General features: G+C 58.2%; 53 protein-coding genes and 4 pseudogenes (1 of these 57 running past the window's edge). 30 read left to right on the top strand and 27 right to left on the bottom strand.

All coding sequences use genetic code 11. The features are described from left to right. The 6 genes from NGM99_RS10255 to neuB form a co-directional block, all read right to left on the bottom strand. A protein-coding gene (locus NGM99_RS10255) for a polysaccharide biosynthesis protein (RefSeq protein ID WP_252818583.1) crosses the window boundary here: on the bottom strand, positions 1-911 show its 5' portion. It extends 325 nt beyond the left edge of the window; only the first 911 of its 1,236 coding nucleotides appear in the window; it begins with the start codon at positions 909-911; its stop codon lies off the left edge, out of view. A gap of 23 nt (positions 912-934) precedes the next feature. Further along, a complete protein-coding gene (locus tag NGM99_RS10250) occupies positions 935-1,597 on the bottom strand; it encodes an acetyltransferase (RefSeq protein WP_353937399.1) in 663 nt (220 codons plus the stop codon). Positions 1,598-1,605: 8 nt separating this feature from the next. Continuing rightward, on the bottom strand, positions 1,606-2,238 hold the full coding sequence (gene hisH / locus NGM99_RS10245) for an imidazole glycerol phosphate synthase subunit HisH (RefSeq protein ID WP_252818578.1): 633 nt from the start codon (positions 2,236-2,238) through the stop codon (positions 1,606-1,608). Further along, positions 2,235-3,011 (bottom strand): imidazole glycerol phosphate synthase subunit HisF, encoded by a 777-nt coding sequence (gene hisF, locus NGM99_RS10240; RefSeq protein ID WP_252818576.1) that lies wholly within the window; start codon positions 3,009-3,011, stop codon positions 2,235-2,237. Before hisF ends, hisH begins: the two co-directional genes overlap by 4 nt. A 32-nt stretch (positions 3,012-3,043) precedes the next feature. Next, complete coding sequence (locus tag NGM99_RS10235) at positions 3,044-4,369, bottom strand: N-acetyl sugar amidotransferase (RefSeq protein ID WP_252818574.1); 1,326 nt, start codon at positions 4,367-4,369, stop codon at positions 3,044-3,046. A gap of 85 nt (positions 4,370-4,454) precedes the next feature. After that, entirely contained in the window at positions 4,455-5,486 is a 1,032-nt protein-coding gene (gene neuB, locus NGM99_RS10230; protein ID WP_252818573.1) for an N-acetylneuraminate synthase, read from the bottom strand. Positions 5,487-5,724: 238 nt separating this feature from the next. On the opposite strand from neuB, the gene neuC reads away from it, so the two are divergent. Further along, complete coding sequence (neuC, locus tag NGM99_RS10225) at positions 5,725-6,969, top strand: UDP-N-acetylglucosamine 2-epimerase (protein ID WP_252818571.1); 1,245 nt, start codon at positions 5,725-5,727, stop codon at positions 6,967-6,969. Between the two features lie 23 nt (positions 6,970-6,992). Here the strand turns inward: neuC and NGM99_RS10220 are convergent, their stop codons facing one another. The 5 genes from NGM99_RS10220 to NGM99_RS10200 all read right to left on the bottom strand — a co-directional run bounded on the left by NGM99_RS10220 (position 6,993) and on the right by NGM99_RS10200 (position 13,539). Then, positions 6,993-8,177, bottom strand: coding sequence for a DegT/DnrJ/EryC1/StrS family aminotransferase (locus NGM99_RS10220; RefSeq protein ID WP_252818569.1), 1,185 nt, complete (start codon positions 8,175-8,177; stop codon positions 6,993-6,995). Positions 8,178-8,181: 4 nt separating this feature from the next. Then, positions 8,182-9,996, bottom strand: coding sequence for a hypothetical protein (locus NGM99_RS10215; RefSeq protein WP_252818567.1), 1,815 nt, complete (start codon positions 9,994-9,996; stop codon positions 8,182-8,184). Between the two features lie 2 nt (positions 9,997-9,998). Further along, on the bottom strand, positions 9,999-10,862 hold the full coding sequence (locus NGM99_RS10210; RefSeq protein ID WP_252818565.1) for an ABC transporter permease: 864 nt from the start codon (positions 10,860-10,862) through the stop codon (positions 9,999-10,001). Next, positions 10,862-12,454: an ABC transporter ATP-binding protein gene (locus NGM99_RS10205; RefSeq protein WP_252818563.1), complete on the bottom strand. Its 1,593-nt coding sequence runs from the start codon at positions 12,452-12,454 to the stop codon at positions 10,862-10,864. Before NGM99_RS10205 ends, NGM99_RS10210 begins: the two co-directional genes overlap by 1 nt. Positions 12,455-12,597: 143 nt before the next feature. After that, positions 12,598-13,539 carry a 6-hydroxymethylpterin diphosphokinase MptE-like protein gene (locus NGM99_RS10200; protein WP_252818561.1) on the bottom strand — a complete coding sequence of 314 codons (942 nt, stop codon included), beginning with the start codon at positions 13,537-13,539 and terminating at the stop codon, positions 12,598-12,600. A 251-nt stretch (positions 13,540-13,790) separates the two neighbouring features. Between NGM99_RS10200 and NGM99_RS10195 the strand changes: the two genes are divergently transcribed. Continuing rightward, positions 13,791-14,705: a glycosyltransferase family A protein gene (locus NGM99_RS10195; protein WP_252818559.1), complete on the top strand. Its 915-nt coding sequence runs from the start codon at positions 13,791-13,793 to the stop codon at positions 14,703-14,705. A gap of 149 nt (positions 14,706-14,854) precedes the next feature. Then, positions 14,855-15,736 carry a glycosyltransferase family 2 protein gene (locus tag NGM99_RS10190; RefSeq protein ID WP_252818557.1) on the top strand — a complete coding sequence of 294 codons (882 nt, stop codon included), beginning with the start codon at positions 14,855-14,857 and terminating at the stop codon, positions 15,734-15,736. Between the two features lie 128 nt (positions 15,737-15,864). Here the strand turns inward: NGM99_RS10190 and rfbB are convergent, their stop codons facing one another. The 5 genes from rfbB to NGM99_RS21930 form a co-directional block, all read right to left on the bottom strand. Next, positions 15,865-16,932, bottom strand: a complete 1,068-nt coding sequence (gene rfbB / locus NGM99_RS10185) for a dTDP-glucose 4,6-dehydratase (protein ID WP_252818555.1) — start codon at positions 16,930-16,932, stop codon at positions 15,865-15,867. Further along, positions 16,929-17,507, bottom strand: a complete 579-nt coding sequence (gene rfbC, locus NGM99_RS10180) for a dTDP-4-dehydrorhamnose 3,5-epimerase (RefSeq protein ID WP_252818553.1) — start codon at positions 17,505-17,507, stop codon at positions 16,929-16,931. The genes rfbB and rfbC overlap by 4 nt, the downstream gene beginning before the upstream one ends. Next, entirely contained in the window at positions 17,504-18,436 is a 933-nt protein-coding gene (rfbA, locus tag NGM99_RS10175; protein WP_252818551.1) for a glucose-1-phosphate thymidylyltransferase RfbA, read from the bottom strand. The genes rfbC and rfbA overlap by 4 nt, the downstream gene beginning before the upstream one ends. Before the next feature lie 586 nt (positions 18,437-19,022). Then, positions 19,023-19,550: an IS5 family transposase gene (locus NGM99_RS10170; RefSeq protein ID WP_435371424.1), complete on the bottom strand. Its 528-nt coding sequence runs from the start codon at positions 19,548-19,550 to the stop codon at positions 19,023-19,025. Beyond that, complete coding sequence (locus tag NGM99_RS21930) at positions 19,484-19,780, bottom strand: transposase (protein ID WP_435371419.1); 297 nt, start codon at positions 19,778-19,780, stop codon at positions 19,484-19,486. The genes NGM99_RS10170 and NGM99_RS21930 overlap by 67 nt, the downstream gene beginning before the upstream one ends. 141 nt (positions 19,781-19,921) lie before the next feature. Between NGM99_RS21930 and NGM99_RS10165 the strand changes: the two are divergent. After that, positions 19,922-20,675, top strand: a pseudogene (locus NGM99_RS10165) (IS5 family transposase). Between the two features lie 97 nt (positions 20,676-20,772). Here the strand turns inward: NGM99_RS10165 and NGM99_RS10160 are convergent. The 5 genes from NGM99_RS10160 to NGM99_RS21595 all read right to left on the bottom strand — a co-directional run bounded on the left by NGM99_RS10160 (position 20,773) and on the right by NGM99_RS21595 (position 26,536). Continuing rightward, positions 20,773-21,621 carry an aminoglycoside phosphotransferase family protein gene (locus tag NGM99_RS10160; protein WP_252818550.1) on the bottom strand — a complete coding sequence of 283 codons (849 nt, stop codon included), beginning with the start codon at positions 21,619-21,621 and terminating at the stop codon, positions 20,773-20,775. A 151-nt stretch (positions 21,622-21,772) separates the two neighbouring features. Next, on the bottom strand, positions 21,773-22,837 hold the full coding sequence (locus NGM99_RS10155) for an N-acetylneuraminate synthase family protein (RefSeq protein ID WP_252818548.1): 1,065 nt from the start codon (positions 22,835-22,837) through the stop codon (positions 21,773-21,775). Between the two features lie 225 nt (positions 22,838-23,062). Beyond that, a complete protein-coding gene (locus NGM99_RS10150; protein ID WP_252818547.1) occupies positions 23,063-24,514 on the bottom strand; it encodes a hypothetical protein in 1,452 nt (483 codons plus the stop codon). Then, a complete protein-coding gene (locus NGM99_RS10145; RefSeq protein ID WP_252818545.1) occupies positions 24,511-25,734 on the bottom strand; it encodes a CDP-glycerol glycerophosphotransferase family protein in 1,224 nt (407 codons plus the stop codon). Before NGM99_RS10145 ends, NGM99_RS10150 begins: the two co-directional genes overlap by 4 nt. 514 nt (positions 25,735-26,248) lie before the next feature. After that, positions 26,249-26,536 (bottom strand): transposase, encoded by a 288-nt coding sequence (locus NGM99_RS21595; protein ID WP_353937410.1) that lies wholly within the window; start codon positions 26,534-26,536, stop codon positions 26,249-26,251. A gap of 357 nt (positions 26,537-26,893) precedes the next feature. On the opposite strand from NGM99_RS21595, the pseudogene NGM99_RS10135 reads away from it, so the two are divergent. From NGM99_RS10135 to NGM99_RS10120, 4 genes and pseudogenes are all read left to right on the top strand, one after another. After that, a pseudogene (locus NGM99_RS10135) lies at positions 26,894-27,368 on the top strand (integrase core domain-containing protein); the annotation flags it as partial. Positions 27,369-27,964: 596 nt separating this feature from the next. Continuing rightward, positions 27,965-28,309 (top strand): hypothetical protein, encoded by a 345-nt coding sequence (locus tag NGM99_RS10130; RefSeq protein ID WP_252818542.1) that lies wholly within the window; start codon positions 27,965-27,967, stop codon positions 28,307-28,309. A 13-nt stretch (positions 28,310-28,322) separates the two neighbouring features. Beyond that, positions 28,323-28,691, top strand: a complete 369-nt coding sequence (locus NGM99_RS10125) for a hypothetical protein (RefSeq protein ID WP_252818540.1) — start codon at positions 28,323-28,325, stop codon at positions 28,689-28,691. After that, entirely contained in the window at positions 28,688-28,906 is a 219-nt protein-coding gene (locus NGM99_RS10120) for a hypothetical protein (protein WP_252818539.1), read from the top strand. Before NGM99_RS10125 ends, NGM99_RS10120 begins: the two co-directional genes overlap by 4 nt. 84 nt (positions 28,907-28,990) lie before the next feature. Here NGM99_RS10120 and NGM99_RS10115 read toward each other — a convergent pair whose 3' ends face one another. Together NGM99_RS10115 and NGM99_RS10110 are read right to left on the bottom strand one after the other, a co-directional pair. Next, positions 28,991-29,620, bottom strand: coding sequence for a hypothetical protein (locus NGM99_RS10115; protein WP_252818537.1), 630 nt, complete (start codon positions 29,618-29,620; stop codon positions 28,991-28,993). 222 nt (positions 29,621-29,842) lie between these two features. Then, positions 29,843-30,472 (bottom strand): TetR/AcrR family transcriptional regulator, encoded by a 630-nt coding sequence (locus tag NGM99_RS10110; protein WP_252818535.1) that lies wholly within the window; start codon positions 30,470-30,472, stop codon positions 29,843-29,845. Positions 30,473-31,430: 958 nt separating this feature from the next. Between NGM99_RS10110 and NGM99_RS21925 the strand changes: the two are divergent. After that, a pseudogene (locus NGM99_RS21925) lies at positions 31,431-31,619 on the top strand (VOC family protein); the annotation flags it as partial. 86 nt (positions 31,620-31,705) lie between these two features. Here the strand turns inward: NGM99_RS21925 and NGM99_RS10100 are convergent. Both NGM99_RS10100 and NGM99_RS10095 read right to left on the bottom strand, forming a co-directional pair. Next, positions 31,706-32,008 carry a YdeI/OmpD-associated family protein gene (locus NGM99_RS10100; RefSeq protein ID WP_435371418.1) on the bottom strand — a complete coding sequence of 101 codons (303 nt, stop codon included), beginning with the start codon at positions 32,006-32,008 and terminating at the stop codon, positions 31,706-31,708. 175 nt (positions 32,009-32,183) lie between these two features. Then, positions 32,184-32,891 carry an invasion associated locus B family protein gene (locus tag NGM99_RS10095; protein ID WP_252818533.1) on the bottom strand — a complete coding sequence of 236 codons (708 nt, stop codon included), beginning with the start codon at positions 32,889-32,891 and terminating at the stop codon, positions 32,184-32,186. 794 nt (positions 32,892-33,685) lie between these two features. Here NGM99_RS10095 and NGM99_RS10090 point away from each other — a divergent pair. From NGM99_RS10090 to NGM99_RS10070, 5 genes are all read left to right on the top strand, one after another. Next, positions 33,686-34,561 (top strand): CsgG/HfaB family protein, encoded by an 876-nt coding sequence (locus tag NGM99_RS10090; RefSeq protein ID WP_252818531.1) that lies wholly within the window; start codon positions 33,686-33,688, stop codon positions 34,559-34,561. Positions 34,562-35,022: 461 nt separating this feature from the next. Then, a complete protein-coding gene (locus tag NGM99_RS10085; protein WP_252818529.1) occupies positions 35,023-38,154 on the top strand; it encodes a beta strand repeat-containing protein in 3,132 nt (1,043 codons plus the stop codon). Between the two features lie 72 nt (positions 38,155-38,226). Beyond that, positions 38,227-38,631 carry a curli-like amyloid fiber formation chaperone CsgH gene (csgH, locus tag NGM99_RS10080; protein WP_252818527.1) on the top strand — a complete coding sequence of 135 codons (405 nt, stop codon included), beginning with the start codon at positions 38,227-38,229 and terminating at the stop codon, positions 38,629-38,631. Between the two features lie 85 nt (positions 38,632-38,716). Beyond that, complete coding sequence (locus NGM99_RS10075) at positions 38,717-39,319, top strand: hypothetical protein (protein ID WP_252818526.1); 603 nt, start codon at positions 38,717-38,719, stop codon at positions 39,317-39,319. Between the two features lie 81 nt (positions 39,320-39,400). After that, positions 39,401-39,682, top strand: a complete 282-nt coding sequence (locus tag NGM99_RS10070; protein WP_252818524.1) for a curli assembly protein CsgF — start codon at positions 39,401-39,403, stop codon at positions 39,680-39,682. A gap of 47 nt (positions 39,683-39,729) precedes the next feature. Here NGM99_RS10070 and NGM99_RS21745 read toward each other — a convergent pair whose 3' ends face one another. Further along, the gene (locus tag NGM99_RS21745) at positions 39,730-40,242 is read right to left on the bottom strand and encodes a hypothetical protein (protein ID WP_252818522.1); all 513 of its coding nucleotides are present in this window, start codon (positions 40,240-40,242) and stop codon (positions 39,730-39,732) included. 123 nt (positions 40,243-40,365) lie between these two features. Further along, entirely contained in the window at positions 40,366-41,388 is a 1,023-nt protein-coding gene (locus tag NGM99_RS10060) for a LacI family DNA-binding transcriptional regulator (protein ID WP_252818520.1), read from the bottom strand. A gap of 339 nt (positions 41,389-41,727) precedes the next feature. Here NGM99_RS10060 and NGM99_RS10055 point away from each other — a divergent pair, with 339 nt between their 5' ends. From NGM99_RS10055 to NGM99_RS09980, 16 genes and pseudogenes are all read left to right on the top strand, one after another. Next, a complete protein-coding gene (locus NGM99_RS10055) occupies positions 41,728-43,335 on the top strand; it encodes an extracellular solute-binding protein (RefSeq protein WP_252818519.1) in 1,608 nt (535 codons plus the stop codon). A 102-nt stretch (positions 43,336-43,437) separates the two neighbouring features. Beyond that, positions 43,438-44,298 (top strand): carbohydrate ABC transporter permease, encoded by an 861-nt coding sequence (locus tag NGM99_RS10050; RefSeq protein WP_252818517.1) that lies wholly within the window; start codon positions 43,438-43,440, stop codon positions 44,296-44,298. A 2-nt stretch (positions 44,299-44,300) separates the two neighbouring features. Beyond that, positions 44,301-45,245, top strand: coding sequence for a carbohydrate ABC transporter permease (locus NGM99_RS10045; RefSeq protein ID WP_252818515.1), 945 nt, complete (start codon positions 44,301-44,303; stop codon positions 45,243-45,245). Further along, positions 45,242-46,336 carry an ABC transporter ATP-binding protein gene (locus NGM99_RS10040; RefSeq protein WP_252818514.1) on the top strand — a complete coding sequence of 365 codons (1,095 nt, stop codon included), beginning with the start codon at positions 45,242-45,244 and terminating at the stop codon, positions 46,334-46,336. The genes NGM99_RS10045 and NGM99_RS10040 overlap by 4 nt, the downstream gene beginning before the upstream one ends. A 3-nt stretch (positions 46,337-46,339) precedes the next feature. Next, a complete protein-coding gene (locus NGM99_RS10035) occupies positions 46,340-47,398 on the top strand; it encodes an ABC transporter ATP-binding protein (protein WP_252818512.1) in 1,059 nt (352 codons plus the stop codon). A gap of 32 nt (positions 47,399-47,430) precedes the next feature. Then, positions 47,431-48,519, top strand: a complete 1,089-nt coding sequence (locus tag NGM99_RS10030; RefSeq protein WP_252818511.1) for a Gfo/Idh/MocA family protein — start codon at positions 47,431-47,433, stop codon at positions 48,517-48,519. A gap of 27 nt (positions 48,520-48,546) precedes the next feature. Next, complete coding sequence (locus NGM99_RS10025; RefSeq protein WP_252818510.1) at positions 48,547-49,461, top strand: sugar phosphate isomerase/epimerase family protein; 915 nt, start codon at positions 48,547-48,549, stop codon at positions 49,459-49,461. Positions 49,462-49,486: 25 nt separating this feature from the next. Then, positions 49,487-50,422, top strand: coding sequence for a sugar ABC transporter substrate-binding protein (locus NGM99_RS10020; protein ID WP_252818508.1), 936 nt, complete (start codon positions 49,487-49,489; stop codon positions 50,420-50,422). A 58-nt stretch (positions 50,423-50,480) separates the two neighbouring features. Further along, positions 50,481-51,485: an ABC transporter permease gene (locus NGM99_RS10015; protein WP_252818506.1), complete on the top strand. Its 1,005-nt coding sequence runs from the start codon at positions 50,481-50,483 to the stop codon at positions 51,483-51,485. After that, positions 51,482-52,270 (top strand): ATP-binding cassette domain-containing protein, encoded by a 789-nt coding sequence (locus tag NGM99_RS10010; protein WP_252818504.1) that lies wholly within the window; start codon positions 51,482-51,484, stop codon positions 52,268-52,270. Before NGM99_RS10015 ends, NGM99_RS10010 begins: the two co-directional genes overlap by 4 nt. 28 nt (positions 52,271-52,298) lie before the next feature. Further along, on the top strand, positions 52,299-53,474 hold the full coding sequence (locus NGM99_RS10005; RefSeq protein WP_252818502.1) for an aldose 1-epimerase family protein: 1,176 nt from the start codon (positions 52,299-52,301) through the stop codon (positions 53,472-53,474). Between the two features lie 117 nt (positions 53,475-53,591). Further along, a complete protein-coding gene (locus tag NGM99_RS10000) occupies positions 53,592-54,698 on the top strand; it encodes a fatty acid desaturase family protein (RefSeq protein ID WP_252818500.1) in 1,107 nt (368 codons plus the stop codon). A gap of 71 nt (positions 54,699-54,769) precedes the next feature. Beyond that, positions 54,770-55,084, top strand: a complete 315-nt coding sequence (locus NGM99_RS09995; RefSeq protein ID WP_252818499.1) for a MocE family 2Fe-2S type ferredoxin — start codon at positions 54,770-54,772, stop codon at positions 55,082-55,084. Positions 55,085-55,115: 31 nt separating this feature from the next. Continuing rightward, positions 55,116-56,336, top strand: coding sequence for an NAD(P)/FAD-dependent oxidoreductase (locus tag NGM99_RS09990; protein WP_252819180.1), 1,221 nt, complete (start codon positions 55,116-55,118; stop codon positions 56,334-56,336). A gap of 25 nt (positions 56,337-56,361) precedes the next feature. Then, on the top strand, positions 56,362-57,162 hold the full coding sequence (locus NGM99_RS09985) for a 3-methyl-2-oxobutanoate hydroxymethyltransferase (RefSeq protein ID WP_252818497.1): 801 nt from the start codon (positions 56,362-56,364) through the stop codon (positions 57,160-57,162). 47 nt (positions 57,163-57,209) lie between these two features. Next, positions 57,210-57,347: pseudogene (locus tag NGM99_RS09980) on the top strand (xylose isomerase); the annotation flags it as partial.

The raw sequence follows: 57,347 nt of genomic DNA, 5'->3' as shown, positions 1-57,347 counted from the left end.
GCACAAGCGCTTGCCTCATCCGTATAGGCGGCCGGCTCGAATCCGTGCCGCCGAAGAAATTTCTCAGCAATTTCATGAAGGAGTACCAAGTGATCTTCGGGATTAAGCTTCGGGATCACAACGGCCTGGTCTGGTGCTATAGTCGCGGCGAGAGCACATAACTCTCCTGACTCCTGCAGAGAGACAAAATAGCGTCGCGTGTCGAGTGGCGCAGCGAGAGGTTCTCCGCGCGCAAAGCGGTTCTCGAAACCTTGCAGCAGAGAACCGTTTGAAAATGCTACATTGGCGAAGCGTGCAGAAGTCTTAGGGCCTTGCAAGGTGGCGGCGACACTTGAATTAAACAAGATGTGCTCCATAACGCGCTTACTTGCACCCATCATCGAAGACGGATTGGCGGCCTTGTCTGTGGAGACAGTGAACAAGCGACCCGCAAAGCCAGTCTCTGCCAGCCAACCCATAAATCGCGCCTGCTTGACGAGGTTTGTCTCGAACATCTGCAGCGTCGAGAAGGGGTCCTTCTCCGAGCGTACATGCTTTAAGGCCGCGAAGTTAAGGACCAGATCGTAGGGCTTCTGGCTCGCGAGGAAATGGCGCATGGCACCCGAACCATAGTCGATCGGCAGTGTCTGGAAGTCACGCGCTGACCAAGTTTGGGGCTGTGAGCGTAACTGGCGGACGAGCTCGGCAAGGCCGTTTTCGTTTTGGTCGATGATATGCAACGCGTCGGGTCTCCGTCGCGCCAATTGCAGAACGGTTGAAGATCCAATCGACCCAGCTCCGCCAACCGCAAGGATGCGTCGGCCACCTACCGCCTCTGCCACCTCGACGGCTCGAGCTGCGATGTCGGCTTCAAACATTGAACCATCGCGACCGGTGGCGATTGCATGAAGTGGAGAAGTGGGTATCGTCATTTAGATAGTTCCAAGCAAAGGCATTAGGACTGAGCCGCATGGACAAGGCGGGCCGGCGTTCCAGCGATGGTTGCGTAAGGAGCGCAGTTTCGTACCACGGTGGCGCCCGCCGCGACCGTCGCGCCACTTCCGATGCATATATTTTGCATGACAGCAGCGCCGGTTCCTACATGCGCAGCGATGCCAACGCGCACGCCGCCTGATAGTACGCTGCCCGGCGCAAGATGGGCGTGATCCTCAACAATGCAATCATGGTCTATAGAGCAGCGTGTGTTGAGGATTGCATTCCGACCGACATGAACGCGAGCCTGCAACACTGCGCCTGCCATGACAACGCTGCCAGGCCCAATTGTTGCATGGGCAGACACTACTGCCGTCGGATGAATTGCCACGAAAGGTAGCAAGCCTGCCGCTTCACCCATCTCGAAAAGGCGCATGCGCAGCGTGGCCCCACCTCGAATCGTGCCGATGGCTACAACGAAGTGCGTTGCACCGAGCGTGGTAGCAAGCGAGACCAGCGCGGCGTCGCTTCCTACAATCGGCGCTCCCAAAACATGGGTCTCGGCGCCCGGTTCGGCAACAAGTCCAAGTAGTTCAGCCTCGCCGCGTGCTTGGATTAACTGGAGGAGGTCCACTACAACTGCAGCGTGACCGCCGGCGCCGAAGCAGAGGATGCGAGGTGTCACGGTATCCGTCACAGCGCCGTAAAGGCCCGTAAAACTTTCTGGCCAGCGTCACCACTACGCTCGGGATGGAACTGCACTCCAAAAATGTTCTCTTGTCGGATAGCCGCAGTGATTTTGCGTCCGCCGTAGTCAGCGTGCGCGATACGATGAGTGGGATCGTTCGGTACGCAATGATACGAATGGACAAAGTACACGGCGGCATCGGCGACATCTGATAACGATGTCTCTTCCCAGCTCTTGCTGCCATGGAGCGGTGCCCAACCTATATGGGGAACGCGGAGATGATCACCGTTCGATGCGGTGTCCGGAATACGTTCGACGCTTCCCGGCACGAAGCCGAGACCCGCGTGCTCGCCAAATTCTTCACTGCGCTCCATAAGGACTTGCATGCCGATGCAGATACCGAGGAATGGGCGACCTGTATCGACATAACGACGCAACGTATCAGACAACCCCTTTTCATTGAGCGCATCCATAGCGCGAGCGAACGCGCCGACGCCTGGTAGGATCACGCGGTCCGCATCTCGGACCGCAGATAACGAACCAGTCAGTTCAGCATCAATGCCCGACGCACGCAACGCATTGCAAACGGAAAAGACATTGCCGATGCCGTAGTCGACGACGACAGTGCGCGCGCTCATTCAGCTACCTCAAGTTCAGTGGAGCGGGTCGCTATACCTGCCGATCGGCAAGCCGTGCGAACGTCAGCGAGCGTAAGCTTATCGCGGTGCAGCGCTCCGGCGATCGCGACAGCGCTGACATCAGGGTTCGACAGTACTTTGACGACGTCGCTTGCGGCTCCAACGCCGCCGGAAGCGATTACAGGGATGTCAACCTCACGCGCGACACTCGCTATTAGTGCGGCATCCATGCCGCGACCAGTTCCATCCTGATCGATGGAGGTAATCAGGATTTCACCCGCGCCATGCTTCTGACCTTCAACCGCCCAAGCGACCGCGTCACGGCCAGAATGGTTGCGACCATTGTCGGTCATCGCCTCCCATCCCCCATTTGGCTGACGCTTGGCCTCGATGGAAAGAACAGTTGCCTGTGATCCATAAGTGTCAGAGATGACGCTGAGAATAGTGGGATCGATCGTTGCAGCGGTGTTGACGGCCACCTTGTCCGCGCCGACGGAAAGAAGTTCGCGAACCGCGTCGAGGCTACGGATGCCGCCACCGACGGTGATTGGCACGAACACTTCTGAAGCGACTTGCCGGACAATGCCTGACAAGTTGTTGCGCCCGTACAAGCTGGCGACGACATCCATGTACAGAAGTTCATCCGCGCCTTGAGAGTAGTAGGCGCGCGCTCGCTCTCTCGGGTCCCCCATCTTGCGCCAGCCCTCAAGGTGTACGCCCTTGATCAGATGTTCCATCTTGACATCGAGACGGGCGATGAGACGCCTATTCATTCTACCTGCCTCTTGTTGGAAGCCACCACGTTTCAGTTTTCCTGATACACGGTACGGCGCAGCCGCCACTGGCCGTTGTCGAAGGTCCAAAGGTGCGGCGAGCGGAAACGGTTGGCGAGCGCGTCGAAATAAGCACGATCCATGGTTGGCGACGCAAACTGACGCGAGGCTTCTGGGAACTGCGCTTCTGGTACGCTTAGATACTCGAAGAGTTCGTCAGCGAAACGATCCGGAAACTCGCCATCGTAGCGCTTCACGAGAGCGACGCCCTCCTCACGTTCGATGTCGTCCGAGCGAATCTCCTGCGCAGCATCGTAAGTGGCGCGTCCAATGCCAAATTTCACGTGGGTCGTGTAGTAATGAAGATCATCGATACGGTCATCGATGGAGTTGTACTTGGAGTAGGTGCCAGGGGTGCGTTCGGGTGAGGCCTCGAAGCCACCATTTTCGACGGCGAAGTAATAGGCTGCCTGGGGGTGCCACTTCAAATAGTAGCCGAGATAGTGGACCTCGACGCCGTTGCGCTCTAACTCCCGCGGATCTGAGGGCATATACGCAGCGAGGTCGGCGCGGCGCAAACCAAAATTCTCGACGAGATCGGCAACGGACACGCCGCCAAGATAGGTTTCCTCGTCGCTTGCCTGACTGAAATAGTCATAATCGCGCTTTGCGCTCTCGTTGTCGGCAATCGGATTCCCGTACTCAGCTTCGTTCTCACCGTAGAAGATCAGAGGAATACCCATTTTCAGCGCAAAAGCTGGGGCAAAACCTTTTTGGCCGATAATGAAGGGTTGAAACGGATGGAAAAGATTCTCCACTGCCAGTCGCGTCATTAGCCGCTTTACGCGGCCGTTGGGAGTAAGTAGATAATTGTCGAAGCCGGCATGGATCCAGCGATTGAAGTTGCGCCAACCCCAATCGGTGTAAATGTGCGGGGCCCAAGTACAAGTCAGTGGGTTCATGCCGAACTCATACTTCAGCATCCATGATTGGTAGAAGCTGTCCTTGCCGCCCGACCCGGGCACTAGACAATCGTATGAGCCATTCCGCGAGCGATACTTGTCGCACAGGACTTGAAGCTCGTGACGACGGCGATCCCAATCCACTACTGCCCGCTTCCGCTCAGCGTTACGACAGGCGTCACATACACCTTCCTCATCGAAGGCGATCACCGATTTCTTGCTTTCCGTCGTGTGCTTGTACTCGACTGCCGAGTTCGGACGCTGGTTGGAGATGACACACTTCCGGCAAAACGCGATATTGCGAGGTAGGCCGTAGAAGGTGGTCTCCGGGGTGGCGTCGGGGGCGTAGAGCTTGAGATCGATCTTATCCTGTCGGGGATCGGTATAGCGCGTCATTTCGGTTCTTCCGCTGTGGCTCGTCGTTCAGCGCCGGCATCGCTCGTCATGTGTGCCGGCCGCACAATGGGTTCAAATATTCTAATTAGTCGAGATGACTGCTTTCGAGTGGCTCTCCAGCCTTGAGAGTGATGCTGAGCCGACGCCCTTGCACATCATCATAGCGCTCTGGAGGAAGGCCGGTGGCGGGCCGCATGATCGCGATATCGTCTGCCACAAGAACCGTGCCGGCTGGTATGTCGCGACGTGCCTTCAACCCGCGCCGGACGAGTGAGCGCGCCTCCAGCTCGGCTGGACGTGGCGCTTTTATCCCATCGCCGAGTATAAGTTCGGCTTCACGTATTTGAGCAACCATTGCTTTAAACTCGCTTGGCTCAATCGAAGCGGCATGGTCAGGACCTTGCATCCCCCTGTCCAGGGTCAAATGCTTTTCGATCACGCGAGCCCCAAGTGCTACTGCGGTCGGAGACACGAAGGTGCCTTCAGTGTGATCAGAGTACCCGACGGGCACTTTGAGTACGGCACCCATCGTTTGCATCGCGCGAAGGTTTACATCGTCAGGAGCTGTCGGGTAGGCGCTCGTGCAGTGAAGGACGATAAGAGGCGGCTGCCCATGTTCGTCCTCGTCTGGCAGTGATGGCATTGTTTCGCGGAGCACATCGACTGCACGGCTCACTTCGTCCATGTCCGCCATACCGGTAGACAAGATGATGGGGAGTCCGCGAAGGGCACAATCGCGAAGATAGGGAACGTTATTCACCTCACCCGAAGGCACCTTGATACGTCGGATGCCGAGGCGACAGAGAAGATCTAATGAATGTGGATCGAAGGCCGTCGACATGAATTCGATGCCTATTTCACGACAGCGTTCCGCGAGCACAGCATGCTCATCTTCACCAAGTTCAAGTGCCTTCAGCATTGCATGCTGATCATCCGCACCTGATGACTTCTGATATGCAACGGTCGCCGTGTTGCGCACCGTGATTGCATCCGCCCGAAATGTCTGAAATTTCGCCGCATCCGCTCCAGCGGCTGCAGCGGCCTCAACGAGTTCAAGCGCGAGGTCGAGCTTTCCATTGTGGTTGACGCCGATCTCAGCGATTACAAAAGTATTCATCGGCTATCAGTTCATCCTCACAGTATCCATCGCTTGAGCAGATGGAGCGCCGTGACATCCAAGGCATCCCAAGGGAGACATTATCGGCAACGACCCCTTAATGCCTTTCTTTAAGTTTGCAAAGTGCAACGAGGAGCTGCCCGCAAACCCGCTGCACAGGCGCGCCTCTTCAACAGATCGATCGTTGGGCTATATGAAGTGCCAAGCCCAACCATGCCATTTGAGACAGCAAACCACCATGTTTGTCGAGGCTGGTGCTATCATTGCCTTCACCAAATTGAACGGAGATAAGGGCAGCGACACTCGCCGCATCTCCGGAGCCACTATGCGCCGTATTCTAATCGTTACAACGGGCCGTTCCGACTACGGCTTATGTCGTCCAGTGATGGACCGGATCGCCGAAGAGCCTGGCCTCGACTATTCGCTCCTTGTCTCAGGCGCGCATCTTTCAGAGCGCTCGGGCCTGACCGTACGCGAGATCGAGGCAGACGGACGGCCGATTGCGGCCCGCATTCGCGCCAGAGAGACACTTGGGCAGCCTGCGGCGATGGCCGCCGCAATGGGTGAAATCACACTCGCTTCGGCGGAATTTCTGGCGAAATCTCCTCCCGACATTCTTTTGGTTCTCGGCGATCGCTTTGAGATGTTCGCGGTGGCTGCCGCGGCTGTACCTCTCAACATTCCCATTGCCCACATCCACGGCGGCGAACTGTCGTTCGGAGCCATCGACGATGCGTTTCGACACGCGCTCACCAAACTTGCACACCTCCATTTCGCCGCCACGGAGGAGTACAGTCAACGCATCATGCGGATGGGCGAGGAGCCTTGGCGCGTGATGGTCAGCGGTGCGCCCGGTATTGACACAATCGTGCGTACTCCACTGCCAACCGACGTCGAGCTTGCTGCTCGCTTCGATTTGGTACTTAAGCCATCACCCGTTCTCATGACATTCCATCCCGTGACGCGGCAGTTCGAGGATGCGCGACAACAAGTGGGTGAACTGCTGGCGGCCCTGGCGAACTTCGATATCCCGATCGTGGTCAGCGCACCCAACGCAGATGCCGGCAGCGACACGATCCGTGCAGCAATCAGTGCTTTCGCTGCCACTCGGCCTCTCGTCCGGATCGTGGAAAACTTCGGCTCTCTCTATTACTTGGCTATGCTTCGGGAGGCCGCGGTGATGATTGGCAACTCGTCAAGTGGAATTGTCGAGGCACCCTCTTTCCATCTCCCGACTGTAAACGTTGGCGACAGACAGGAGGGGCGCACGCGCGCACCAAGTGTCATCGACACGCCCTGCGAACGTGGACCAATTACAGAAGCGTTGACTCGCGCCCTCAACCCCCATTTCCGCGAAGGTCTAAAAGGGATGGTGAATCCTTACGGCGATGGTGGTGCCGCAGAGCGGATCGTGCGGGTTCTGGCTTCGGTCCCTCTCGATAATCAACTCGTCGCCAAGCGGTTCTATGATTCCATCCGATAAGAATCGCCCTTATAGAGGCGCCCTTACGCGGAAGCCGCGCGTACAGGCCGTAGTGCCGGTTGGTGGGTGAGGCGCAACGTTTCGGCTATGACGTGCGCCTGATCTTCGTCCGACAGATGAGTTGAGCAAGGAAGTGTAACGATGCGGTTCCAGAGGTACTCGCTGACCGGTAGCGCGCTGCGTGGCGCATCGCGGTAGGGCGCTTGGAAGTGCATCGGCTTCCAGAACGGGCGTGCATCGATCCCGGCGGCGCGCAGTCCGTTGCGCAACATCTCGCTGCGTTCAGGTCCGTCGGCAGCGTCAAGGAGAAGTCCGGAGAACCAAGCACCACTTTCGCAGTAGGAGGGGCGCGGAAACGGTCGCGCGTCGGGTACATCGTGGAAGGCTTCGTTATAGCGAGCTGCGATGCGCCGCTTGGCGGCGATAAATGTATCCAGCTGTTCCATCTGTGCGCAACCGACAGCGGCTTGTAGATTGGTCATCCGATAGTTGTAGCCGACACGGTCGTGGTCATAGTCTGCCCCGACCCGGGCTGTGGTCGTGAGGTGGCGAAACGCGTCTATCAGCTTCTGGTCGCTTCCGGCTATAGCGCCACCACCACCAGCCGTGACCGTCTTGTTACCATTGAAGGAATACATCGTAAGCTGGGCACCGAGATCTCCCGAGGAACGACCCTTGTATGAGGCGCCAAGCGCGGCTGCAGCATCCACGACGACCGGCAAGCCTGCATTCCAAGCGACATCGAGGATCGGATCCATGTCAGCGGGAGTGCCAAGTGTGAAAACAGGAACTACTGCAGCGACGCGTCGCCCACTTGCCACATGCCGTCGCCCATTGCCGTCTGCAACGGTCTCCTTGGTGATGGCCCGCGCGAAGATGGCAGAATCGAGAGTCCAACTTTCGTGCGAAATGTCGAGAAGCCATGGGCTTGCCCCGCAGTGCGCAATGGCGTTGGCTGAGGCGATAAAGGTAAGCGCCGGACAGATTACTAGGTCGCCCGGCCGCACTCCCACCACCAACAGTGCAGCGTGAAGCGCTGCAGTGCCGGAGGCCGTGGCGACGGCACCCGTTGTGCCAGCCGCCTCCGCCACCATGTGTTCGAAACGAGAAACAAATGGGCCGACGCTCGACACAAAGGTGGAAGAAACGCATTCTGCCAGATAAGCGCCTTCGTTACCGGCGAGATTTGGGACGCACAGCGGTATCATAATCTCAAAGCCCTTCCTTGTTTTCGGCCGACGGATTGAAGCCTTGGACCATCAGTGCGGCGGAGGTAGAGACGGCAGATTCCTTCTCCCATGAAGGCGACGCGCCGTTCAATGACAATCTCTGCCGTTGTGATCCGACATGCATGAGAGCCTTGATCTCCGCGATTATCCTCTCGCGGCTGTGCCCGTCGCGCATTGTCCAGTAATCGCGTGAGGCGAGCATCCGCTCCTTTATGTCATGAAATGTAGCTTCCTCTGTAAGGAGGCTGAGAAGAATTTGCCGGAGCTGGCGGACTGTCGCAGCTTCCAGCATTCCAGCCTCGCGAAACTCTCGATACTGGTAGCGGTATGGGTCGAAGTTGACACACGGAGTGCCACATCGCAGGCTCCACATAAGCGTAGAGGAGACGGTTGCAACGAAGATATCGGCGCAGTCGATCACATCGATCAGGTCCGCATCGGTAACGATGAGCCCAGCCTGCCTGATTTCATTGGCGTAATCTGTTCCAACGAGTGTTGGATGCAGGCTGATTACAATGTTGGCGTAGCGCGCGTACTTAAGAGATCCCAGCATATCCACAAGCGAGCGATTGAAGTCATTGTAGGTCGCAAAACCAGTCGCGTTACGTGGCCACTGGTTGGGCGGCCATGAGAAGATGATGAGCTTTTTATCGTCCTTGACTAAAGCATCTGGGTCAAACTTACCCGAACGCTGGCCGTTCCGGTTTTGCATGAGCTGCCATGTCGTCTGCGAGAGTTGGATCTCGCGGACAAGTCTGGCGCGGCGGCTTTGCCATGAGGTTTCCCGGCCAGCCAGCTTGTCGTCCCATAATGCTCCTGTCAGGCGTAACTTGTCTGCTGGAATGCCTGCGGAGAGGCAGTAGTCAAGGCTTTGACGGCTTGAAGCGAAGACGATGCCCCGGCCGGAGTTTGGAGTCCAAGGTTGCGGAGGTGTCAGCCCGTGGAGCTCCGATGTGAGGATGTCCGTGAGAGATAGCCGCATGTACGTGCGCCCCCGGTACCGATGCAGCCATTGCCGCGCCGTTGCTTGCAGAAATCGTCGCGTGAACGGACTCTTTACTCGGTTGATCCCGAGTGCAGCGAATGACTCTGCAACTTCCTTCGTCGTCGGCGTCATAGAAAAGGGAAGGATCGCCGTCTCGATGCCTCGCTCGGCTGCCACTTTGGCCACTAGGGTGGTCACGGACAACGGATAGTCCTGACCGCTGATAACTAGAACCGGATTAAATCGACGAAAGAAAAATTCAATGCGTCGGAGCCGCCTCTTTATAGAATGCCGAGGATTAAAGAATATACGCGCACCACGTTTCCTGCGTTCAAGGTTAGTTGACCTGAAGACATGCAACATAACATACAGAAGCGGAATCAATGGTAGGAGCAGCAAAGATATGAAATTGATCAAGACTTTTAAAGTTTGGCAGGCAACGTAAACAGCATAGAAAATACCGTACCGCTTGCCTTCGGTTGGTGGAATGTGTTCGCCCAGTGTTGTCAGTGAACCCGCCGATATCGATGAAGGAATATAGTCATCGTGATCAGCATCAAACTCGCTCATATCGAAGAGCAACTGAGAGTTCCTTTCTGAAACCCACGAGAAGCTGCGTGCCTCAACGATCTGGCTATGCGCTACTAAAGCTCCGTAGTCGAACTTGAAGACGAAGACCGGGTGAACACCAAACTCGTCTGCCATCGTTTCTGCGAAGCCGAGCAAATGGAAGAACTCGCCGTACTCCGACACGGTGAGAAAAATGTTCCTCATCTGAAAATTCGGCATCATTCCACTCAAGCTATTGAACATGGCTAGATGTACTGCGCCATTGAGTAAGAGAAACGCCTCAGGCGGACGAGCCCCATAAGAAGAACTACTGCGGAAATAACGAAAACGATCGCGAGGCTAAGAAGCGACTTAAGCTCAAGCGTGCCAGCCAAGAGAATAGAATGATAGGCTGGAATAAGATGAGCGAACGGATTTAAATTATAAATCAACTTCGCCCAGTCTGGGATGCGGCTGATTGTGTAGAGTCCCGGGGACATGTACCACCAGAGCCAGACAATGTGGCCTATAAACTTCCCGCTATCCTTTACCAAGACACCAAGCATAGATAGCCAGACATAAATCGCCATCGAAAATGTGAACTGTACGGCTGCCACAAGCAGTACTGCGGGCCATATGAACTGAGGGCTGTAACCCGCGACGATAAGAAAGAAGCCAAGAACGGCGAGGCGTACAAAGAGGAGCAAGATCTCGTTGCCGACGACTTCCGTCAGGGCGATTGGTAAGCCAAACCCTTGCTCAACATAGTTGTGGGCCTTGATTGAGAGAAAGTAAGGCGCACCTGTTACAAGGGTCGCATGGCTGCGCCACATGGTAACGGCCACGAAGAAATATGCAAATGTGGAGCCGGCTCCTCCAATACGAAATACCACCGTCAGAAGAAAGTAATAGGTTGCTGCCTGCAACAGCGGTTCAAGAAGTAGCCACAGATTGCCAAGATAAAGACCGAACGAAGATTGATGTAGTTCGAGCCGCAAAATGTGATATGTTTTGTGGAGACCACGTTTGGCGTCGTTTATAATCTCCGCAACGGACGGTCGGCGCCGGCGTATGCCTTCGGGCGTAATTGATATTTCGAAGCGGCTCGCAGTAACAACAGTCTGTAACATCACAGGAGTTCTCGATACAGTTCAGTGGCAATGCGGGGCTCACCGAAGTACACTGGAATACCTTTTTCCAGAAGCAAACACTTGGTGCAGCGCGTCAGAACGAAGTCGAAGGTGTGCTGCACGACGAAGACCAACTTAGATCTCGCCAAAAAGTCATGGAGGCGCTTCATCGCTCGCTCTTGGAAGCCCATGTCGCCAGCGCTCAACAACTCGTCAAGCAGAAGGATGTCGCGTGGCATTGCCGTTGCCATCGAGAAGATGAGCCGTGCTCGCATTCCGTCCGAATAGTATTTAAATGGCCGGTCGATGTGGTCCTCTAACTCGGCGAACCGAACGACGTCATCGATCATCGCGTCTATCTCGGACATCGTCATGTTCATGTAAAGGCCGGTCTTGTAGATGTTCTGGCGGCCCGTAAGGTCGGGCTGCATCCCGGCACCGGGACGCAGCAGAATGGGCCGCTCCTCAATGTCGATCCGCCCCGCGGCTATCGGTATAGCGCCGACCAAAGACTTCAAAAAAGTTGTCTTCCCTGCGCCGTTCCGCCCAATAATCCCTATGATGTCTCCCGAGAAGCCGTCAAACGACAAATTATGCAATAGTCGGACATGTGAGTGGCGACGCTTGGCTATCAAGTCCGAGAAAGTTTTGCCGGCAGGATTCGATGCCAGTTCGATCGACACGTCACGTACGCGGATTACTGGTGTCGGTCGATTTGCAGCGAGAGTTTGACGCTCGGTTGTGTCAGGTAACCGATCAAGCAGTAGGTCGTCTAGTACGTCGCGGAATGGGCCTTCCGCTCTGCGGTTCTCACCAATGAGTTCCACGACATCTGTCCGATCATAGGCGAGCCGTGCACTTGCAAGCGAATGTAGCGTTTCATGCAGGTGATGCCGCACGGAGGAATGTCGCGCGGCCTCCAAGTAGCCGGTGGCGAGAAGCGCACTGTCGATTTCAGACACGGTCGAGGTAAAGCAATCGGGCGCTTCGACTGCTAGGAACGGGATATGAAGGTTGCTTATGCCTTCAGCGAGGCCGATGACGTCGAGCATGAAGCTTGTGGCAGAAGGATGCCGGGCAGGTCTGACGTAGACAGGCACCCCGTTGAGGTGCAGGTGCAAGATGCCGTTAAAGACGCCAATGCTGAAAAACATCGGACGACCCGCTGGCATGGGAATTTCTACCTCCTTATGCACCACCACGCCCGAGCGGCGAAAACGGAGAGCTACCTCTTCGGGGTCGTTATCGTGGAGATAGCGCAGAGCCGCAACCGGCTCTGCTGCCGGACTAAAGGCCGGTTGGATGAGCATATGCACCCATACGGATATTTCGGTTGGTAACTGGATCCAAAGGCGGGTCCGTTCACCGGGGCCGACATCAAAATTCAGTCCATCCTGAGTCATCTGCCAGGATTTGTCAGTCACAGGAGCCTCAATGCGCACTTTTTCTAAGCCGACAGGCAGCGTCACACCTGATGTGTCTCTCGGAGCGAGTACCTTGGCTCCTCGCTCCGCTGCAGCGCGGTAAAGCGTTTCCCATGTGGATTTGCCAGCGCCTGGTTCCATCGCAGTCACGGCGTCTGAAATCGCCATAAGCCAATCGCAGCAGGCCCGAGAAAGGCCAGTATCTGACGGGTTGGTAAACTGTTCGCCTCGGGTTGCCCGGCTCGAGAGTGTGCGTAAGGAATTGTCTGGGGGCGCGCTCTCAAGCGCGGCAGAAATTGGGTTCATGATGTTTATGTCGAGACCTTTAGATCTGACGCAATATCTCGCAATAGCTTCCGCGGATAGACATTCAGTGCGCCATAGGCGCTGGAATTAACGATGCGAGCTCCCCGGCTTTCAGCCAAACGGCCGAGTTGACGAAACGCACGGTACTCCACGAGAGCCCAAGCCATAAGATCGACCTGATCCCAGCCGAATAAATCCGCAGAGCTTTTTGGGCAAACGCTTGCCTCATCATAGCTATGAGAGAATGGGGCTTCTGGTCTGATAAAGAAGTCCATGTCGCAACCAAGTAGGCATATCTCACTGAACCCCATGTAGAGAGCGGCGACAATGGAGAAGTGAATTACTGAGACGTAGCCTGGCTGGACGTAGTGTAGGTCAATAGGGACCATGCGGTTGTTTCGGTCGAAATATGTCGAGATAAGATACTGTTTGACTGCATAATGTGCGGTGGGCTGACCTAGTGCCGCAAAGCGATCGGCAATTTGAGTGGAAAGGAGCAACGTCGTGCCGCAGTCTCGTTCTAGAGCAGCCCATTCCTTAAACAGGTGATTGTACTCGTCCGAAATATGAATTGGATCGACAACCGCATGGTAGCGCGGTTGTAGTCCAGCGCGCTCCGTAAATCGGTGACCCTGATTGACGGTGATGCAGATTTCATCTGACAGCAACCCTACATCTTCTTTCAACAGGGACGGTCCATTACCCAGGATGAAGCAGCGTTGGCCCGCGTGACGGCCGAAAAGTTCCCGGTTGCGTTTGAGAAGTTGCCGATCAGCGCTGCGGGTTAGAAGACGAGGGGGCAGGGCGCATACAACCGCTGAGGCCGCCCGATCTAATTGCTCTGATAGACTAAATAACACACGGCTGAAGGCACGCCCAGCTGCTCCCGTATATCCGGTCTCTAGCAAGATACGGTCCAGTCTCTGCTGGAGCGCTTCGGACTGCATATACTGTTTGTATCCTCAAAATCTACGCTGGTCGGGCGCTCTCAATCAGTTACAGCGCTAGCTCGGGTTAGTCTCCGATGATACTGGGAGCGGTGCCGATAACTTTCGCGCTCACATACACCGCGGAATGGTGACGCGGCAACCGCCTTTTGCCAAGGGCTTTCAGGTGGCGGCGCTGCTCGGACCAGAAGGTCGGATGTCGCAAAGCGCTGATCGCAGCAGCGGCTTCTAAAAGATTGGAATTATGTCGCATGTACGAGAAGGATATTCAGTTGGGCGGCCGAAGTATCAGCGTCATCACACGTACGCTCGGCCACGAGCCGTTTCTTCGGCGTTGTGGGTCGAGCATCGAAGCTGCGTCAGGCGGTTTCGAGATTACATGGCTCATCGTGAATGACGCTGAGGTGAGCATGGACGAACCCCTCCAGCGGTTTTGCGAGTTGACAGCCAGAAAGGGAAGACTTCGACCGCAGCTCATTCATTCGCATGCCGGTCATCGAGCTCTGGCTGCAAACGAGGGTCTAAAGGCCGCAACTGGCGAATACATCCATATCCACGACGATGACGACACAATCCATCCAGACTTTTATCGTATTACGACGGAAACGCTGTTGCGCACGCCAAAAGTAGGCGCTGTGGCTACGAGATGTGAAAGGATATTAGAGAAACCGTCGTCGCACTCTTCCGGCTATTCAGCTATGTCGCGTTCTCTCCACTATCCGGAAGTCGCTGCCATCAGCCTAGCGTCGCAGGCGGTCAATCAGACGCTTCCGCCGATCTCGATTCTATTTCGCCGGAAAGCTTTAGAGAGCGTTGGTATGTTCGATGCCGAGTTAGAGGTCTTTGAGGACTATGAATTCCTGCTGCGTTTCCTAAGTCAATATGACATCAAGCTCTTGGACCAGGTTCTGGCGAGATTTCACCAGCGTGAGGACGGATCAAGTGTCCATGGCAATTCAAGATCAACAACCAACTTTGATGAGGAGAATGCGTTTTTTAGAAACACCATGTTGCGGCGTGACATTGATAAAGGACTTATAGGTACCGGTTGGCTGCTTGCATTTGGGGAGCTAATGAGAGGCTCTGTAAAAACGGAACGAATTTTATCACAGTTTTACAAGAGCCGATTGACGAAGCATATCTTCTCAAAAATCCGACGCTTATAATCATTACTGTTATGCATCTTTATTATGCAGTAGCGGCGTGTCTTGCCGCTAATTCGGCGCTCGATAGATAGGTTGTATGAGTTAGGCGACGAAGATTTATATTCTCATAAATAAATTTGATGGAAAACGGATCGTTACAAGGGCCAATAATGACCGAAGATTCGATCTCCGTAATCATTCCTACCTTTAATCGTCACAGTACAATAATGAATGCGGTGCGTTCTGCAAGCGACGAACTTCAGGTCGGTGACGAAATCATTATCGTTGATGATGCATCGGCTCCGCCGATCAGCATCGATGTAACAAATGTCGGAAAGCTTCCGCTTCAACTTGTTCGCAGTGAAACGAACCTTGGCGCTGCAGGTGCTCGCAACTTGGGTCTCGCCCATGCCCGTAACAAATTCGTTGCTTTTCTGGATTCTGATGATCGTTGGCTTCCGGGCAAGTTACATACGCAGAGGCAACTGCTGAAGGCTGGAGATGAATGTCTCGTTGCGATTGGTTGCGGTTGGCGCGAGACGGTTAATAATCAGCCTATCCGAAGCCGCATGCCAGTTGCCTCGCGTGAACGCGCTGATTTCTTTGCCGGTTGCTGGTTTGCGCCTGGTTCAACGTTGCTCGTGTCTGCTGAGGCGTTTCGTAGGGTCGGCGGCTTTGATGAGAATCTTCAACGGCTGGAAGATTACGAGTGGTTTCTTCGTTTCGCTTTGGCAGGAGGACGCCTTGTTATTGCGGAAGTGCTTGGAGCCGAGATTGCGCATGGCACAAATGCGCGCCCGCTTGCTGTCGATGCTGCGGTCGAATTAATTTCTATGAAGTTCGCAACTTTACAACAGTTGGAGAAGCATGAGAGGCAGTCTGCTCTTGCATATCTTAACTTGGAGCGCGCGAGAGCCTATTTGAATGCCGGAATGTGGGGGCGAGCCGCGCTAATGCTGGGTCGTTCATTCTATCATTGCCCCCGAACACGAATACCCCTCCGCAATTGGTGGAGACATGAGAGGCTCTGTAGATTTATTGAATGCCAATAAAATAACAGAGAAAATATTGTACCATTTATCCGAAAATTATTTCTCTTCCTCGGTTTTCATATTTCTACGCAAATATAGGTGGCTTTGGCGATTTCCCTGCGCCAGAGCGCTCTTCGTCGGTTTGGAGGTTACTCTGCAGCAATGAGAGTGCCTAGGCGTTCACCAGCATAGGTGCCGTTACGCAGCGGCTTCCACCAGGCGGTATTAGTAAAATACCAATCGACTGTCGTTGAAAGGCCTGTCTTGAAGCTCTCTCGCGGTTTCCAGCCGAGATGTGCTCTAATCTTAGATGCATCAATCGCATATCGGCGATCATGGCCGGGGCGATCGGATACGAAGTGGATCAGATCGCGATGGGATCGGCCACGCATGCGTGGGCGGCGCTGATCAAGCAGATCGCAGACGGCATGGACGACTTCCAGAGTAGTCTGCTCAGCGTCACCACCAATGTTGTAGCTCTCGCCTAACTGTCCCCGGATTGCAACGGCGGCGAGCGCACGGGCATGATCTTCTACAAACAGCCAATCGCGTACATTAGCACCCGTGCCGTAGACTGGCATTGGCTTTTGATCCAACCCGTTAAGGATAGTGAGCGGAATGAGCTTTTCGGGAAAGTGGAAGGGGCCGTAGTTGTTGGAGCAATTGGATAGCACTACTGGTAGGCCGTAAGTCCGTGCCCAAGCTCGCACGAGATGGTCGGATGCAGCCTTCGAGGCCGAGTAGGGTGAGGAGGGCGCGTAAGGCGTGGTTTCAGTGAAGCGGTCATCCCCTATAGAAAGATCGCCGAAAACTTCATCTGTTGACACATGGTGGAATCGGAAGTTTGCTCTCTTTTCACTAGCGAGCCCACGCCAATAGGTGAGACAAGTGTCGAGCAGACGGAAGGTGCCGACGACGTTGGTTTCGATGAAGGTCTCTGGCTTGTCGATCGAGCGATCGACATGGGACTCAGCTGCCAGATGCATGATAATGTCGATTTGATGCTCATACAGCAAAGAGGCAACCAGTGCCTGGTCGCCGATATCGCCATGAACGAAGCGATAGTTCGTCCGCTCAGCAATTGCACTTAGAGAGGCAAGGTTGCCGGCGTAGGTGAGTTTGTCGAGATTGACGACGAAGGCGCCTACCTCATTGACCAAATGACGACAAAGAGCTGAGCCGATGAAGCCTGCGCCACCAGTGACAAGGATGTTCATGCCGCAAGCTCGCATTGGAAGGTGAAAGTTTCGGCATCCCGCAGAATTGGTGCAGCGCGGTCCTTGTCGGACAAGCTTATCTGTTCGACTGGTAAAGGCCATGTGATGGCAAGGTCTGGATCGTCGAAGCGGATCGCGCGATCACATTCTGCTGTGTAGTAGTCGGTCACCTTGTAAATGACCTCGGTGTCCGGCACGAGGGTGACAAAGCCGTGAGCGAAGCCCTTGGGAACCAGAATTTGGTTCCATTTCTCACCCGACAGTTCGAGTGCCACCCAGCGTCCAAAGGTGGATGAGCCACGCCTGATGTCAACGGCTACATCGAGTATGGCGCCGCGCACCACACGCACGAGCTTGTCCTGCGCGTGCGGTGGCAACTGATAATGTAAACCGCGCAGCACGCCTTTTTCCCTAGATAGCGAATGGTTGTCCTGCACAAACGGTTTGAGGTTATCGAGCGCAGGATGAGATCGCTGGCTCCACGTCTCGCAGAAGAAGCCGCGTGAGTCTTTATACTGCTCGGGGCATATCTCCAGGACGCCATCGAGACCCAGTTCACGCACCGTGACACTCATTGTAGCGTACTCGAATGGGTATGGAGGGCACCCGGATGAGTAGGGATCGTTGAGGCAAGCGGTGCATTCGCTGCGCACGCTCTCAGATACGCTGCATAAGGAGTCTTGCCCATCTGAGTTGCGCGATGAAGCACGTGGTCTGCTGCGACCCAGCCTGCATCAAGGGCTATTTCCTCGGGGCAAGCGATCCGCACGCCTTGACGCTCTTGAATGGTTTGAACGAATTGCGAGGCCTGTTGCAGGCTCTCGTAAGTGCCCGTGTCGAGCCAAGCGTAGCCGCGGCCCAATCGTGACACACTAAGTTGCCCCTCTTCGAGATAGGCATTGTTGACTGCTGTAATTTCGATCTCGCCACGCGCCGACGGCCTCACTCGCATAGCGATATCGACCACTCGGTTGTCGTAGAAGTATAGCCCTGTGACCGCCCAGTTCGACCGGGGTCGCACGGGCTTTTCTTCGATACAGTCAGCCATGCCTGTGCGCTCGTCAAATGACACCACGCCGTAGCGTTCGGGGGAGTCAACATGATAAGCGAAAACCGTCGCACCAGAACGAACTACCGCTTGGCGGCAAAGGTCCGGCAGACCATGGCCAAAGAAGATGTTGTCGCCAAGCACCATGGCCACTGCATCCTCGCCGATAAAGTCGCGCCCGATGATGAAAGCCTCCGCCAGTCCGTTGGGCTGCGCTTGTTCGGCATAAGAAAGCCTGATTCCAAAGGCGGAGCCGTCACCCAACAGCGCTCTGAAACAGGGTAAATCACGTGGCGTGGAGATGACGAGAATGTCGCGGATGCCCGAGAGCATCAAAACGCTCAGTGGGTAGTAGATCATCGGCTTGTCATATACAGGAAGCATCTGCTTCGACACAGCAAGCGTCAAAGGATAAAGTCGTGTGCCGCTGCCACCGGCGAGAACAATGCCTTTCATGAGTCTAGTCTCCAAAGCATGCCGGCAACCACGCTGAAAGCTTGTGCGCGGCGATCCGTCAAAGATTGCGGCCAATCTGCAGATTTCGGTGCAAGAGTGGCATTCAGGCGATTGGTGCGACGGCTCATCCCTTGTGATTAAAGCGTGCCACCGCTTCGGTCAGATGATGGATCGGGAGGGAAATACGACGTACTAGTCTAGAGTTGTCGTCAGTTTCTGGCTATCGCAGATGAAAATTGTCGATGTTTCTCGTTGCCACTTAGATGTTGGCTTCTGTAGCCTACTTAGCGAATGGATTGGATCTGCGGGCAGGACATATCCCTGACAAGTCTGCTGCATTCTGTCTGTAGAATGCGGACGCAGTGAAGTATCGGTGGGTTCCGCTTTGCCGCGGGGGTAGCGCCACATTTCGGTCACACCACACCGCGCCCTTTTACTTGTCGGATCTGAGCGACCGAATCCATCGCCGCACGGGGGGGGCTTCGACTGGAACGTGAATGCCCCGATCAACTTCGACGATAGGATGCGCGTTATGGGCTCGGAAAGCTTGCTCTCGTTGAGTCTGCGATTGACCTAGGTAGGGGACTCACCCAAGCCATTGAGTGACCGTCGCGATCAGAGCGATGGCGGCGAGATAGTTGATGGCGAGGCGATCGTATCGGGTTGCGATGCGCTTCCAGTTTTTTAGCCTGCCGAACATGCGCTCGATGATGTTGCGCCGGCGGTAGGCTCTGCGGTTCAACGGGTAGACGACATCGCGTGCGGCTCGCCCGGGAATGACGGGTTCGATCTCCCGTTCGACGAGCCAGTTTCGCAGACGGTCGGCATCATAGGCCTTATCGGCGATGAGGCGCTGGGTTGGCGGCATGGCCTCCAGAAGCGGCAGCGCCATGGTGATGTCGGCGATGTTGCCGGGCGGCAGGGCGATGGCGACGATCCGGCCACAAGCATCGGCCAGACAATGGATTTCGTTGTTCGGCCACCACGCGAGACGCCGACCGCTTGGCTGAACTCCCCCTTTTCCGCCTGAAGCCGAGCGATGTGCCTTCACATGGGTGCTGTCGAGGCAAAGCTCGTCCGAAACGGCACCAGCCGTTGCGACCTTGGCGAAGATGCGTTGCCAGACGCCGCGCCCTGCTCAGCGAGTATAGCGGTTGTGAGACGCGTCTTGGCCGGCCCGTACTGAGGCGGCACATCCCGCCAGCGCCCGCCGGTCTTTAGAATATGCAGAATGCCCGAGATCACTCGCCGGTCATCGACACCCGGCTTGCCTGGCTGGTTCTTCGGCAGATGCGGCTCCAACACCGCCCACGCCTCGTCCGACAGCCAGAACAGATCACGCATGGTCGCCTTTCATCCAAGGACCCAATGCCAGACGGAAACAGCCAATCATGGCAATATGTTGGATGGGTCCCCTACCTAGGCTCAGGACCTATTAATTTGAGTTGAGGCGTGATTCACGGTCTTCCGGAACGGGAGGCTTGGATGTGTGATGTGTTTCTGTTGAGCGAGGCTCAGATGGCGCGGATCGCGCCGTATTTTCCGCTGTCTCACGGCGTGGCGCGGGTCGACGACCGCCGAGTGGTGAGCAGCATCGTCCATGTCATCCGCAACGGCTTGCAGTGGAAGGACGCGCCCCAGGGCTACGGCCCGCCGAAGACGCTCTACAACCGCTTCATCCGCTGGAGCCGGATGGGCGTGTTCGACCGCATCTTCGCGGGGCTCGCCGGCGAGGGGCCGAAGCCTGAGCGGATCATGATCGACGCCACGCACCTGAAGGCGCACCGCACGGCGGCGAGCTTTCGCAAAAAGGGGCTGTTCCCCGCCGCATCGGGCGAGCAAAAGGCGGGCTGAACTCCAAGCTCCATACCGTCTGCGACGGCGAAGGCCGATCAATCGCCATGCTGCTGTCCGAAGGCCAGATGAGCGACCACAAGGGCGCGCGCCTCGTGCTCGACGCCCTGCCGCCGGCCAAGATTCTCATCGCAGACCGCGACTATGACAGCGCCGCATTCCGCCAGGCGCTCGTCACCAAGGGCGTGGAGCCCTGCATTCCATCGAGCCGGAGCCGGAAACGCCCTATCCCTACAACAAGGCGCTCTATCGGCGGCGCCACAAGGTCGAGAACCTGTTCGCCAAGCTCAAGGACTGGCGACGTATCGCAACCCGATACGATCGATGCGCCCACACCTTCTTCTCAGCCATCCGCACCGCCGCAGCCGTGATCTTCTGGATGTGATCAACGAGTCCTGAACCTAGCTGAAATAGGAGATTTCTTGAATGAAAGGCTTGGTCCAATACCGAAGAATAATGGAATTAACGTCGAATCTGAGCGTTTATTGTAATAAATTATTGTATTTTTTTAGAATTTCTGCTATTTTTATGAATTTTTTAATCTCACTGATGGCGACGCTTGAGTTTGCTGGAAGTCCCTGTGTAATCACAAGCACCGACAGGCCAATGTGCCAATGAACAGTTTCTTGGATCGACGGACTATTGTTGGGCCAATTATTTAGACCGTAGCCGAAAAGTAGCGCAAGTAAGTCTCCCGTTGCTGCGCAACGTCCTTTTTCGGCGATACTGGGCAGGATAAGGCGCTCTATAATCTTGGCCAGATCTAGCCCAGGCCACAGGCGGCTGTGTAGGGCATCTTCGAAGTCTAGAAAGGCGAAGGTATCTCCGTTCTGGATAATATTGCCTGGGTTGAGGTCGCCATGAATAGCGCCGCTTTCCCACTTCATGCTCCCTAGGTGCGTCAAGAAGGCGTCCCGCATCTCAAGGGCAAAACGCTTATGTTCACAACCCTCCCAGCGCTGTTCGAATCGTCCGGAGACTGCTAACTCCTCCATTTCGGTGAGCCGGCAAGTCGTTCGTGCTTCAATTGAGAAGCGGTCAGCAACATTTGCAAAAGCATGGTGCAATCGATTGAGGCTGACTCCTAGTCGAGCAAAATCTACTGCCCCGGCTGTCGGATGTGCTCCTTCTATCCAGCGGAATACCATTGCGCTCATGTCGCCCTCAAGGGCAATCTCTGCAGCAAAACGCGGCGTGACAACCCCCTCAGTTGATAGCGAATGAGCTAAATCGGCTTCCAAGCGAGCGGCAGGAAGCTCCTTATCGCTAACAATTTTGATGAACCAAGCTGGCTCTCCGTCTTCAACGAGGCCTCGCAAGTAACGGGGCATCTTATTTGCGGTTGGGACTGCCTCCAACCGTCCTGCAAGCCACTTAGTAAGGGGCCGAAGGGCAGTGGCTGCCTCCACCGGCAGGATCGCCCAAGGTAAGAGCCCAGCGGCAATGCCTGAGCGTAGAGGCGGACGCATCAATGATCGTCCACTAGGAGAGATCGGCAGGCGTGATCGGCTGCCCACGGACCAAAGCCGATTTAACCTTCCGCCCGACAAGGCGATCTGCCTCGTCTGCAGGTGCTCCTACAACTGGGAAGGCAAACTCAATGTCTTTCCTCGTGAGGAACTCTCCCACAGTAAGTGTTCGTGCGGCGACGCAACCCATCCGGTCAGGCGATGACATGGGCGCGTCTCCGTCGGGACGGCGGCTGTGTCCCAAAGCCATCCAGTTGGAATGCATCATCTTAATCGCCTCAGCCAGACGATCTGCCGGAATGGCATGTGCACGGTCGATGCCAGCTTCACAGCGTTCGGCCACCACCCCCTTCTCGAAAACGCATGCGCCTAGCGCTAGCGCTAGCGGCAACATGTCGAGCCCTGCATGATGATCAGACAATCCTACAGGGCAGGCGAAGCTGCGCGACAATTCCGCGAGCATTCGCATGTGGAATCGTTCGGCAGTCGCCGGCGGTCCGGGCGGCGAGTGCTGGATGAGGAGTCGCCCTAAACCTCCCGCTTTCTCCGCCCACCCAATAGCGCGATCGATCTCGAACCATCGACTGCGGCCCGTGTCGATCACAAGTGGTAGTCCAGTGCTGGCCGCCCTTTCGATAAGCCATTTGTGAGTGATGTTGGACGAAGGTATTTTTAGCGCCACCACATGAGATTGCTCTGCGAAGCAAACGCCCTCCTCGTCATAAACACTGAGAACGATCTCAAGCCCAGCGTCCCGCCCGTGTGAAAGAAGACGCTCAAGCATGCCAAGTGGCACGACCATGTCTTCAATCATTTGGCGATATGGGTAGGCCACCATTTTTCCGTTGAGATGGTCAAAATAAGGCATCAACCCCGACTCATCCAGACAGAGATCAGCCCGATGGAGTGCGGCACCCTTGAGATAACCTCCTCCTGCGGCGGCGATTGTATCGATCAATCGCCGTGCGAGTTTTTCATCCCTATGGAAATAGAGATCGATATCAGGCCAAAAGAGGGGAGGATGCGCCGAACCCACCTTCCTGCTACCTATAATGATTTCAGGAGCGTCTGCAGTCATGCTCAATATAACTCTCGCTGTATCGCGACGGGCGTATCTGCCGGTTCATATTTTCTAACAGATTATTAACCTGCCGCCGGATGGCAGCATGTCTCGCTGGGCGTCTGTTTAAAGCCGACACGTTCCAAGAATAAGTTATGCGCAGTCAGATTCAGAGCGACATCGCCGTTTTTGGCAGCAGAAGGCAACAAATAGTACTTAGAATACCGAACTTAGTTTGCGCCTTCATACAGTCTCACTAAGGCAGCTGGCAATTAGACGATCGAGCGCATGCCCGTCAATTTCTCCCCAGCGGACCGCGTCGCGACGGGCAGCCGAGTCAAGCCTGGGTCTCGTTTCACCAGTGCGCCAACGCAACAGCGCATTTTTGAATTCCGCTGTGTCCGATACAGTTACAACTTGCTCAAGATCTCGGTAATCTGGATAATTGTAACCGTAGCAATCGAAGTCGATCACTGCGATGCCAAGTGCAAGTGCCCACTTAATGGTTGTGGACACCGAGGCTACAAACAGGTCTGCCAATGGGAGAAGTTCGGCGACCGATACACGTTCAACCCGTGCACCAGCTGCTTCCATATCCTCAATCTCCGCTATCGAGGTAGTAGGATGCGGACTGATAACAATGTTGGCGCTGGTAATTTCCTCCGGAATCCGGTGGAAGGCTGCTGTAAGTTCGGAATAGGTTGCAAATTCTGAGTCTCGCCTCGTAAGTTGATTGGGCGGCATAGCAACAACGATGAATGGCTTGTCGATGTCAAAATTGTAACGCTTTGCTAGATACGCTCGCCGTTCGGCCTTTTCCTGGCGCACCGCCGCCAGCCTATCGTGCAAGGGATGGCCTAGGACGGCGAGGCGGGTACTATGGAAGTTCTGCGTGAGATAATTTTTCTCCATCACCCTACTTTCCAAAGCGATGAGGTCAGGCTGCCCCGTGTTAACGAGCCAAGGGTTGAATGGGGCTTCGCTGATGAGTTCCCGGCCTATTGCCTCAATCCATGGTAATCGCGTGATGACGTAATCAGGCCCCTCAGCTAACCACTTCGGCAGATGTTGCTGAAAAAGGGAGAGCTGTGGGCCACCAATTGCGTGGGTCTTACTGTATTTATAGGCATCCTCTGCCTCATTCAGTGATAGCGCACCGTAAGAAGAAACGACGGTGCGGATTCCCCGGCGACGAGCTGCGGCAATCCAAGCAAAACTGTCTCGCTCAACGTTGTCCTCCGCGAAAACGATAGCGTCTATCCCGAGCCGTACTAGCCAATCCTCGCAAAAAGCTGTGCGCCGCAAGTTTCGATCTGCGGCGCGTAGTACATCGAGCCTTTCGCCCCGCTCCAATTTTCCAATCAGGATTTTTGCTGGGCTCTCTAGCTTTCTCTTGAACCACCGTTGGACTTCACGTTTCTTTGGCAGCGGCAAACGCGCAGGTTTCGCTGTCAACCAGTTCGACAGTAGACTTTGGATGTCAGCTAGACCTCCTTCTAGAGTATTCTCCTCGACGTACACAGATTGCGCTGCAAGAGCTGCTTCGCTGTAGCTGGGACCATTAGGAAGCGCGTAAGGCGACCAAAGGATGGTGTCAAACATTGCGCTGTCACGCCCCGTTTGAGCAAGGATACGTGCAAGTTGGAAATTCCCCTGCTCGTAGATGATACAAAGAATACGTTTTTTGAAACTCATGTGCACTGCTCTAAAGGCGCCTCCGGTGCCACACGCAGCGCCAGAACGTCGGCCACGTATTGAACAGCTGCCATTACAGCCATCGTTGGGTCCGATAATTGCCGCTTAATCCTTGCAGCAAAGACGGCGCGTTCACTGGCACAGGTGGCACGCTTTACCGCTAGTGCCAGCTCAATCCCGTTCTTCGCTTCCAGCGCAACCCCTGTTTCGACCAGAGGCAGGCTGTCGATCCGTCCGTGGTGACGCCAGTATTTAGCTATGTCAGATGGGTAGTCAGCGTAGATAACCATAGGTCCAAGGCAGGGCGCCGATCGGGTAAGATGAATAGCATCGAGCCCAACAGTTGAGAAGCAGGAGATGGCAGCATCAATCATCACGAGTGGCTCTTCTATAGGACCTACCTCGGTAAGAACAGGTTGGACACCCGCCGTACGGAACATGGAGAGGGTCGCGGAAACAGCGGCTCCGTCCTCGCGAGGATGAGGTCGAAATAAGAGCGTTGCTCCTGTGGCCCTGACGGACGCTGCTACATCCATGATAACCTGAGAATAGCCAGCCATCCCAATCAGATTTTGACCGAAATAACCGACTACGAGACCTTCTGCGCTAAGCCCAAGGCGACGACGCAACCTTACTCGCAATTCACGTGCATTAAGTTCACTGAAGCCACCGTGTTTCGGTGATCCGATGACCTTCACATGAGAAGTGCTTCGCTGGCGTGTGAGTCTGGCAGCTGCATCATCAATAACGAGATAGTGGTCGCAACTGATGCCGCCGACCTGCTTAACATCCCCCCAAAAATCTTGCATGGCGAAGGTTGGTATACCCTCCTGTCGTGCAGCTAACATAGTGAGTTCATCGATGCCGTCAGAATGAAATGCCGATACTCCGCAGATCACGGCCTCGACACGCTTTTCTCTAAGGTTGGCCCGGGCCTTGGAAATAAGGTGTGGCTCTAATGCTCCAGCAGATACCTCCGCGAATGGCTGTCCTAACCAAGTCGACCCATCTGTGAAATGGGTCTGGCGACGTGCAAAATACTGAGCAGCAGCGCCCTGGCCCACAAGTTCAACGGCGGCGCCTGCTGCTCGCAGACCATCAGCAAGACAGACGATGTGGCCAGCAGCACCAACGTCACGTGCAGTCAGAACGATCGAAGAGCCTTTCATTCGACGCATGGCGACCGCTGTACCTTTTGAAGAAAAATCTACACGTTCCACTCAGATCAGGAATCGCTTCTATCGAATTGATGTTGAAAAGATCCGCGTATGTTCGCATGAGCCATTAGCAAGCCAAATTTTATGCGCAAGTTCCAAACCTGCTGGGATCGTGAGGCGTCGTGACGTCAGTTATACGGCTACAGGCAAAAGTCTTGGCTATTTCGAACCCTGTTTTGAAGGTAACCGGGGTGCCTGCTCCCTGAAAAGGTCTCTAATCGCATTCGTCAAGCTGGCTGACTGGTGTCTGTGCGCACGCCAGGTTCATGGTTCTCTCCGCGGTCGGTCTCGTTGGACCGCCGCATGTTGGCGTCAGATGGTCGGATCGACCGAAGTGGTCCTCGCGGTTGCTGATAGCACCGCATTTTCGCCGGACGGCCTGATCCGCGCCAAACGTCCCGACGGGGACGCATCCGTTGAGGTCGGTCGAGCGGCACGGCAGTGGTCATGCCGCTGCCTCCTAGCTCCAGCGCAATGGGGTGCTGGTCTTCCACATGGCATGCAGGATCACGACCATCTATCGGGCCACGGCGATCCTTGCCTTCTCGAAGCCGGACGCCTTTGCCAGCTTCAGGCCCCAGGCCTTGAGCGTGGAGAAGCGCAGGTTGCGCGTCAGAAGTGTCGTGGCCGCCTCGTAGAGGTGCTTCCTTGTCATCAAGCTTCCGTGCTTGGAGATGCGCCCATTCCGGCTCGTCTCGCCGGACTCATACCGTCGCGGCGTCAGACCCAAATAGGCGACAGCACTCGATGACCGCTTGAAGCGCGATGCGTCCTCGAAGGGCGAGGCGACGGAAAGGGCAGTGATGACGCCAACGCCCTAAGCGGTCATGAACAGACGCACGGTAGGGTTTGCCTTTGCAACCGCGATGAGACGGCGGTCCAGAACCTTGATCTGATCGAGGATCGAGGCTCTCGCCTTCATCAGCGTCTCGGCGATGAGACGCATCTCGGGGGCCGCTTCGAGTTCGCCGGCGATGATCTTTTCGACCCGTCCGGTGAACCCTCTGGCACGCTTGCCAAACAGAACGCCAAAGGCGCGCAAAATGCCTCGACTCTCGTTCTCGATCTTGACGCGGATCCGCGGCCCCCATCTCGCGGGCAACCAAAAGGGAGCGGACCTGATAGCTGTCACGGCGTTTGATGCGCACTTCCTTGAACCAGCCGGGTTGCTCGCAAGCTCAAGGCCGAAGATGTGATTGACGGGCTTTCTGACGTCTTCGTGTCTCACGTGGCACCCCGCCTATGTTCGTTCCGACAACGGGCCGGAGTTCGTGGCTAAGGCGGTGCGCGATTGGATCGCCGCCGTCTGCACAAAGTGCGCCTTCATCGAATTGGGCAGCCTTTGGGATTGAGCAGGATCAACCAACAGTCCGGGGGACTGTTGATCCTACGATGGGCTATTGCGAGAGCTCCAACTCAAAGCTCGGAGACGAACTGTTCAACGGCGGAATCTTCTACAGCCTCGCCGAGGCCAAGATCGTCATCGAGGGTTGGAGGCAGTACTACAAGACGGTGCGCCCGCACTCATCGCTCGGCTACAAACCACCGGCACCAGCTGCCGTACAATGGAGGCTACGCTACCCGGCCCAGCTTCGCCTGCCACCCCAGCCGTAGCTGCACGGCCAACGAGGCACTAAGATGAACCCCGGACCGCCCAATGGGGGCAGGCCAATCTCGAGCTTCGAGTAGGGGAATTGGATGTACCGCCAGATCATCGCTGAGGCACTGACCACAAATGCGCAGCAAATGCCTTTGATCTCTCCTTGCAACTTCATGCGTTCGAAGAGGAACCTCACATCGGCGGTGCTCGACCCAACGGCCAGGATATTCAAAGCGGTATTCTTGTTTCTAATTGACATACGCCCCATCCCGTCGCCATGAAGAGCTTGGCGCAGAACGCCTGCGCTGGGGCGTCGAAACCCCTGTTCGTGGTTGATACCGACCAAGACGGTATCTCCTCCTTGACCTTATGGTCGAGGAGCCTGTGGCGTATGTCCAGGCTCTTCGAGCTAAAGGCTACAGGGCCGTCGAACACGGTTTCGAACTCCCCGATCACCAAGGATCAAGGGGCCTGTCTGCGGGGGCGCACCGCAGGCGAATGCCCCTGAGGGGGTAAAGTGCCGTGCTATTCAGATCGCGAAGTTTGAGCAGGCTTGTATGCCTGCTGTGGCTAACAGGCGCGTGCCTGATGTGCGTTGGGCTAGCTGTACCACCTGCATCGGCCGAGGGTGGCGTGTCGGTGTGGCGGCAAACGACGCCGGGCAAGGCGCAATCTGCTGACGATGTGCAGTCCGCTAACAGGTCCGGCCGTGGGCAGAGCACCAGCGTCTTCGATCAACGCGACCAGGCGGTCGTCTGCGGCATCGCTCGCGGCAATGCCTGCATGGCCTACCTCACCTTTGACTGGAGCTTCGAAGACGTCCCCGGTCGGCCTGAGTTCTCAACTGACGCCGATAAGGCACTCTGTCGCGACTACTACCGCTACTTCATTCGCACCGGCCAGAGCGACGCTTCCATTGATCGCCACTGCTCTGAACGCCGCCTGCGTCCGCAGATGGTGCCTGACCCCTCACGCTAAGGAGCAAGACCCAATGTCAGACAACGACGAGGACCATCACTACGCGCATGACGACGAGGGCAACAGCGTCCGGGTCCGATATGGCCAACCACCCGAGGGCACACTTCAACCACGCGGGACTATCCGACCTGTCACGCTTGATGAGATGCCTGCCATCCACTTGCGCAACATGGCACGCGATGCGGCTGCCGCGGCAGAAGCTGCTGAGCGGCGACGCAATGAAAACATGGAACGGCAGCGCAAGGCAGAGGCTGAACGTCTCAAGGAGCAGCGCGAAGCCGATGCCAAGCCTGCGGCGGACAGACCTTCGACGAGCCTGCTCAACACCCCGCCTCGCAAGCTCGATCTCGATACGAATGACAATAAAGGAGGAACCCCATGACTGAGTTCCGGAAAGGCTCGCTGGAAGCGCGCATTGCTGAGATGAACAGGCGCCAGCAATCTAACCCACATCTCAGCCATCAGCAGATTAGGGAGGCCGAACTAGAAGGTCAGGTAGCGCTGGAGCTTCTTGGCAAAATGTTCCGCTATTATGAGATCGTGGCGGAACGGGTCGAAAGGATCAAGCGCTCGCTGGGTTTGCGGCCGAGGCGCTGAGTCTACTGAAATATCCTGCCAGGTAAACCTTAGTTTTTTAGCTAGTCCAGCAAGGGCAAGTCGTGAACCGCTTCACCGCGAACTTTACACTCGCTTTGAGCTAGGTGTGAGCTTTCCAAGTGCGCCGACAGCAATGAGGAATTTGATCTCCTTGCGTTTGATAAACAGCAGAAGTTCCATCGCTTCTGCGCGTTCGTGGAAAGATATGTCAGTTCGGTCGGTTATGCGAAGTGTTTCGGCATATAGCGCTTGAAACTCGCTGAAGCGTTTGCCGATTTCGGTCTTTGGATCTTGGACTGTTTCCCAGTCGCAAAATTGGCCACGGTGTCGATCACATATTCTATATGCGGTTCGCCGTGATACTCCGATGACGCAGGCAATTCTTGCAACAGAGACGCCTCGATTAAAAAGCCGTTGGAAGGCTCGCAGCCGAAGCGACTCTTCATCGAAATATTCCTGCGTCGTTCCATCGCTCAAGCTGTCGATCTCTTTAAGCCAGAGGGCCTGAAGTGCCTGGATGTCGATGCGACGTTCTTCTTCGAGCGCGCGATCTACCTCTTTGTCGATGTCGTCTAGTTGCGGCAAGTCGAACTCGGTCGAAAAGCGGCTGGTTCGATAATAGCCTCGTGCTACGCTTTTGGGCCGGCCGCTACGATGCTGTGACGACGCTCCTTTTGGCTTCTGACCTAACGTTTTCTTTGACTGGTTGTTCATTCGGAAGCCTACATATCAAAGTGTCGCTATTAGCAGCGACTTAATGGTCGTACACCGTATGAGGTGACACGCAAGGTCTGCCCAACTTTCATATGTCAAGGCCATTTGTAGACCCTTAGTCTAGAAGCAATCCTTTGACCCCTCTCTGGGTCCTTATAAATATGGATGGCAGAACCCTACTGCAGTAACCCAGCATCTGGAGCGCACGGACTAAGGGCTAGATCATATCGAAGCCCGATAGTGGATGTGAAATTCTATCACATCGCTTAAAGCATCGGCCGCTCGATCTATTTCCAGCCCGCTCTTGCTGGTTTTGGCGACGTCCACGGACGAGCAGTCGATTGCTCGCCAAATTGCACTGCCGACCGGGCTTAACTCAGCATAGTTCTCTTTGGGCAGCAATGAACGGAGGAGCCGCGTCATCCTATCCTCCTGAAAGGCTGTGAAGGCGATCAGGTGAAGCGAGTGTCGATAGAGTGGTTCTGAATCGTGGAGGGCCAAGCGGTAAGGGAGCTCACTTTCGTCGCGAAACAAGGTTACGATTAAACCGCGCAAGCGAACTAATGCAGGAAGGGTTTCATCTCCCAGGAATGATTCTGTGGTGCGGTTGACGCGAAGCCATTCCTGCTGCTGCAGGGCCAGCGTCAAGGCCGCGCTGTTCGGGAAGTACTGGTAGATTGAACCAGTACTAATGTTGGCCTGGTCGGCAACGGCATCGATCGTGAAATGGAAGGCGCCATTCTCCGCGAGCACTTGCCGCGCGGCGATGAGGATTCTGTTATATCGTTCTCTTGAGCGTAGCTGAACCGGATTTTTACGGGGTAGCAGATCGGCGATGCTTGGTTTTTCCATGAATGATCAGGCATTTTTGAGAAGTGTGGCTATCTCACTTTCGCAGGTCGAAACACGACTATATAGTCAGATTTCAATCGTTGAAACTGAGGAAGGGTCGCGTTTGACGCTTTCTTCGCCCCTCATGTGTCCCTTCGAGAACTGGTCAGTCAGGGTGTGGCTCCCCACAAGCCATTGGGAGTGTGGTAGATAAAAAATAAAATTATGCGCAAGAATTTAATACCTTACAACCGCATCCCAGTTGATTTGTTTATTTTTCTCATTAAATGATAGAAAAATAATATATTAACAGATTATAAATTACTAGAAGGATTAAGTAATTGCGGTTGGATAATCGCTCTAATTGTTATTCTTGCATGAATCATTGGTATAATATTGAAGGTGTTCGCAATTTTGTAGCAGTTGCATGTGATGTTCTCCATCGCTTGCGCTGCAACCCGTTGCAATCAGCCCCCTGGTTGATGGATGAAATCCCGTGTCCAGAACGCTCATATCCCAAATCGTATGATTTAGGACGTGGTGAAAAATCAATTGTGCCACCTTGCGCTCAACCGCGTGCGCTGATTGTCTCCTGCCATTTCGCCACTTCCCGATAGGCGGTGGCTGGCGTCGGCTCGATGCCGGATACCGTCACAACAAACGTTGCTGTGCCGGCGGTTTGAAACGAAGCATGATGTCACTCGTGAGCGAGAAGTCCACGACAGGGTTGCGAGCCGGCAACGGATTGTCAGCGGGTTGCCATTCAGCCGAAATGGACGATGCGCTGCCCTGCTAAGTAAGTTGCAGTTGGATAATTGCTGCAGGCCCGCCACCCGCCATGGAGTTTAGTAGGGAGCGGCAGGGTCGCCCGCTGGCAACAGCTTGCAGGGGGTTACCGCCACTACTTAGCATATCCTTCGGTAGGGGTTCCAATCGACCAACCGAGCTAATGATGCTTTGGCAAGCGGGCCACCCGGTTAATGGCGAAGCCATCAGTTCGGCCGCACGAAGCCCTAAAGGAATTGTCGCATCGCATGCATCTAGTATGACAGAAGGTGGCGCCGCGATCGAAAGCCCACCCACCGAGCGTGCGAACGGCTCGTTCGTCGCCTATCTGCGTGATCCGGATGGAAACAAGCTTACCGCACGGACTTCGCCCCGGAGGTAGCGGGAGCGATAACGGGTTGGGGCGATCTCTCGAGATAGGCTCTTGATGGTACGCCTACAGCGCGCTTCGCATACGGAAATGCGCTGTCACCTGCGCTTCTGATCGATCAGAACCGCTTGCTGCCACTTGCCGGGTGCCTTGTCGGTGCGGTGAATGCAGCCTGCCCAGCAGCAGGGCCGCTTCTTTCCCTCCTGCAACTCGTCTTTCGTTCGCTCGATACGGCGCAGGCGGGTCTTCGGCTGCTTTGCATCGTCAATCCAGCACAGGAACTCGTTGCGGCCCAGCGGTGTCAGGCCACCCCACAGAGCATAGACCTGCGGGTCGGCTCGCAAGGCGGCCTGCACGTCATCCGCTGCCTCGTGCACGGTGCCTTGAGGAAACGCACTCATCAGACGTGCCTCCAATCCCACGTGTCACTTATCTTGGTTAGAAATGGCTGATCCGAGTCGCTGGAGATGTTGGCTGCACGTACGGCTTGCATTCCCAGAGTCGATGCGCGCCTGAAGCGACTTAACCCTCACGCGTGTTGAGCACTTGTGTGGAGGTGACCCAAGACCCGAATGCCTAAGTATTATCAGCGGTGATAATTTTATAGCCTTGCCCGCTCAGGGGTAGATTAATCGACTGGCCATTTGGCGTCCTGACAAGGACGTCGCCTCGATTGCCGTTCTGTAGGCTTTCGATAAATGCGCTGGGAGCTATCTCTTCTACCAGGCATCCTTGAGCAGTGCAGCGGCTAATTGGAAACTTGGCCGTGTAGCCGCCAAGTTTCACCTCGATCCCCTCCGGAACCGAAATGCCGAGCGGCACCGCCAACTGGAACCGTGACGTACCATTCTCATGCTTCGCAACCGCAAGCACCAATGCGATCTGATTGCCAACCACCGCACGGAAGATCGCTTGGCAGTTCTCCTTGCCCGATGTCTTTTCCGCACATTCGCGTTTCCATTCGCCAGCCGGTGCCGTGTTAACCGCCCGAGGAGCTGAAGGTGTTTCTGACTTCGGAGGTGCTGGTCGAGCCTCGGGCGGACGTACCGCATCCTTGAGCGGCGCTGGCGATGGCTCGCGTGGCTCTTGATCGGGCAAGCCAACTTCGCGGTCGGGCACGATGGGTTGAATGTTTTTCTCGCCTCGCGCGGTTTGCGCGAAGACCGGTGTTGCGAGAAGCGTACCAAGCAGTGCTACGGCTCCGAATGCTCGAACCAATTTCCTCGACATCACTCTCCCCAACCGCTGACCGATGCGATGCGATGCGCTGGCGTCCTCATCCATCTCCCTTACGGAAGCCACCCACATCTGCAAATGTCAAACTACGCATGACGCAATTGTTCGAACGTCTGCTCAAGAAAACCGTCGCACGGCGCTTTGACAGCGTTTGTCGATGCTGACATGGAACGTGTTATCGAAGAGGGAGGCATGGGCGGAATGAAGACGGTGTTTTGCGCCGTAGTGGTTGCGGCGAGCTTTTCCGCACCATGCCCGGTCGAAGCCGAGGTTTATATCCGGCAGCTCGATCAGAGCCAGAGCGCACGGCCGGGCCTGAACCGTGAAGGTGCTGGCGCCTACATTCCTCAGGTGCCATCGGATGCACGGCCACGCCCCGCCGCGCCACCTGCGCGTAAGGTGATCCGCAGGAAGGCAGCTCAGACACCGATCGTTCCGCAGGCAGTAAGAATTGCCTTTCCGGATGTAGGGGCTGGCGTCGCCGTGGCGCTTTCGCCTGCCGCAGCTGATTCGCAGTTGCCCAATGTTGGGCGTGGAGTGGTCCGTCAGTAGAAGGCGCCGTTCTCGCGACCTCCTCCGTATTTGCCAAAATTAACTCTGTCGGTAGTTCTTTCTAGCGCTCCACCAGTAGAGTCGTGCTTATATGAGGGCTGAACCAATCCTTTGGTGAGGCAATGGTTGTTGCTGGACTGCCACAAGAAGTGCAGTCGCGGTGTATATCAATTAAGTCTCAGCGATCTGCGACTTGTCTTATGTCGCAAGGTTGACCTAAGGGGAGGCTGTTTCCGCCATTTGCCGGGATGTGGGGTCCGAACGGCAGGTTGGTGTGGAGGGGGTAAGCGATGGGTTTCTTGAAAGCGGCTGCCGCTCTGACGGCGGCCAGTGTGCTTGTGGCTGGGTGCCAGACGGGGCAACAGTTGGCAACGCCGCCGGCCAAGCTGGAATCGATGACGCGCACGACCAAGCGCATCGAGGACGTGCCGCCGCCTGCGCAGGCTGTCGATGTCGCCGTTTATGATTTCCCCGATCTGACTGGTCAGGCAAAGCCGAACGAGAGCTTTGCGGAATACAGTCGCGCGGTGACGCAGGGCGGGGCCAACATCCTCGTCGATGTTCTGAAGTCGGCAGGGCAGGGACGTTGGTTTCGTGTTGTCGAGCGCTCGGGCTTGAAGAACCTCGTGCAGGAGCGGACCCTGATCGAAAACACCCAGCGCGCCTATGGCGGCAGCGCCGGCGGTGCATTGCCTCCAGTACGATTCGCAGGCTTGATCCTCGAAGGGGGCATCGTCGGCTACGATTCCAACGAGCGGACCGGCGGTGCGGGTGCCAAGTATCTGGGCATCGGCGGGGATGTGAGCTACCGCTCCGATTTGGTCACAGTGGCCCTGCGCGCGGTGAGCGTACAGAACGGCGAAATCCTTGTCTCGACGACGACCTCCAAACAGATCTATTCATTCATGGCACGAGGTGGCGCCTACAAGTTTGCAGCGCCTGCCGAGCTTCTCGAAATCGAACTCGGGACTTCCTACAACGATCCCGGCCATCTTGCGGTGCGTGAAGCGATCGAACTCGCCGTCTATTCGCTCATCATGGAGGGTGTGAAGAAGGGGCTGTGGAAGCTTGAGGACCCCGCGCGGGGCATGGCTCTCGTCAGCGAGTTCGGTAAGACCTACCAGCGCGCGCTGCCTCGCTCTCAACCTGGAAAGCCGCAAAGTTAGTCGATGCCTTCACCGGCTAGGCTGAAACGCTAATTTTAGGCTGAGCGGCAGTAGGAAGTTCTGCTGTGTGGCTGGATTGTTGAATCAATCCAGATGGCAGGAGTTTTCGTGCTTTTAGATTTGAGTGATCTGCAAAATCTGTGCGCTTCGATTCGCTAAAGGAGTCGATTTATTCGTTTCGTGCCAAGTCGCATATTGAATGGATGATTACCATCATCCAAATGGCTGAAATCTACACGGCCTGAATTCACAAAATCCGTGCTCGCCGATCTCTGGATTTTGACGATCGACCTGATTTCTCAACAGCAGTTTACCAATTAAGAATTCGGTAACTTATTTCCCTTGCGTCATTCAATCTGCCGATGATAGTTGCTGAGTTGTTAACGCGCTGACGGGGTGTCGGCGTGGGGGTGGCAGGGCAAGGGGTTGCTCTGCTTTTTGAAAGTTTGAGGGAGAGACTCATGCTACGTTCCAGCTTGCTGGCTGGCGTCGCACTGGTGACGCTTGCCGGGGCGGCTCATGCTGCCGGCAATACAGGCTTCATTGGACAGCGCGACAACAGCAACTATGCCTATCTTGGCCAGGTCGGCTCTAACGAAGGCTTCATCTATCAGTACGGCACGGCCAACGTCTTCGCGCCTCTGACTTCCAATGGCGCCGCCGCTGCAGCGCAGAATGGTTCCAACACGCTCGGCGTGATGCAGCGTGGCAGCTACAACTTCGTCGGCGACCAGTTCCTGCAGCTTGGTCACAACACGGCCGGCATCGCACAGTTCGGCGAGCGCAACGCAGTCAACAAGTTCCTGCAGTCGGGCGACAACAATCGCGGCACGATCTTCCAGGGCGGTTACCAGAACTTCGGACAGAACGAGCAGCAGACGGCACCGGGCGCCAAGGGCCACGACGCAGGCATCATTCAGCTCAATCCGTTCGACACGGTCGGCAACTTCGCTTTCAACACCCAGACGGGCGGCGATGCGAACTTCTCCGGCATCATGCAGGGCGGCAGCAAGAACGTTGCCGTAGTCGGTCAAACGAACTCGAACGACTCGCGCGCCAACATCACGCAGGTCGGCCTGAACAACGGCGCAGACAGCACGCAGGATAACTCGAAGGACGCTCGCTCGGATGTGCTGCAGCTTGGCCGCGACAATGTCGCTGCCAGTGGTCAGACCAAGGTTGCTTCCGCAAAGACCGGCACGTTGCAGGTCGGCAATGGCAACGAAGCCTACAGCACTCAGGCCAATCTGAAGAATTCCGGCGCCTCGATCACGCAGTTCGGTGCCGGCAATCTCGCGGTGAACGCGCAGGACGCTGGCATCTCCGGCGAGGTGGCAAGCAACCTTTCCTCGACGATCGTTCAAGGCGGCATCCACAATACGGCGGTGAACACTCAGTCGGGCGGCAAGAACGGTGGCGCGGGCAACACCGCCAGCACGCTGCAGCTTGGCTCGGACAACCAAGCCTACAACAGCCAGACCGGTGGCTTCCACAACAACGGCTACAACCTCAACCAGTCGGCCAGCGTGCTTCAGCTGGGTGAAGGCAATCTTGCCGTCAACTCGCAGGACGATGGGCAGCTGTCGGAAGCCAACATCGTTCAGGGCGGCGAGGACAACAAGGCGTTCAACCTGGCTGAAGGCGGCACGAGCCACGTCTCGAACATCGCGCAGTTCGGCTCGAACAACACCGGCACGAATATGCGTCGTCAAGGCGGAAGTGCGGGCAATGGCAACGAGGCCGGCATCCTGCAGGTCGGTGCAGACAATACTGCAACCAACTCGCAGATGGACTATCAGGGTTCGACCGGTTTCGCTGGCCATGAAGCCAATATCGTTCAGGGTGGCGTCGGCAACACCGGCTTCAACCTTCAGAGCGAAGGCACTTCGAACACCGCCGACATTCTTCAGCTCGGCGCCGGCAACAAGGGCACGAACATCCAGATTGCAGACGGTTCGAACAACGCAGCCGGCATCGTCCAGCTCGGTTTCGGCAATGAGGGCTTCAACCTTCAGACGGGCGGCTCGGATAAGCAGGGCCGCATCGTTCAGGGCGGCGTGGACAACGTGGCGACCAACCTGCAGTCGGGCGGCACCAAGAACGCCGCTGACGTTCTGCAGCTCGGTGCCGACAACACGGCAACCAACAACCAGTCGGAAGGCACCTTCAACGAGGCCCGTATCGCACAGTTCGGTGCCGACAATGAGGGCGTGAACATCCAACTCGCCGGAAACGGCGCTGATGCATTGATCATCCAAGGTGGCGTCGACAACTACGGTCAGAACTCGCAGGATAGCGTGGGTGGTTCGGCCGATGCGACGATCGTCCAGTTCGGCGAAGACAATGGCGGCTGGAACACGCAGTCCAAGGGCAGCGACCTCTCGGCGTTGATCCTGCAGGGTGGTGTCGGCAATCTAGCCTTCAACAACCAACTCGGCGTGATCGACTCGGATGCGACCATCGCACAGTTCGGTGCAGGCAACCTCGCGGTCAACACACAGCAGGCGAAGAGCTCGGGCGTGACGGCTGGCGTGCTTCAGGCGGGCAGCCGGAACCAGGCGTTCAACACGCAGGGTGAGTTCCAGACTGTCAGCTATGAACTGAGCAAGGGCGGACAAGTGGCGGTTCTGCCAATCTTTGGTTCCACTACCTATGTCGAGTGGGGAGCAATCAAAGCAAGCGGTACCGATGCGGCACCTGCCACTGACTCAGTGGCTGCCGTTGCACAGTTCGGCAACGACAATTTTGCCAGCAACAGTCAGGTTGGGCAGGTCTTTATTCCAGAGAAGGTTAACTATTCCGGAGATGTGGCGCTGGTTACACGGCTCAACAGTGGTACGAAGCCTTTCTTGGGCATCCCCACGAAGAAAGGTACACCTGACCCAGTTGGTCAGACGCTTCTCAAGATCAATGGCAATGTTGCTGATCTGCCGAAGGGTACGCTGCCCGAACTACCTGCGCTAAGCCTGCCCACCACCGCCTCTGCCGCTGGCATCGTCCAGGCCGGCGACGGCAACTTCGCGACCAACTCGCAGCTGGTCGCAGTGGGCTCGCTCGCTGCAACCGTGCAGATCGGTGACGGCAATGCGTCGATCAACTCCCAGTCGGGCACGATCGGCGCAATTGCCGGCACGGTCCAGAACGGCAAGGGCAACGGCTCAGTGACCTCGCAGTCGCTGACGGCAGCCTCTGCTGCTGCTGTTCTGCAGAACGGTAACAAGAACTATGCTGAAACCACCCAGTCGGGCGGTGCGGCCAATCTTGCGGCCACGATCCAGAGCGGCAACGAAAACTTCGCCACCACGCAGCAAGTCGCGAGCCTCGGTTCGTCCTCGCTGATCGTGCAGGCTGCCGACAAGTCGGGCGCTCTCATCTCGCAAACCGGTGCGGGCCAGAACTCGACCGTCCTGCAGTCCGGCGAACTGAGCTACGCCTTGGTCAACCAGTCGGGTTCGTCCAACAACTCGCTGGTAATCCAAGACGGCGCAGGCGGCGTGGCGAACTACGCCTCGGTCACCCAGAGCAACAGCGGCCAGAACTCGGTCGTCTTCCAGCAGGGGCGCGGCAACGTCGCCATCGTCTCGCAGAAGTAAGCACCTAAGGGTGGGGCGTGTCGGATGGCGCGCCCCACTTTCCTCCCCGCTCAAGCGATCAGGATCGGCATCATGCCTTGGATTTCAAACATCCTCGCCAGCGCCATTGTCCTTGCCGCCCAGGCGGACGACGCTTCGATGAAGGAGCAAATCATTCCGGGTGAAAGCCTCGACAGCCGCATCTCGGCATGCGGCGTCCAGGTAGGCAGAAATGAGATCGCCGTACTTCGGCCCTTCATCGAAACGTCGGAACAACTTTCGGGGCACTTCAGCCTCGCAGTGAAGAAGCAGTCCGCCTCGGGCACAAGCGCTTCGGCCCAGTCGGGCGATTTCAACGGCGGAAAGCTGGGTGGAACGGTGGCGGTGGACCGTCCGGCCAAGCTTTCGGTTGAGATGACGGTGACGGCCACCGATGGCAAGCCGCTCTGCCGGCTCGCGAAGGAGATCGATCTCGGAGAGCCCGAGATCAGGACCTGACGCGGCGAGAATAGTAATTCGGCCCGGGCTGCTGGGGAGCGGCACCAGCTTCGGCGCCAAGGCGCTAGAGATTAAGGGGATGACGATGTCGAAGACCGGAAAGATAGCGCTGAAGAGCCTCGTTGCAGCCGCTTCGCTCAGCATCGGGCTCGCACTTGTTCCGGCATCAGCCGAGGATATTCTGGTCCGCAATTCCGATAATGCCACGGCTGAGGTTTCGGCGCTGATGCAACCGATCATGCCTTTCGTGAACGGAGAGGCGCAGACCACCACCAACATCGCCCAGATCGGCGAGAACAACACCGCGAACTCTTCCGTGAAGGGAACAAGCAGCCTGTCGCTGATCCAGCAGTCCGGCTTGAACAACCGCGCGGTACAGGCGATCGAGGGCGCGAACTCGGCGCTGCTTCTCGTGCAGGGCGGGACCAACAACAACGTGCTCCAAGCGAGCAAGGGCAATCGCAACTTCCAGATGGTCGGTGTGTCGGGCAACGACAACAACGTCGCCTATCTGCAGGCGGGCAACGATCTCGCCGGCGCACTCGACGTGCGCGACTCGCAGAACTCGAACGTTCTCGCGATCCAGACTCCACAATCGGGTCGCTACCTGATGCCGACCGGCTTGCGCGGGCTTCAGAACACCACCGTGGTCATCGTGCCGGGCCGCATGTATGTGATCCCGAAGTAACCTTACGGCAGGGAAGTGACCGGCTGCGCTTGCGGAGCACGCGCGTTCGGCTATCGTGATTTGGAAATTGGGAGTGAAACAATGCGTCGTTTGATGATGGGCCTGGTTCTCGCTGGCACCATGGCGGGTGCGGGAAGCGCAGTGGCTTCGGAGCTCGTTTATCGCCCGGTCAATCCATCGCTCGGCGGCGATCCGCTCAATGGAAACTGGCTGCTTTCGCAGGCGACGGCACAAGCCGACGATTCCAGCAGTTCGCCCGGTTTTTCGATCGACTTTCCGGACTTTGGTGGCGTCACGCAACCGACGCCGACGCCGACCCCCCAGCCAACCGTGCCGGGGACTCCAACGACGACAGGTAATTAATAAAAATGGCCGGGCTCGAACCGGCCATTTTTTTTGTCGTCGTCCGTCTAATGCTGGACGATCATCGCAACATTGCCGCGCCCCTGTTGTGCGACCATTGCGGCGTGACCTATGCCGAATTGCTGAATCGAAGCGGTGTTCGAAGCGCCGATCTGCCGAATCAGGCCGACATTGCCGGACCCTGACTGCATGATCGATGAAGCGTTGAACTCCCCGACTTGATCGACCAGCCCAAGATTGCCACTGCTCGGTGTGAGGGCGCGGAGGCTGGAGGTCACTTCGAAGGCAGGCTTCATGATATCCTGTGTCGAAATCACCGATCTACTGAAGCTTGAGGTATCAATCTGGGAAATATATGCTGAAGAGAAATCTTCCGCATGGGCGGAGTGAATGCCTAACAGCAGAGTCGATGCGAATGCGACCAGAGATGTATTTTTCATTGGGCCTCCTGTTGGAGGTGTTCTAGCAATAATATCGAAATTATCGGCTAAATTGCTTGGTTTCGACTCGATTTCCTCAAACTGTAAAATTTGAAGTTCGCGAGCAATAAATCGATGCACTTAGGGTCCCGCAGGTTCGCAGCGCAGCGGATAGCGATCGAACTGCTTCGATCCGCGCGTCTCACTGGTAGTGCCTTATGCGGGCTAGGCCCATCTTCGCGATGAACAGCCACCGTCGTTCAATCACGGTATATTCTCCTTGAATATGACTTGGAGCCGGGGCGGGTGGCCGTCATAGGGCAGGCCGCGAATGTCGTGAATGAGGATGTTGAGTGCCTCCCGGGCTTCGACGCGGGGGTTCTGGTCGATGACGGCATCGAGCGTGCCATCAAGCAGAAGCGCCTTGGTGCTGTCGGTCAGGTCGTGCGCAACGAAGACCACCTCCTGCTGGCGATTGCGTTCGCGAAGGGCGCGCGCGATGCCGCTGTTGCCGGCGCCGACATTGTAGATGGCGGCGAGATCCGGATGGCGGTCGAGAAGCGCACAGGCTTCCGCGTAGGCCTTTTCGCGGTCGTCCAGCATCTCGCGCATTTCGACGATGCGCAGGCCTTGCGCTTCCTCGTTGAGAATGTGGCGGAAGCCCATTTCGCGCTCCTCATGGCCGCGATAGGCAAGCGAGCCGGCAAACAGCGCGACCTTGCCGGGGCGGGTTCGGACGAAGCGGTCGACGAGATAGCCAGCGAGGCGGCCGGCCGCGCGGTTGTCGATGCCGACATAGGCTGCGCGTGGGACGTTCAGGATATCGGAGGCGATGGTGACGACCTTGACGCCGCTTGCCGAAAGCGCGCGGATGGCTTCGCGCACCACGGGGTGGTCGAGCGCGATGACGCCCACGCCCTGGGTCTTGCCTTTGAGGTCCTGCAGGGTTCGCGCGAGTGCTGCGGGGTCGAAGCCTTCGATGGCTTCGACGTGAACCTCGACCCCTTCGCGCTGTGCGCCCTGTTCTTCCAGTTCAGCCCGAAGGGTCTGCATGAAGATATTGGTGCCTGCAGGCAGGGCGAAGTCGAGCCTGATGGTTTCAGTCGGCATGGAGGTTGGGCGGACCGAACCCGGTGTTTCATCGGCGATGTAGCCGAGACGCTGGGCGGTTTCGATCACGACTTCCCGCGTGCGGCTGCGCACGCCCGATCGGTTGTTAAGTACCCGATCGACGGTTGCGGCCGACACGCCAGCTTCCCGGGCAACGTCTGTCAGTGTTGCGCGCACAATCCTCTCACCCCACCTGCTCATTGAAACCTTTGCGATCCCGGTCTCGCCCTCGAATCGCAAGGCCAATGCCGTTCTGATGTAAACTGATGGCTTGCATAATGCGGGTGATGCAAGCTCGTCGACAATCAAAAGCTGCAAAGACAAGAGTTTTGAACATCTGAGCGCGTTGAAAGGCGGAGATCTGCCGCCCTTCGAGGCAACGATGGAAGCCAAAACATGGCCCATTCTGACTGTTAATGATGCAATATGATATTTATTGATGTTGACATCATCGGCGATGTGTCATCATTATCCCTCCGAGAGCGGTTGAGGAGCCGTTCTTGAGGGAGGAAATCGATGTCGGACTTAATCCGCTTGTCGCGGCGCCAATTGCTGGCGTCGGGGGGGAACGCGGCTGCGCTGACGGCAGCCATTGGAATTGCACCCAGCTTCATCCGCCCCGGCCGTGCTTTCGCCGCCGATGCGCTGGCGCCCGGCATGGTCGGCGGGCCGACCGGTTTCAATGGAGCCGAGCGCTATCAATACGGTCCCGACACGCCCGAGGGGCGCGCGGTCGAGGCCGCAAAGGCGTTGAAGGCGTCGGGTGCCGACCGCATCGTGCTCGGCCTGTCCGACGGCTCGATCGGCCAGCTCACCCAGCCTTTCCCGGCTGGCGCACCTTCGATCAAGGACCTTTGGGAAAAGGAAACCGGCATCACGCTCGACATCGTCGGCGTTCCCAACGGCCAAGAATTCACCAAGACGATGCAGGACATCTCCACCAAGGGTGGGGCCTATGACATCTATGCGGTCGAATGGAATCGCCTGGGCGATCTCGCCGAAACCGGCGGCATCCTGAAGCTCGACGACTTCGTGGCCAAGCACAAGCCCGAATGGGATGCACCCGAGACCGGCTATGTCAATGGTGTGAAGGGCGTATCGCTGCTCAACCAATATCGCGGCTCGACCTATGGCGTGTCCCTCGATGGCGACTTCCAGACCTGGGTCTATCGCACTGACCTGTTCAACGACGAGGCCGAGAAGACGGCCTTCAAGGGCAAATACGGCTACGATCTGGCGCCGCCGAAGACATGGAAGCAGCTCGACGAGGTCTCGGCTTTCTTCCACCGACCCGACAAAGGGCTCCTCGGCTCCACCGATATCCGCAACCAAGGCTGGGGTTACACCAACTGGTACCAGCGCTTCGTTTCGATGGGCAATCCGAACCAGTTCCTGTTCGGCGATGACGGCAGCCCGCTTATCAATTCCGAAGCCGGCATCAATGCCACGAAGGAATACGTCGACTCGCTCGCCTACAAGTCGCCCGATGCGATCTCATGGGGCTGGCCCGAACAGTACGGTAACTTCGCGAAGGGCGGGGCGGCGCTCACCTGCGCGTTCTCCAACCTGCCGAAGTTCCTCGACAATGCCGGCAACAAGGACAGCCAGGTCACCGGCAAGATCGGTTCGATGCTGCCACCGGGCCGCGAGGTCGACGGCAAGCTGATCAGCCGCTCGGTCTTGTGGCTCAACCTGTCGGCCTCCGTCTCCTCGCAGGCCAAGAATCCCGAACTCTGCTACGTCTTCCTGCAGTGGCTGGGTTCGGCGCGCATCTATGCCTGGATGACCGCCAATCCCGGCGGCTATTTCGACCCGTTCCGCTTGTCGGATTTCGCCGACCCGCTGGTGCGCGAAACCTACCATGCCTACCACATGGACGTGGTGCGCGAGACGGTGGCCCGCACGGTGCCGAGCATCAACTATCCAGGAGCCACGGCCTTCCACAATGCGCTCGACGAAAACCTCGTCGCGGCGCTCACCAAGGCGAAAACGCCCGAAGAGGCGATGGCCGACGTCGAAACGCAGTGGAAGCGCATCGTGAGGCGAACGGGCGAGGAAAAGATCCTCGATGCCATCAAGAGCAACAAGGAAGCCTGGCCCACGGTCACCGACGCGATCGGTTGATCTCATGCCACAGCGGAGCGGCGCACCTTTGAGCGTGACGCTCCGGTTGCAGGCTGGGCGAGCATGCCTCTCCAGCCTCCGTCACTCCAGCAAAGCTGCCAGATGAAACGGTCCGTTCCCTTCGAGCTTTTCCGCTATGCCGCCATCTTACTGGCGCTGGCGATCACGCTCGTTCCGATCCTTTGGATGGTGTCGATGGCGTTCAAGCCGATCGGCGAATGGTCGGCCACCGGCGCCGAGCTGACATGGTGGCCCAAGGAGCCGACGCTCAACAATTTCCGCTTCATCTTCGGCGAATCCACCTCGAACCTTATCGTGGCGCTCGACCGCACGGCGCTCAAACCGATCCTGTCCTCGCTTCTGTCGGCGGTGTTCGGCACCGCCATCGCCATGGGGGCGGGGACGGCGGCCGCTTACGGCCTGTCACGCTTCGGCTCGGGCCAGAACCTGCCGCTGGCACTGATCCAGCTGCGCCTCTTTCCCCCGATGGCCGTGATGATCCCCGTGATGATCATGTGGGCTTTTCTCGGACTGATCGACACCTGGTGGGGCTTGGCGCTGATCTACGGCATCGTCACGCTGCCCTTCGCCTTCTGGCTGATGAAGACCTTTTTCGACGACATGCCGCGCGAGATCGAGGAAGCGGCATTGGTCGAAGGCTGCTCGCGCTGGCGCGTCTTCACCCGTATCACGCTGCCCATGATGCGCGCGCCGCTGGCGAGTGCGGCGCTCTTCGTCTTCATCCTCAACTGGTCCGATTATCTGATCGCGCTTCTTCTCACCACACGCGAATGGGTGACGATCCCGGTTTACATGGCCTCGCTCTCGTCCTCGATGACGGGTCAGCTTTACGGCGCGAAGGCAGCGCTCGGCCTGATTGCGGCCGTGCCGCCCGTGATCATGGGCATCGCCATCCAGCGTCACCTCGTGCGCGGGCTGACCTTCGGAGCGCTGAAGCAATGACGATGGCAACGCTTCCCTCCACGCTTGCGCCCGCGGTTCCCGCCGATAAGCCCGAGAACGAAAGCGCGCGCCTCGGTTTCAGGCTGACGCTGCCCGCGCAGATCCTCGTGCTGTTCATCGCCGTGTTTCCGCTTCTGATGCAGCTCTATATCAGTCTCTCCGACTGGGCGCCGCTTTCGGGTGTCGAGTGGTGGAATGCGTGGGAGCTCTGGAATTCCTTCGCGAATTATTCCGACCTTGCCGCCGACACCCGCTTCTGGAGCGCGCTTTGGTGCACCGCGCTCGTGATGGTGATCTGCGTGCCCGCCGAATTCCTGCTGGGCCTCGCACTCGCGACCCTGTTCGCCGACGACTTTCCCGGCAAGCGCGTCTTCTACTCCATCCTTCTCATGCCCATGATGGTGGTGCCGGCGGTGGCGGGCTACATGTTCTTCATGCTGTTCCAGTCGGGCGGCCCGGTGAACGACATCCTGTCGGCCCTGACGGGGCGGACAGTCGCCATCGCCTGGCTGTCCGACCCGACGCTCGCCTTCATCGCGGTGGTCATCGCCGATATCTGGCAGTGGACACCCCTGATGTTCCTGATCCTGCTCGCCGGCCTCGTCGGCGTGCCGGACGACCAGATAAAGGCCGCGACCCTGCTGGGCGCCAATGCCTGGCAGCGCTTCACGACGATCGTCTTGCCCAAAATGAAGACGATCATCATCATCGCGCTCGCGATCCGCGTCATCGAGAACTTCAAGATTTTCGACACGCTCTTCATCATGACCGGCGGCGGACCCGGTGTCGCGACCGAGACGATCTCCGTCTATGTCTACAAGGTCACCACGCAGGACCTGATCTGGGGCTATGTCGCGGCCATCGCGCTGGCGATCCTGGTCGTCCTGTCGGTGGTCGCGGTGTTCGCCATGAAGCGCATGGCAAAGGCGCGGGAGCTGGCGGCATGAGCGCGATCCACCTCCAGAACCTCGTCAAGCGCTTCGGCCCCTTCACCGCGCTGAGAACCATGGACCTTCATATCGCCGATGGCGAGTTCATGGCGCTGCTCGGGCCCTCGGGCTGCGGCAAGAGCACCACCATGAACATGATCGCCGGCATGGAAGAGCCGAGCGAGGGTCAGATCCTGTTTGGCGACCGCGACATGGCCGGCGTGCCGATGGGCAGGCGCGGCGTCGGCTTCGTGTTCCAGAACTACGCGATCTTCACCCATATGACGGTGCGCGGGAACCTGTCCTATGGGCTTCGGATGCGCGGCGCGCCAAAAAGCGAGATCGACCGGCGCGTGGGCGCGGTCGCCGAACTCCTGCAGCTCACGCCGCTGCTCCACCGAAAAGCGAACCGGCTGTCGGTCAACATCCTGCAGCGCGTGGCGATAGGGCGGTCGGCCATCATGGAGCCGGCGATCTTCCTGCTCGATGAGCCGCTGTCGAATGTGGACGCGGCATTCCGCGCGGTGATGCGCACCGAACTCAAGCACCTCCAGCGCGAGTTCAAACAAACCATGGTCTATGTGACCCACGACCAGCTCGAAGCCATGACCATGGCCGACCGTATCGCAGTGATGGACCATGGCGTGCTCCAGCAGGTCGGCGCGCCGCTCGACGTCTACAACAATCCGGCGAACCTCTTCGTGGCCCGCTTCATCGGCGCGCCCGGCATGAATCTTTTGCCCGGCCGCCCGGCAGAAAGCGATGGCGGATTGGTGATCGATCTCGGCCCGCTCGGCATCTCGCCGCCGCTGCCCGAAGGGATCGCGGCTGTACTGCGCGGCTCGAACGGAGAGGTGTTCTACGGTTTCCGTCCGGAGCAGGTGACGCGCTCGGTAGACGGCCGCGGCCTCGCCATGCCTGTTTCTTTTGTCGAGCGCATCGGCGCGCGAACGATCGTTCATCTGGGCGAGGGCGAGCGGAGCGTGAAGGCGGTGTTCGAGAACGATGCGGGCGCCGTGGTCGGCGAAACGCTGGTGCTCGTGCCCGATGCGGCGTCGGTCCGCGTGTTCGACGCTGGCAGTGGCCGCGCGGTCATGGCGGAGGGGTGATCGGTGGCCGAGATCGCGTTCCGCAATGTCTCCAAACGCTATGGCGACACGCTCGCCGTGGACGATGCGAGCTTCACCGTCGAGGACAACGAGTTCTTCTGCTTCTTCGGTCCCCCGCTTTCGGGCAAGTCCACCATCATGCGGCTGATCCTCGGGCTGGAAACGCCCGATAGCGGCGAGGTGTTGATCGGCGGACGCGTCGTCAATGCGGTTTCGCCGGCCGCCCGCAATGTCGCGATGGTGTTCCAGAACCTCGCGCTCTTTCCGCACATGACGGCGCGCGAGAACGTCGCCTTTCCGCTCGTGGAGCGGAAGGTGCCTGCCACCCAGATCGAGCGGCGCCTGGCCGATGTCGCCGAGGCACTTCACATCACTCACATCCTGCACAAGTCACCCGCGCATCTGTCGGGCGGCGAGCGGCAGCGCGTGGCGATTGCGCGTGCGCTGGTCCGCGATCCGGCCGCCTATCTCATGGACGACCCGATCTCGGCGCTGGACGCACGCCTGCGCGAGGAAACCCGTGTCGAGCTCAAGCGCATCCAGCGCGAGCTCGGCAAGACGCTGATCTACGTGACGCACGATCAGGAAGAGGCGATGTCGGTCGCCGACCGGATGGCCATCTTGGAAGCGGGCGCCATTCGCCAGATCGGCGCGCCTGCTGAAATCTACGACCGCCCCGCCAGCACCTATGTCGCCCGCCTTCTGGGCTCGCCGGTGATGAACGTTCTGCGCTCGGTGCGTGGGAGCGGAGTGCTGGAAGCAGCAGAGGGCACGATCCGTTTGCCGGATACCGCAACACCGGCGGACGCCACCGAAATCGGCGTGCGGCCCGAAGACCTCAAGGTTGCGCCCTGGATGGATGGCTCAAGCGGCCGTCCGGCACGCGTCTTCGAGGTCGAGCCGCTCGGCGGCACAACGGTGGTGACATTGGCGGCTGGCGAAACACGGCTTCGCGCGCTCATGCGGGGCCAGCCGGCGATCGCGCCGGACGCGCTGGTTTCGCTCTCCTGCGATGCCAACAAGATCCACTTTTTCAGTCAGGGCGGAGGGGCGCTTCGATGAATGTCGCGGCGGTAATGAAGCGGGAGGGTCAGATGGCGGAGACAAGTTTCGAGCCGGATGTGACGGTTCGCACCAACGAATACCGGATCGGCGCCATCGGGGCCGGCATGATCATGGCCGAGTGCCATCTCGCGGCTTACAAGCAAGCCGGCTTCACGGTCGGCGCCATCGCTTCACGCACGCGTGCGAATGCGGAAAAGGTCGCCGAGCGCTGGGGGATCCCCACGGTTCACGGCACGCCCGAAGCACTGATCGCTGACCAAAGCATCGACATTATCGACCTGGCCTATCCGCCGGACCAGCAACCGGAGCTGATCCGAAAGGCGCTGAAGGCGCCCCATATCAAGGGCATCCTCGCGCAGAAGCCGCTGGCGCTTTCGCTCGAGGAAGCCATCAAGCTGCGCGACGAAGCCAAAGCCGCGGGCAAGGTGCTCTCGGTCAACCAGAACATGCGCTACGACCAGTCGATGCGCGTGCTGAGGCAGATCATCACCTCTGGTGCGCTCGGCGAGATCGTGTTCGCGCAGATCGACATGCATGCGATCCCGCACTGGCAGCCTTTCCTGCAGGACTATGACCGGCTGACGCTCTCCAACATGAGCGTGCACCATCTCGACGTGCTGCGCTTCCTGTTGGGCGAGCCCACAGAAATCACCACCCAGACGCGGCAGGACCCGCGCACCACATTTGCGCATTCGGACGGCATCACCGTTTCGACGCTTCGCTTTGCTTCCGGTGCGCTCGCCGTGTCGCTCGAGGATGTGTGGTCGGGTCCGCGCCAGGAAGGCTACAAGGACGACCAGCACATTCGCTGGCGCGTCGATGGCACGAAGGGCGTCGCCAAGGGCACGATCGGCTGGCCGACGGGGGAGGCCTCGACGCTTTCCTATGCCTCGACGGAAACCACCGGCGGGGAATGGGTCACGCCGACATGGGACACGATGTGGTTCCCGCACGCCTTTATCGGCGTGATGGAACAGCTCCAGCACGCCATCAAGACCGGCGAGCCTCCCGCACTATCGGTCGCCGACAATGTCGAGACCATGGCGCTGGTCGAAGCGGGATACCGCTCGATCGCGGAGGGGCGCACGGTCAAGCTTTCCGAAATCACCACGAACTGACTGACACTTAAGGGGAGGACACCACCCATGATGCAAGCCGGCATTTTCACGGGCTATTTTCCGTATGGCCTTGAGGAAACCGCGCAGAAGATCCGCGCGCTCAACTTCAACACCGTGCAGCTCGACCTCCACTTCAAGGATGTGGATCTTTCGGCCGGGCAGATCACGGCCGACAAGGCGAAGAAGGTGCGCGACGTGTTCCGCGATCACCACCTGCCGATCTGTGCCATCTCGGGCTACACCAACATCATCCACCCCGATAAGGCGGAGCGGGAGAAGCGCGTGGGTTATCTCAAGGAGATCATCCGCAACGCCCGCCATTTCGGCACGCCCTATGTGATCTCGGAAACCGGCACCTACAACACCGAGTCCGACTGGGTTCACCACGAAAAGAACAAGACGGAGGAAGGCTTCGAAGAGTGCCGCAAGGTGATCTCGGAGCTCTCGCAGGAAGCCTATGACCATGGCGCGGTGTTCCTGCTCGAGACCTATGTGAACAACGTCGTCGGCTCCGTCGAAGAAACGGTGAAGATGTTCGCGCAGGTCGATCATCCGGGCCTCGGCCTCCTGATGGACCCGACCAACTATTTCGAGACCCACAACATCGACCGGATGGACCAGATCCTCAATCAGGTCTTCGACACATTGTCCGACAAGATCAGAATCGCCCACGCCAAGGACGTGAAGCGTTCGGGCGACGACAAGTCGGAAAAGCATGCCGATATCGGTGATGCCGATGCCCTCGAAAGCCACACCTTCCGCGGTGTCGGCGAGATCGAGCTGCCGGCACCGGGCCTGGGTTCGCTCAACTACGACCTTTATCTGCAGCGGCTCGCCCAGAAGCACCCGAACATTCCGATGATCATCGAGCACCTGTCCGAGGACGACGTGCCGCGCGCCAAGAAGTTCCTCGACGGCAAGCTGCGCGAGAACGGTCTCTGAGAAAGCCAAAAGGGAGGAAAGGACGATGAAGACGGTTCTGAAACTGGCGGGCGCGGCACTGCTGGCGTGTGCGACCCTGAGCATGCCGGCCCATGCGCAGGAAGCCAAGAAGACCTTTTACCTGCTGTCGCATGGCGGGCCGTCCGATGCGTTCTGGCTCGACTGGAACGCGGGCGCCCAGCGCGCCTGCGAGCAGCTCAACGCCAACTGTCAAATCTCCTTCTCGGGCGGCGACATGGCGGCCCAGAAGGAGGCCTTCAACTCGGCGATCGCTGCCAAGCCGGACGGCATCGGCACGACCTCGGCCCAGCCCGGCCTTTGGAACGCCGAAGTAAAGGCGGCCAAGGATGCAGGCATCCCGGTCGTCTTCTTCAACACGGACGACCCTGCAACCGGCCGACAGGCCTATGTCGGCGCCGACCTGACGCAGGCCGGTGCAATCTGGGCCAAATATCTCGTGGACAACAAGCTGGTGAAGGAAGGCGACAAGGTCTTCCTGCCCGTCGAGGTTCCCGGCGCCAGCTACCAGCAACTCGAGACCTCCGGCATCGCGAGCGTCTTCGATCCGCTCAAGATCACCTATGACGTGGTGGATGCTGGCACCGATCCAGCCGGCATCATCGCCAAGATGAGCGACTACATGCTCGCCAACAATCCTCCGGCGATCATCGCGCTGGGCGACTCGGTGGCGGCTGCGGTCCGTCAGGTGTTCGACAATGCCGGCATCAAGCCGGGCACGATTCCCGTGGTCGGCTGGGGTAATTCCAAGGAAACGGCGGAGGCGGTGAAGGCAGGCTACTTCAACGCGGCCGCCTGGCAGTATCCGTCGGCGCAAGGTTTCATGCCGGTCGCGCTCCTCAACCTCGCCGCGTCCGGCGAGCCCATCGGCTATGACGTGCTGACCTTCAGTCTCTACGACAAGACCAGCGTCGAGCCGATCCTCAAGCTCTACAACAAGTGACCGGGTGGTGGCTGCCGGCCGTGATGGCACGGCAGTACCCGCTCAGGCGGATCATGCGATGACTGTTCTCATCCAACCTTTCGACAAACCTGCCAGCCGCTGGCGCGGTCTGGCGGGCTCGCCGCAAATCGCTTCGCTGGTGATCCTGGCGATCGTCCTTGTCGGCTTTTCGCTCGCCCGGCCGGCATTCCTGTCGCCGCTCAACATCTCCAACATGATGGCGTTTCTGCCCGAGCTCGGCATCATCGCGCTCGGCATGACGCTGCTTCTGACGGCAGGCGAGTTCGACCTTTCGGTCGGCGCGACCTTTGCGCTCGGGCCGGTCATCGTGATGCTTCTGGCGCAGAACGGCGTGGTCGATATCGGCACGGCCCTGGCGATCGGTCTCCTTGTCTGCATCGCGATCGGCGCGATCAACGGGCTGATCGTGACGAAGATCGGCATTTCGTCCTTTCTCGTCACGCTTTCCATGCTGATGATCGTGCGCGGCGTGGCGCTCTACATCACCCAGGGCTTTCCCTTGAAATCATGGGACCAACCGGGCGTGTTCGTGACGCTTCTCGCGGACTCCTTCGAGCTCGGGCCATGGCGGCTCTACACCTCGCTCTGGTGGTTCATCGCACTTACGGCGCTCGCGGCCTACATCCTGAACTTCTCCAAGCTTGGCAACTGGATCAGCGCCATCGGCTCGAACCGGAACGCGGCCGTCGCTCGCGGCGTGCCGGCCGATGCGGTCAAGATCGGGCTCTTCATCGTGACATCGGTGCTGGCAGGCCTCGCAGGCATGATCAGCGCCTTCCGCATTTCGGCCGCGTCACCAGTCGCGGGCACAGGCTACGAGCTCGAAGTGATCGCGATGGTGGTGGTGGGCGGCACGGCACTCACCGGCGGGCGCGGCACGATCCTTGGCACGATCGTCGGCGCCGTGATGCTGCGCGCCATCCGCAACGGCATCGTGCTGGTCGGCGTGCCGGGGCTCGCCTTCAACATCTTCGTGGGCGCGATCATCCTTGTGATGCTCATCCTGCACGCCTTCATCCAGAAGCGGAGTTTCCGGCGATGAGCGCGGGCGCGGAAATCCTGCGGCTCGACCGGGTCCGCAAGTCTTTCGGCAATGTCCACGCGCTCAAGAACGCGTCGATGGTCCTGCGCGAAGGCGAGGTGGTGGCGCTGCTCGGCGACAATGGCGCAGGCAAGTCGACCCTCATCAAGGCGATCTCCGGCGTGCATCCTTTCGATGGCGGGGAAATCCATGTGCGCGGGCAACGGGCCTCGATCCGCAATGCGCGCGACGCGATGGATCTCGGCATCGAGACCATCCATCAGGACACCTCGCTCGCGCCAGACCTGTCGATCGCGCGCAACCTCTTTCTCGGTCGCGAACCGGTGACGCTTCCCTGGCTCGGTGTGTTCGCGCCGCTCGATTTCACGGCACTGCGGCAGGCCGCGACGGTGCTTCTGAAGCGGGTCGGCATTTCCAAGAAGCTGGACGCCGATGTGCTGGTCAACACGCTGTCGGGCGGCGAGCGGCAGTCGATCGCGATCTCGCGCGCCATGCAGTTCGCGGCCAAGCTCATCATCCTCGACGAGCCGACCAACAATCTCGGCGTCGAGGAAACCCACGGCGTGCTACGCTTCGTGCGGGAAGTGCGTGCGGCGGGCCACGGTGTGCTCTTCATCACCCACAACATCCATCACGTGTTCCAGGTGGCGGACCGCGTGGTCGTCATGCGGCGCGGCGAGGTGGTGGCCGAGCGCAACGTCGTCGACACCGACCTGCTTTCGGTGGAGGCACTGATCATGGGCGTCGATGCGTCCACGCTCGCGAAGGATACGGCAGCACATTGAATGGCAGGCGCATCGAGATGACGGCTCCATGGTGAAGCTTTTCGGCCAGACACTTTCACGCCGCGAGGTCGCCGAACGTTCGGGCATGCTTTCGCAGTTCGCGGGCGTGCGGCTGATGGTGCTGGGCGATGGCGTCGAGCGCGGCATCCGGATGCTCGAATTCCGCACCGGCTCGGGCCTCCGCTTCACCGCGCTCATCGATCGCGCGCTCGACATCGCCGATTGCGAGTTCAAGGGTCAGGCGATCGGATGGCATTCGCCCTCCGGCTTCCGCCACCCCGGCCTGCACGAATATGAAGGCGAGAAGGGGCTTGCCTGGGCGCGGTCGTTCTCGGGCCTGCTCGTCACCTGCGGGCTCGACCACATCCTCGGACCCGGCGAAGTGCCGGCGGATGAATACAACTATCCAGGCAAGCCGAGCGTCACCCATTCGCTGCACGGCCGGATCAGCACGATACCGGCCCGCCTGACCGGCTATGGCGAAACCTGGAACGGCGACGAATGCGTGCTCTGGGCGGAAGGCACGGTCCAGCAATCGGCCGTGTTCGGCGAGGACCTGCATCTGGTGCGCCGCATCGAGGCTGATGTCGGTCGCAACACGATCCGCATCCGCGACCGGGTCGTCAATCACGGCTTCGCGCGGACGCCGCATATGTTCTTTTATCACGTCAATGTCGGCCATCCACTGCTCGACGAGGGTAGCCGCTATGTGGCGCCGATCAGGGATGTCGTCTGGGCCGCGCATGCGGGCGACGCGTATGAGCGGCAAGGGGTGGGCTACTGCACGCTTTCGGGGCCCAGGCTCGGTTTCCGCGAGCAGGTCTGGCAGCACGAAATGGCCGCGGACAGCGAAGGGCGGGTGCCTGTAGCCATCATCAACGATCAGCTCAGCCTCGGCTTTCAGGTGACGACGCGCAAGGATCAGCTTCCATGCGCATACGAGTGGCAGAACTTCCAGGCGGGCCAGTACGCACTCGGCATCGAACCCTCGACCCATCATGTTCTAGGCGACCTCGCCGCACGCGAACGGGGCGAGATGATCTGGCTCGAACATGGCGAGGCCCGCGCCTACGACACCGAGTTCAGGATTCTCGACGGTGCAGAGGAGATCGCCGAGGCGGGCGCCGCTATTGCCAGAATCGAGGCGCAGCCACAGGAGCCCTATCCAGAGCCCTCCGGAAAGTTCGCCGACCTCCGCCCATGATGATGTTTTTTGATGTTAAAAGAAGTTATTTGCGATATTTGTTGATGGGATTATGCGCATCGGCTATATGTCGGTCAACGATTGACTAAGGCGCTCTGGCGCCATCGGGAGGCGAGGATGAGCATCGCTGAAGGCCAAAGGGCCAAAACAGTTCGGGACTACAGCCTAGTCGGCGTCAGCGCGCGCGAGGCCGTGGAAAGCGGCTTGGCAGCTGCCGAGTGGTATCACACCGACATCGCGCGCAAGGAAATGAAGGCGCTGATGCAGCGCTCGGATGGTCCGGCCATACGCGATACGGCAATCTGGCTCGGCGTCCTGCTTTTGTCTGCAGCCGGTGCTATCTACTTCTGGGGCAGCTGGTGGTCTGTGCCGTTCTTTCTCGTCTACGGCGTCTTCTACGCTTCGGCATCCGACTCCCGCTGGCATGAATGCGGACACGGCACCGCCTTCAAGACGCGCTGGATGAACGATGTTGTCTACCAGATCGCGTCCTTCATGCTGATGCGCAATCCGGTGACGTGGCGCTGGAGCCATGCGCGCCATCACACGGATACGATCATCGTCGGCCGCGACGCCGAGATCGCCGTGATGCGTCCGCCGGACCTGCTCAAGGCCGCACTGATGTTCACCGGCCTGCTCGATTTTCGCTATTCGCTGCCGGGTCTCTTCCGTCAGGCTTTTACCGGGCTGAATGCGGAAGAAAAAACCTACGTGCCGGAAATGGAGTTCAACAAGGCCGTCATAGCCGCGCGCTGCCACGTGGCGATCTACCTCGCGACGATCGCCGTGGCGCTCGCGACATGGTCGTTCCTGCCGCTCATGCTGATTGGCCTGCCGCGCCTCTACGGCAGCTGGCACATGGTGCTGACCGGCCTGCTCCAGCATATCGGCTTGGCGGACAATGTGACGGATCACCGGCTCAACACACGCACCGTCTACATGAACCCAATCAGCCGGTTCATCTATTGGAACATGAACTACCATGTGGAGCATCACATGTTCCCGATGGTGCCCTATCATGCGCTGCCCAGGCTGCACGCGATGATCAAGCACGACCTGCCTGAGCCCAACCCTTCGATGTGGCATGCCTACCGCGAAGTCTGGCCGGTGCTGCTCAAGCAGTTGCGCTACGAGGATCATTACCTCCGCCGCGAGCTGCCTTTGACGGCGAGGCCTTATCGCGGCGAGTTCCACGATTTCGAACTGGCTGCCGCAGCAGAATAAACCGGCCGGCTTTCGTGCGGCGGCAACCCGCCCCCGCACACCATCTGAGAAAATTGTCTGGGAGGACTTCCATGGCCGGCTGGATCGAAGCCTGCGGGGCTGACGATGTGGACGAGGAGGATGTGATCCGCTTCGACCACGAAGGCCGCACCTTTGCCATCTATCGCTCGCCCGATGACGAGTATTTCGCGACCGACGGGCTTTGCACGCATGAGAAGATCCATCTGGCCGATGGATTGGTGATGGATGACATCATCGAATGCCCCAAGCACAATGGGCGCTTCAACTACAAGACGGGGGCTGCCAAGGGCGCGCCGGTCTGCGTCAACCTCAAGACCTATCCGGTCAAGGTCGAGGGCGGTCGCGTCATGATCGACGTCGGCTGAAGGGGCGGGGGCGTTGAGCGAGGGGAGGGGAATGGTGATCGTGGGTGCCGGCGAATGCGGCATCCGTGCAGCCTTGAGCCTGCGCGAGCGTGGTCACGAGGGCTCCGTCACGCTGATCGGCGCCGAGACGCACCTCCCTTACGAGCGCCCGCCGTTATCGAAGGACGCCATCGCCGGCGCTGACGAGCCGGCACCGAAACTCATCGCTTCGCGCGAGATGCTCGAAGAGCGAAACATTGTGCTGATGAGCGGTGCCGAGGCAGTCGCGCTCGACCGGCAGGCGAAAAGCGTTGCGCTTTCCAACGGTGCGCACGTGCCTTACGAAAAGCTGCTGCTCGCCACCGGTGCCGCGCCGCGTCGGCTGCCCCTCGCCGAAGGTATCGAGGCCTGCGTTTATCTGCGGACCTTCGATGACGCGCTGGCGATCCGCGCCCATCTCAAGCGCGGCATACGCGTGGCCGTCATCGGCGGCGGCTTCATCGGGCTCGAACTGGCAGCGTCGGCTCGCCGTCTGGGCTGCCCTGTCACCGTCGTGGAGTCGCTGCCGCGCATCCTCGCGCGCGCCGTGCCGGCGGAAATTGCTGAAGCCGTGCATGCCCAGCATGTGAGGCACGCCGTCGAAATCCGCACCGGCAGCAGCATCGCGACGATTGAGCATGGCCCTGACGGCGTGCGGATCGGTCTCGCGGACGGCACAACAGTCGAGGCTGATCTTTGCGTGATCGGCATCGGTGCCGTGCCCAACATGTCACTCGCCGAACAGGCTGCGCTCGCGATCGAAAACGGCATCGCGGTGGATGCCGAGCTGCGCACAAGCGATCCCGATATCTTTGCGGCGGGCGACTGCTGCTCCTTCGTGCTCGATCTCTACGGCGGCCGGCGCGTCCGGCTCGAAGCCTGGCGCAATGCGCAAGAACAAGGCACATTGGCCGCTGGGAACATGCTCGGCGGCCATGAGGGGCACACAGCCGTGCCGTGGTTCTGGTCGGACCAGTACGAGCTTGGCCTGCAGATCGCAGGCCTTTCCGACGAGGGGAGCCAGACCGTGCGACGCGACACTGGCGAGGGGGCCTTCATCCTGTTTCATCTGGCAGTCGATGGGCGGCTCGTGGCAGCTTCCGGTATCGGTCCGGGTAACGCGGTCGCGCGCGACATCAGGCTTGCCGAAATGCTGATCGCCAAGCGCGCCTGTCCGCCGCCTGAGCGGCTGGCCGCGCCGGATACAAAACTCAAGGCGCTGTTGGCGGCTTGAGCGCAATTCGAGGGGAGGAAAACACATGAGCCGTCAACGGCCAACCATTGCTGACCTGCGCGCGATCAAAGGCAAGAAGCAGCTGACCATGTTGCGCGTCATGACGCTGGAGGAGGCGGAAGCCGCCGAGCGCGCCGGGATCGACATCGTTTCCATCCCGCCGGACCTCCTGCTCGACCCGCAATATCGCGACGCCGCACCCAGCCTTTTCTCCATGCCGGGCGAGAACTTCTTCGAGATCGGCACGGCCGACGATTTCGTGCGCTGGGCGTTCCGCATGCTGAAAGCCAGTGCCGACGCGGTTTATTGCAGCGCGAGTGTCGCGACCATCAAGCGGATGGCGGACGAATCCGTGCCCGTTATCGGCCATGTCGGCTTGATCCCCTCGCGTCGCACATGGACGGGCGGCTGGAAGGCCGTCGGCAAGACGGCGGAGAGTGCGGTGGAAATCCTGCAGGCCGTGCGCCAGCTTGAAGCCGCCGGGGCCTTCGGCGCCGAGATCGAGGTCGTGCCCGTCGAGGTCGCGGAAGCCATCTCCCAGCGCACTTCGCTCTTCATGCTCTCGATGGGAGCGGGCACGGGCTGCGATGCCCAGTATCTCTTTGCCGAGGACATCTTAGGCACCAATCGCGGACACATGCCGCGCCATTCCAAGGTCTACCGCAACTTCGCGGCCGAATATGACCGGCTCCAGCAGGAGCGCGTCGCCGCCTTTTCCGAATTCGTCGCCGACGTGAACACGAAAGCCTATCCGGAAGACAAGCACATCGTGCGGATGGCGCCAGAGGAGCTGAAGAAGTTCCAGGCCCAACTCGACGCGAACTGATCCTCCGTCCCAGCCATTTCCCACATATCGATGTTTCGAGCACAGTCATGACAGCACCTTTTTTCACCGACCTCTCTCCCATCCGGTATGAGGGTCCAGACAGCGTCAATCCTTTGGCTTACCGCTTCTACAACAAGGACGAGGTGGTGTTGGGCAAGCGGATGGAGGACCACTTGCGCTTTGCG

The sequence above is a fragment of the Mesorhizobium liriopis genome (assembly GCF_024053505.1).
GTDB lineage: Bacteria > Pseudomonadota > Alphaproteobacteria > Rhizobiales > Rhizobiaceae > Mesorhizobium_B > Mesorhizobium_B liriopis.
The sequence above is the reverse complement of the archived record's forward strand: the minus strand, read 5'-3'. Positions and strand labels throughout refer to the sequence as shown.

Bases quoted from the DNA above. Each gene is read 5' to 3' on its own strand.
- hisH (WP_252818578.1), bottom strand. From the start codon at position 2,238: ATGAGCGCGCGCACTGTCGTCGTCGACTACGGCATCGGCAATGTCTTT.
- hisF (WP_252818576.1), bottom strand. From the start codon at position 3,011: ATGAATAGGCGTCTCATCGCCCGTCTCGATGTCAAGATGGAACATCTG.
- NGM99_RS10235 (WP_252818574.1), bottom strand. From the start codon at position 4,369: ATGACGCGCTATACCGATCCCCGACAGGATAAGATCGATCTCAAGCTC.
- neuB (WP_252818573.1), bottom strand. From the start codon at position 5,486: ATGAATACTTTTGTAATCGCTGAGATCGGCGTCAACCACAATGGAAAG.
- neuC (WP_252818571.1), top strand. From the start codon at position 5,725: ATGTTTGTCGAGGCTGGTGCTATCATTGCCTTCACCAAATTGAACGGA.
- NGM99_RS10220 (WP_252818569.1), bottom strand. From the start codon at position 8,177: ATGATACCGCTGTGCGTCCCAAATCTCGCCGGTAACGAAGGCGCTTAT.
- NGM99_RS10215 (WP_252818567.1), bottom strand. From the start codon at position 9,996: ATGTTCAATAGCTTGAGTGGAATGATGCCGAATTTTCAGATGAGGAAC.
- NGM99_RS10210 (WP_252818565.1), bottom strand. From the start codon at position 10,862: ATGTTACAGACTGTTGTTACTGCGAGCCGCTTCGAAATATCAATTACG.
- NGM99_RS10205 (WP_252818563.1), bottom strand. From the start codon at position 12,454: ATGGCGATTTCAGACGCCGTGACTGCGATGGAACCAGGCGCTGGCAAA.
- NGM99_RS10200 (WP_252818561.1), bottom strand. From the start codon at position 13,539: ATGCAGTCCGAAGCGCTCCAGCAGAGACTGGACCGTATCTTGCTAGAG.
- NGM99_RS10195 (WP_252818559.1), top strand. From the start codon at position 13,791: ATGTACGAGAAGGATATTCAGTTGGGCGGCCGAAGTATCAGCGTCATC.
- NGM99_RS10190 (WP_252818557.1), top strand. From the start codon at position 14,855: ATGACCGAAGATTCGATCTCCGTAATCATTCCTACCTTTAATCGTCAC.
- rfbB (WP_252818555.1), bottom strand. From the start codon at position 16,932: ATGAACATCCTTGTCACTGGTGGCGCAGGCTTCATCGGCTCAGCTCTT.
- rfbC (WP_252818553.1), bottom strand. From the start codon at position 17,507: ATGAGTGTCACGGTGCGTGAACTGGGTCTCGATGGCGTCCTGGAGATA.
- rfbA (WP_252818551.1), bottom strand. From the start codon at position 18,436: ATGAAAGGCATTGTTCTCGCCGGTGGCAGCGGCACACGACTTTATCCT.
- NGM99_RS21930 (WP_435371419.1), bottom strand. From the start codon at position 19,780: ATGCGTGATCTGTTCTGGCTGTCGGACGAGGCGTGGGCGGTGTTGGAG.
- NGM99_RS10160 (WP_252818550.1), bottom strand. From the start codon at position 21,621: ATGCCCCGTTACTTGCGAGGCCTCGTTGAAGACGGAGAGCCAGCTTGG.
- NGM99_RS10155 (WP_252818548.1), bottom strand. From the start codon at position 22,837: ATGACTGCAGACGCTCCTGAAATCATTATAGGTAGCAGGAAGGTGGGT.
- NGM99_RS10150 (WP_252818547.1), bottom strand. From the start codon at position 24,514: ATGAGTTTCAAAAAACGTATTCTTTGTATCATCTACGAGCAGGGGAAT.
- NGM99_RS10125 (WP_252818540.1), top strand. From the start codon at position 28,323: ATGTCAGACAACGACGAGGACCATCACTACGCGCATGACGACGAGGGC.
- NGM99_RS10120 (WP_252818539.1), top strand. From the start codon at position 28,688: ATGACTGAGTTCCGGAAAGGCTCGCTGGAAGCGCGCATTGCTGAGATG.
- NGM99_RS10115 (WP_252818537.1), bottom strand. From the start codon at position 29,620: ATGAACAACCAGTCAAAGAAAACGTTAGGTCAGAAGCCAAAAGGAGCG.
- NGM99_RS10110 (WP_252818535.1), bottom strand. From the start codon at position 30,472: ATGGAAAAACCAAGCATCGCCGATCTGCTACCCCGTAAAAATCCGGTT.
- NGM99_RS10100 (WP_435371418.1), bottom strand. From the start codon at position 32,008: ATGAGTGCGTTTCCTCAAGGCACCGTGCACGAGGCAGCGGATGACGTG.
- NGM99_RS10095 (WP_252818533.1), bottom strand. From the start codon at position 32,891: ATGGATGAGGACGCCAGCGCATCGCATCGCATCGGTCAGCGGTTGGGG.
- NGM99_RS10090 (WP_252818531.1), top strand. From the start codon at position 33,686: ATGGGTTTCTTGAAAGCGGCTGCCGCTCTGACGGCGGCCAGTGTGCTT.
- NGM99_RS10085 (WP_252818529.1), top strand. From the start codon at position 35,023: ATGCTACGTTCCAGCTTGCTGGCTGGCGTCGCACTGGTGACGCTTGCC.
- csgH (WP_252818527.1), top strand. From the start codon at position 38,227: ATGCCTTGGATTTCAAACATCCTCGCCAGCGCCATTGTCCTTGCCGCC.
- NGM99_RS10075 (WP_252818526.1), top strand. From the start codon at position 38,717: ATGTCGAAGACCGGAAAGATAGCGCTGAAGAGCCTCGTTGCAGCCGCT.
- NGM99_RS10070 (WP_252818524.1), top strand. From the start codon at position 39,401: ATGCGTCGTTTGATGATGGGCCTGGTTCTCGCTGGCACCATGGCGGGT.
- NGM99_RS10055 (WP_252818519.1), top strand. From the start codon at position 41,728: ATGTCGGACTTAATCCGCTTGTCGCGGCGCCAATTGCTGGCGTCGGGG.
- NGM99_RS10050 (WP_252818517.1), top strand. From the start codon at position 43,438: ATGAAACGGTCCGTTCCCTTCGAGCTTTTCCGCTATGCCGCCATCTTA.
- NGM99_RS10045 (WP_252818515.1), top strand. From the start codon at position 44,301: ATGGCAACGCTTCCCTCCACGCTTGCGCCCGCGGTTCCCGCCGATAAG.
- NGM99_RS10040 (WP_252818514.1), top strand. From the start codon at position 45,242: ATGAGCGCGATCCACCTCCAGAACCTCGTCAAGCGCTTCGGCCCCTTC.
- NGM99_RS10030 (WP_252818511.1), top strand. From the start codon at position 47,431: ATGGCGGAGACAAGTTTCGAGCCGGATGTGACGGTTCGCACCAACGAA.
- NGM99_RS10025 (WP_252818510.1), top strand. From the start codon at position 48,547: ATGATGCAAGCCGGCATTTTCACGGGCTATTTTCCGTATGGCCTTGAG.
- NGM99_RS10020 (WP_252818508.1), top strand. From the start codon at position 49,487: ATGAAGACGGTTCTGAAACTGGCGGGCGCGGCACTGCTGGCGTGTGCG.
- NGM99_RS10015 (WP_252818506.1), top strand. From the start codon at position 50,481: ATGACTGTTCTCATCCAACCTTTCGACAAACCTGCCAGCCGCTGGCGC.
- NGM99_RS10010 (WP_252818504.1), top strand. From the start codon at position 51,482: ATGAGCGCGGGCGCGGAAATCCTGCGGCTCGACCGGGTCCGCAAGTCT.
- NGM99_RS10005 (WP_252818502.1), top strand. From the start codon at position 52,299: ATGGTGAAGCTTTTCGGCCAGACACTTTCACGCCGCGAGGTCGCCGAA.
- NGM99_RS10000 (WP_252818500.1), top strand. From the start codon at position 53,592: ATGAGCATCGCTGAAGGCCAAAGGGCCAAAACAGTTCGGGACTACAGC.
- NGM99_RS09995 (WP_252818499.1), top strand. From the start codon at position 54,770: ATGGCCGGCTGGATCGAAGCCTGCGGGGCTGACGATGTGGACGAGGAG.
- NGM99_RS09990 (WP_252819180.1), top strand. From the start codon at position 55,116: ATGGTGATCGTGGGTGCCGGCGAATGCGGCATCCGTGCAGCCTTGAGC.
- NGM99_RS09985 (WP_252818497.1), top strand. From the start codon at position 56,362: ATGAGCCGTCAACGGCCAACCATTGCTGACCTGCGCGCGATCAAAGGC.